Origin of the sequence: Streptomyces sp. NPDC014889 (assembly GCF_043081205.1) — a bacterium.
In the GTDB taxonomy this organism is placed as follows: Bacteria; Actinomycetota; Actinomycetes; order Streptomycetales; family Streptomycetaceae; genus Streptomyces.
This window is the reverse complement of the sequence record NZ_JBIBWH010000005.1, coordinates 113,739-171,409: the sequence shown is the minus strand read 5'-3', so window position 1 is coordinate 171,409 and position 57,671 is coordinate 113,739. Positions and strand designations below refer to the sequence as shown.

The window sequence follows — 57,671 nt, the reverse complement described above, 5'->3', positions numbered from 1 at the left end:
CGCCGAGCACCGTCCAGAGGCCGCTGTCGCCGGGGCGCGCGGCCGGGGCGGGCGCGACCCAGTCCAGGCTGAGAAGTGCGGCGTCGTCCGCTGCGGGGGCGTCGGCGCCGTGTCCGGCGGTGGTGGCGCCCAGGGTGAGCGAGGCCACCGACAGCACGGGGCCGCCCTGCGGGTCGGTCGCCTCCAGCGCCCAGGTGTCCTCGCCGGTGGCGGTGAGCCGCACCCGCAGGAGGGCGGGGTGCGCGGCGTGCAGGACGAGCCCGTCCCAGGCGACGGCGTCGAGGGTGTCGTCGCCGTCTCCGTCGAGGACGACGGCGGCGCGGACCGCGGTGTCCAGGAGCGCCGGGTGCAGGGCGAACGCCTGCTCGGCCGGGCCCTGTTCGGTGATCTCTACCTCGGCGAAGAGCTCCCCGCCGCGCCGCCAGGCGGCGCGCAGCACGGCCGCGCCGGTGGGTTCGGGCAGCTCGTCGACCGGGGTGGCGTCCGCGGGCGGCCATACGGTGCCGGCCGCGGCGGGGGCGGCGGGCGCGTCGGTGAGCGCCGCGGAGGCCCGCTCGATCCACGGGGCGCCGTCGCCGTCCGCGCGGGTGTGCACGGTGAGGGTGCGCCGGCCGGTCCCGTCGGGGGCGCCCACCAGCACCTGGAGGCGCTGGGGGCGCTTGCCGGTGAGCAGCAGGGGCGCGCTGACGGTGAGGTTCTCGACGGTGGTGCGGTCGCAGGCGTCTGCGGCGTGCAGCGCGAGTTCGGCGAGGACCGCGGTGGGCAGGGTGGTGCTGCCGTCGTGCGCGCGGCCGGTGAGCCAGGGCTGCGCGGCGGCGGACAGGCGTCCGCTGAGCAGCGTCTCCTCCGAGCCGGCGACCGCGGTGGCGGCGGTGAGCAGCGGGTGCCCTCCGGCGTCCAGGCCGAGTCCGCCCGCGTCGCCGGGGGCGGCGGCGGTGTCCGGCCAGAAGCGGGTGCCCTGGAAGGCGTAGGTGGGCAGTTCGACGGTGCGGGCGCCGGTGCCGGCGAGAACGGCGGTCCAGTCGGCGTCGAGGCCGGCCGTGTGCAGCCGGGCCAGGGCAGTGAGGACGGAGACAGTCTCGTCGCGGTCCTTGCGCAGCGCCGGTACGACGAGCGTGCCGGTGTCGGGCAGGGATGCGGCGGCGAGCGCGGACAGCACGCCGTCGGGGCCGATCTCCAGGAAGGCGGTGACACCCCGGTCGGCGAGCGCGCGGACCCCGTCGGCGAAGCGCACGGCCTCACGGACGTGGCGCACCCAGTAGTCGGCGTGGGTGTGCGTGCCCGAGGAGGCGACCTCGCCGGTCACGTTGGACACGACGGGGATGCGCGGCTCGTCGTACGTGATGCTCTCGGCGACGGTGCGGAAGTCCTCCAGCATGGGGTCCATCAGCGGCGAGTGGAACGCGTGGCTGACGCGCAGGCGGGTGGTGCGACGGCCGTCCGACTCCAGGAGGGCGACGACCTGGTCGACGCCCTCCTCGGGGCCGGAGACGACCACGGAGGTCGGGCCGTTGACGGCGGCGACGGCGACGCCGTCGTCGAGCAGCGGCAGGACCTCGTCCTCGGTGGCCTCGACGGCGGCCATGGCGCCGCCCTCGGGCAGCGCGTCCATGAGCCGGGCGCGTGCGGCGACCAGCTTGCAGGCGTCCTCCAGCGAGAACACCCCGGCGACGTGCGCGGCCGCGATCTCACCGACCGAGTGACCGGCCACGTAGTCGGGGGTGATGCCCCAGGACTCCATCAGGCGGAACAGGGCGACCTCGACCGCGAACAGCGCGGGCTGGGTGCAGCGGGTGCGGTTGAGCTGCTCCGGGTCGTCGCCCCACATGATCTCCCGCAGGGAGAAGCCGAGTTCGGCGTGGAGCAGGTCGAGGACGCGGTCCAGGGCCTCGGCGAACACCGGGAAGCGGGCGTGCAGTTCACGGCCCATGCCGAGGCGCTGGGCGCCCTGCCCGGAGAACAGGAACGCCGGTGTGCGGGCGCCGGCCTCGGCGCGCGCGGCCTCGGTGACGCCGTCGGGGCCGGCCAGCAGGACGGCCCGGTGCTCGAAGGAGGACCGGCTCGTCACGAGGGACAGGCCGATATCGGCGCGGGACAGCTCCGGGTGTGCGGCGGCATGGGCGCGCAGCCGTTCCACCTGGGCGTCGAGCGCCTGCTCGGAGCGGGCCGAGACGACCCACGGGGTGACGGCGGGGGTCACGGTGTCGTCGGCGGGACGGTCGTCCGCCGCGGCCTCGGGGGCGTCTTCGAGGATGACGTGGGCGTTGGTGCCGCTGATCCCGAACGACGACACACCGGCCCTGCGGACCCGGCCCGTCTGGGGCCACGCGGTCTCCTCGGTGAGCAGCCGGACGGCGCCGAGCGACCAGTCGACGTGCGACGACGGCTCGGTGACGTGCAGGGTGCGCGGGAGCGTGCCGTTACGCATCGCCATGACCATCTTGACGAGTCCGGCGGCACCGGCCGCGGACTGGGTGTGGCCGATGTTGGACTTCACCGAGCCGAGCAGCAGCGGCTGCTGCGGGTCGCGGTCGGAGCCGTAGGTGGCGAGCAGGGCCTGCGCCTCGATCGGGTCACCGAGCGGGGTGCCGGTGCCGTGCGCCTCGACGGCGTCGACGTCGCCGGGGCGCAGGCCGGCGTTGGCCAGCGCCTGGCGGATGACGCGCTGCTGGGAGGGGCCGTTGGGCGCGGTCAGGCCGTTGGAGGCACCGTCCTGGTTGACGGCGGTGCCGCGCACGACGGCGAGCACGCGGTGTCCCGCGCGGCGGGCGTCGGAGAGGCGCTCCAGGACGAGCACCGCCGCGCCCTCGGACCAGCCGGTGCCGTCGGCGGAGTCGGAGAACGCCTTGCAGCGGCCGTCGTGGGCGAGGCCGCCCATCTTGGAGAACCCGGCGAAGTTGGCGGGGGTGGTCATGACGGTGACACCGCCGGCCAGCGCCATGCTGCACTCCCCCGCCCGCAGTGCCTGGGCGGCGAGGTGCAGGGAGACGAGCGAGGAGGAGCAGGCGGTGTCGACGGAGAGGGCGGGGCCCTCGAGGCCGAGCGTGTAGGCGAGGCGGCCGGAGACGACGCTGACGGCGAGACCGGTGGTGGCGTGGCTCGCGATGTCGTCGCGGGAGCGCATGACCAGGCTGGCGTAGTCCTGGCCGCTGACCCCCATGAAGACACCGGTACGGGATCCGCGCAGAGCGGTCGGGTCGAGCCCGGCGCGCTCCACGGCCTCCCAGGTCACTTCGAGCAGGATGCGCTGCTGCGGGTCCATGGCGAGGGCCTCGCGCGGCGCGATGCCGAAGAAGTCGGCGTCGAACTCGGCGATGTCACTCAGGAATCCGCCCTGCCCGGAAAGGTCTCCGAGCTCGCCGCCGATCATCGACGACTCCCACTCGCGGTCGGCGGGGAAGCCGGTGATGGCGTCGGTGCCGGAGGCCACGAGGTCCCACAGGTCCTCCGGCGATCCGACACCGCCGGGGAAGCGGCAGCCCATCCCGACGATGACCACAGGGTCGTCGTCGGACGCGGCGGCGGCGGTCTGGGGGGCGGTGAAGGCCTCCGCGGCGTCGGCGCCGAGCAGTTCGTCGAGAAGGTGCTCGGCGAGCTGCTGGGGCGTCGGGTAGTCGAAGACGAGCGTCGCGGTCAGGGTGAGCCCTGAGGCCTTGCCGAGCCGGTTGCGCAGTTCGATCGCGGTCAGCGAGTCGAAGCCGAGACCGCGGAACTCGCGGCGGGCGTCCACGGCGTCCGCGGAACCGTGCCCGAGAACCGTCGCGGCCTCGGCACGCACCAGGTCGACGACGAACGGGAGGCGCTGTTCCTCGGGCAGCACGGCGAGACGCTCGGCCAGTCCGGCGCGGGCGACTGCGGCGGCGCCGGCCCGTGCCCGGCGTCCGCCGGTGCGGACCAGTCCGCGCAGGATCGCGGGGACGCTCATGCCCGGGGGCAGCGAGCCGCCACCGCCGAGGCCCAGGGGCACGACGAGCGGTTCGTCGGCGAGCGTGGCCGCGTCGTACAGGGCCAGGCCCCGCTCGACGGACAGCAGCGGCATGCCGCTGTTGTCGTTGATGCGGCGCATGTCCTCGTCGCTCAGGCCGCTCGTCATGCCGCTGCCCTGCTCCCAGGCGTTCCAGGCGAGGGAGGTGGCGGGCAGGCCGAGGGACTGCCGGTGGGCGGCGAGGGCGTCCAGGAATGTGTTGCCCGCGGCGTAGTTGGCCTGGCCGGGGCTGCCGAAGACGCCGGAGGTCGAGGAGTACAGGACGAAGGCGGCCAGGTCGAGGTCGCGGGTGAGGTCGTGCAGGTGCCAGGCGGCGTCGACCTTCGGCCGCATGACCGTGTCGAGGCGGTCGGGCGTGAGGGAGGCGAGGATGCCGTCGTCGAGGACACCCGCCGTGTGTACGACCGCCGTCAGCGGGTGCTCGGCGGGGACGGAGGCGAACAGCCCGGCGAGGGCGTCGCGGTCGGCGGCGTCGCAGGCGGCGACCACGGCCTCGGCACCCAGCTCGCTCAGCGCCTGGACGAGGTCCGAGGCGCCCGGGGCGTCGGGTCCCCGGCGGCTGGTCAGCAGCAGGTGCCTGACGCCGTGCTCGGCGACCAGGTGCCGGGCCAGCTCGGACGCGAGACCACCCGTACCACCGGTGACCAGGACGGTGCCCTCGGGATCCATGGACCGGGGCATGGTCAGCACGATCTTGCCGATGTGCTTGGCCATGCTCATGAAGCGGAAGGCCTCACGGGAGCGGCGGACGTCCCAGGCGCGGACCGGCAGCGGGGACAGCACGTCCCTCTCGAAGAGGCCGACCAGGTCGAGCAGCATCTCCTGGATGTGGTCGGAATCGACCATGCCCAGGTCGAAGAACCGGTAGGTGATGCCGTCCGAGGCGGAGTCGGCGTCCCGGATGTCGGTCTTGCCCATCTCCAGGAACCGGCCGCCCGTGCCGAGCAGCCGCATCGACGCGTCGACGAACTCACCGGCCAGGGCGTTCAGGACGACGTCGAGGCCCTTGTCCCCCGCGACCTCGGCGAAGGCCGCCTCGAAGTCGAGGGTGCGCGAGGAGGCGATGTGGTCGTCGGTGACCCCGAGGGAGCGCAGCACGTCCCACTTGCCCTCGCCGGCCGTGGCGAAGACCTCCGCACCGAGGTGATGGGCGATCTGGATCGCGGCCATGCCGACGCCACCGGCACCGGCGTGGATCAGGACCTTCTCGCCCGCCTTCAGCCCGGCGAGGTCCTTGAGCGCGTAGTAGGCGGTCAGGAACACCAGCGGCACGGACGACGCGGTCTCCCAGGACCAGTCGTCGGGGACCCGGGTCAGCAGTCGCTCGTCGGCGACACCTAGCGGACCGAACCCGCCGAACACCATGCCCATGACCCGGTCGCCGGGGGCGAGCCCGGTGACGTCCGGGCCGACCTCGGTGACGACGCCCGCCCCCTCGGAGCCGAACAGACCCGCCTCACCGGGATACATGCCGAGAGCGTTGAGGACATCGCGGAAGTTGAGGCCGGCGGCGCGGATGCCGATGCGCACCTGGCGGCCGGTGAGCGGTTCCAGCGCCTCCGGGTACGGCAGCAGGGCGAGGCCGTCGAGGCTGCCCTTGGTGCGGCTGCTCAGCCGCCACGGCGTCCCGGCCGGCGGAACCAGGGAGGCACCGGACTCCAGCCGGGCGAGCCGGCCGACCCGGACGGTGCCCTTGCGGACCTGCGCCTGCGGTTCCTCCGCGTCGAACAACCCTGCAAGCAAAGGCAGTCGGGCCATGGACTCGGCCGTGTCGTCGACATCGGCGAGCAGCAGCCGGCCCGGGTTCTCGGACTGGGCGGAACGCACCAGACCCCAGACAGGCGCCGCGACGAGATCGAGCGGGCCGCGCTCACCGTCGGCGACGGCATTCCGGGTGACCACGACGAGCCGGGAGGAGGCGAAAGCGGGCTCGGCCAGCCACCCCTGCACCAGAGCGAGCACCTCACGGGCCAACTCATGTGCGGCTTCAGGCCCTTGATCGGCGTCGCCTCGGACCGTCACCGCGACCATGTCCGGCGCGGCGCCGCTCCGGGCGGCCAGTTCGTCGAGCGTCGCGGCCGGGGCGTGCACGCCCGCGACCGCCTCGGAGTCGACGGCGAGCACGGCCGCCAGGCCGAACGGGTCCTCACCCAGCACGGCCCAGGTGGCGGGAGCGGCCGGGGCGGCGACCGTACGAGGGGTCCAGTCGACGCGGAGCAGGGAGTTGGCGTCGTCACGGCGCGACTCGGCGCCGGGCTCCGGGCCCGCTGCACGCAGGGTCAGCGACTCCACGGAGACGACCGGCCGGCCTCCCGGGTCGACCGCCGCTATCTGCACCGCGTCCTCACCGCCGGAGGTGATCCGCACCCGCAGGGTGCTCGCGCCGTCCGCGTGCAGGGACACGCCCTCCCAGGCGAACGGCAGCAGACTGCGGTCGTCGCCCTCGGCGGACAGGAAGACCGTGGAGTGCAGGGCGGCGTCGAAGAGCGCCGGGTGCAGACCGAACGCGCCGGCGTCCTCGACGGAGTCGGGCAGTTCGACCTCGGCGTAGACCGTGTCGTCCTGGCGCCACACGGCACGCAGTCCACGGAAGACCGGGCCGTACTCCAGACCGTCGGCGGCGTAGCGCTCGAACATGCCGTCGATGTCGACGGCCTCCGCGTCACGCGGCGGCCACACGGTGGTGTCGAAGCCGATGACCTGCTCACCCGAGCCGATACGGCCGGTGGCGTGCTGGGTCCACTCGGCGTCGAAGTCCTCGCCGGGCCGGGTGAAGAACCGCAGCTCGCGCGAGCCCTCCTCGTCGGCCGCGCCGACGGAGATCTGCACCTGCACGCCACCCGTGGCGGGCAGCACCAGCGGCGCGGCGATCATCAGCTCCTCGACCCGGTCGCAGCCCGCCTGGTCGGCGGCGCGCACGGCCAGCTCCAGGAACCCGGTACCGGGGAAGAAGATCATGCCGCCGACCACGTGGTCGGCGAGCCACGGATGCATGGCGGCCGACAGGGAACCGGTCAGCAGCAGTTCGTCCGACCCGGCCACCGACATGGCGGCGCCGAGCAGCGGGTGGTCGGCCGAGGCGAGGCCGAGACCGGAGGCGTCCAGGGCGGCAGGGGCCGGCTTGGGCCAGTAACGCTCGTGCTGGAAGGCGTAGGTGGGCAGTTCGACGACGCGTGCGCCGGTGCCGGACAGGGGGGCCGCCCAGTCGACGTCGACACCGGCGACGTGCAGTCGGGCGACGCCGCCGAGGACGGACACGGTCTCGTCGCGGTCCTTGCGCAGCGCCGGTACGACGACCGCGTCGGAGTCGGGCAGGGATGCGGCGGCGAGCGCGGACAGCACACCGTCGGGGCCGATCTCCAGGAAAGCGGTGACACCCCGGTCGGCGAGCGCGCGGACCCCGTCGGCGAACCGGACGGCCTCACGGACGTGGCGCACCCAGTAGTCGGCGTGGGTGTGCGTACCCACGGCGGCCACCTCGCCGGTCAGGTTGGAGACGACCGGGATCCGCGGCTCGTCGTACGAGAGCGTCTCCGCGACGGCGCGGAAGTCCTCCAGCATCGGGTCCATCAGCGGCGAGTGGAAGGCGTGGCTCACCCGCAGACGGCTGGTGCGGCGACCCCGCTCGGCAAGCTTCTCCGCGACCGCGAGAGTGGCCCCCTCCTCACCGGAGACGACAACGGAAGTCGGGCCGTTGACCGCCGCCACGGCGACACCCTCGGTGAGCAGCGGCAGCACCTCGTCCTCGGTCGCTTCCACGGCGACCATGGCACCGCCACCCGGCAGCGCCTGCATCAGACCCGCACGCGCGGCGACCAGCCGGCAGGCGTCCTCCAGCGGGAACACCCCCGCCACATGCGCGGCCGCGATCTCGCCGACCGAGTGACCGGCCACGAAGTCCGGGGTGATGCCCCAGGACTCCACCAGGCGGTACAGGGCGACCTCAACCGCGAACAGGGCGGGCTGGGTGAACGCGGTGGCGTTCAGGGCGCTTTCGTCGGTGCCCCACATCACCTCGCGGACGGATGCGTTGAGTTCGTTCTCCAGGAGGGCGGCGACGGAGTCGAACGCCTCGGCGAACACCGGGAAATGGGCGTGAAGTTCACGGCCCATGCCGAGACGCTGGGCGCCCTGCCCGGAGAACAGGAAGGCGGTACGGCGCGGTTCGGCGACACCCCGGGCGACCTCGGTGAGGGTGCCGTCGGCGGCGAGCAGGATGGCCCGGTGCTCGAAGCCGGCGCGGCCGGTGGCCAGGGTGTACGCGGTGTCGAGCGCGGGCAGCGCGTCGGCGGACTCCCGCAGCCGCTCCACCTGGGCGTCGAGCGCGGCCTCGGACTTCGCCGAGACGGGCCAGGCGACCGCGCCGGGCGCCGGCCGGTCGGCAGCCGGCGCGGACACCGGCTCCTCGGGAGGGCCCTCGAGAATGACGTGGGCGTTGGTGCCGCTGATGCCGAACGACGACACACCGGCCCGGCGCGCCCGTCCGGTCTCCGGCCACACGGTCTCCTCGGTGAGCAGCCGGACGGCGCCGAGCGACCAGTCGACGTGCGACGACGGCTCGGTGACGTGCAGAGTGCGCGGGAGCGTGCCCTTGCCCATCGCCATGACCATCTTGACGAGTCCGGCGGCACCGGCGGCGGCCTGGGTGTGCCCGATGTTCGACTTCACCGAGCCGAGCAGCAGCGGCTGCTGCGGATCGCGGTCGCTGCCGTAGGTGGCCAGCAGTGCCTGCGCCTCGATCGGGTCACCGAGCGGGGTGCCGGTGCCATGGGCCTCGACGGCGTCCACGTCACTCGTGTTCAGGCCGGCGTTGGCCAGCGCCTGGCGGATGACGCGCTGCTGGGACGGGCCGTTCGGGGCCGTGAGGCCGTTGGAGGCGCCGTCCTGGTTGACGGCGGAGCCACGCACCACGGCGAGCACGCGGTGTCCCGCGCGGCGGGCGTCGGAGAGGCGCTCCACCACGAACACCGCCGCGCCCTCGGACCAGCCGGTGCCGTCGGCGGAGTCGGAGAACGCCTTGCAGCGGCCGTCCTGGGCGAGACCGCCCATCCGGGAGAACCCGGCGAAGTTGGCCGGGGTGGTCATCACGGTGACACCACCCACCAGCGCCATGCTGCACTCCCCCGACCGCAGCGCCTGCGCGGCGAGGTGCAGGGACACCAGCGACGAGGAGCAGGCCGTGTCGACGGACAGGGCAGGGCCCTCCAGGCCGAGCGCGTAGGAGAGGCGGCCGGAGACCACGCTGACCGCGAGACCGGCGGTGGCGTGGCCCGCGACGTCGTCACGGGACCCCATGACCAGGCTGGAGTAGTCCTGGCCGTTGACGCCCATGAAGACACCCGTACGGCTGCCGCGCAGGCCGGCCGGGTCGACACCGGCGCGCTCGACGGCCTCCCAGGTGACTTCGAGCAGGATGCGCTGCTGCGGGTCCATGGCCAGGGCCTCGCGCGGCGAGATCCCGAAGAACCCGGCGTCGAAGCCGGCGATGTCGCTCAGGAAACCGCCCTTCGCGGACACACCGCCGACGAGCCTCGACGACTCCCACTCGCGGTCGGCGGGGAACCCGGTGATCGCGTCGGTACCGGACGCCAGGAGGTCCCACAGCTCCTCGGGCGATCCGACGCCACCCGGGAAACGGCAGCCCATGCCGACGATGACGACAGGATCGTCGTTCACGTCGGCAGTGCTCTGAGGGGCGGCGAAGACCTCGATGGCATCGGCGCCCAGCAGTTCGTCCAGGAGATGGTCGGCGAGCTGATCGGGCGTCGGGTAGTCGAAGACGAGCGTGGCGGGCAGGGTGAGACCGGTCGCCCTGCCGAGCCGGTTGCGCAGCTCGATCGCGGTCAGCGAGTCGAAGCCGAGACCACGGAATTCGCGGCGGGCGTCCACGGCATCGGCGGAACCGTGCCCGAGCACCGCGGCTGCCTCGGCGCGCACCAGATCGACGACGAACGGCCGACGCTGCTCCTCGGGCAGCACGGCGAGACGCTCGGCCAGTCCGGCACGGGCGACCGCGGCGGTGGCCGCACGGGCCCGGCGTCCGCCGGTGCGGACCAGTCCGCGCAGGATCGCGGGGACGCCGGCGCCGGCGGGCAACGGGCCGCCGCCCGGACCGAGCGGCACCACGAGCGGCTCGTCGGCGAGCATGGCGGCGTCGTACAGGGCCAGGCCCCGCTCGACGGACAGCAGCGGCATCCCGCCGGCGTCACTGATCCGGCGCGCGTCCTGACCGCTCAACTGGCCGGTCATGCCGACGCCCTGCTCCCAGGCACCCCAGGCGAGCGAGGTGGCGGGCAGGCCGAGGGCCCGGCGGTGGGCGGCGAGGGCGTCCAGGAAGGTGTTGCCCGCCGCGTAGTTGGCCTGCCCGGGGCTCCCCATGACACCGGCCGTCGAGGAGTACAGGACGAACGCGGCCAGGTCGAGATCGCGGGTGAGGTCGTGCAGGTGCCAGGCGGCGTCGACCTTCGGCCGCATGACGCTGTCAAGGCGGTCGGGCGTGAGGGAGGCGACGATGCCGTCGTCGAGGACACCCGCCGTGTGCACCACGGCAGTCAGCGGATGCTTGGCCGGAATGGAGGCGAGCAGCCCGGCGAGCGCGTCACGGTCGGCGACGTCACACGCGGCGACCGTGGCCTCGGCACCGAGATCGGCCAGCGCCTGTACGAGGTCGGCTGCACCCGGGGCGTCGGGTCCACGGCGGCTGGTCAGGAGCAGGTGCCTGACGCCGTGCTCGGCGACCAGGTGCCGGGCCAGCTCGGACGCGAGACCACCCGTACCACCGGTCACCAGGACGGTGCCCTCGGGGTCCAGCGGCCGAACGGCGGCGTCACCGGACTCCAGCCGGGCGAGACGGCCGACGCGGACCGTGCCCTCACGGACGACCGCCTGCGGCTCCTCCGCGTCGAACAGCCCTGCCAGCAGCGGCAGTCGGGCCAGCGAGTCGGCCGTGTCGTCGACATCGGCGAGCAGCAGCCGGCCCGGGTTCTCGGACTGGGCGGAGCGCACCAGACCCCACACGGGGGCGGCGGCCAGATCGAGCGGGCCGCGCTCACCGTCGGCGACAGCGCTGCGGGTGACCACGACGAGCCGGGAGGAGGCGAAGGCGGGCTCGGCCAGCCACCGCTGCATCAGAGCGAGCACCTCACGGGCCAACTCATGAGCAGCATCGGGCCGTTGATCGGCATCACCACAGACCGTCAGCACGACCATGTCCGGCACTGCCCCGTCCCGGGCAGCCAACTCCTGGAGTGTCGCAGCCGGGGCGTGCACGCCCGCGACCGCCTCTGAGTCCGCCACGAGCGCGGGCGTCAGGTCGAATGGGTCATCGCCCAGCACCGCCCACGTGGCCGGAGCGGCCGGGGCGGCGACCGTACGAGGCGTCCAGTCCACGCGGAACAACGAGTTGGCGTCGGCGCGACGCGGCGCGGCACCGGCTACGGCGTCCGGGGCGCGCAGCGTCAGCGACTCCACGGAGACGACCGGCTGACCCGCGGGGTCGACCGCCGCGATCTGCACCGCGTCCTCACCGCACGAGACGATCCGCACCCGCAGGGTGCTCGCCCCGTCCGCGTGCAGGGACACGCCCTCCCAGGCGAACGGCAACAGGCTGCTGTCCTCGGACAGGAATACGGTGCCGTGCAGGGCGGCGTGCAGGAGCGCCGGGTGCAGTCCGAAGGCGTCGGCGTCCTCGATGGACTCGGGCAGATCGACCTCGGCGTAGACCGTGTCGTCTTGGCGCCACACGGCACGCAGTCCACGGAAGACCGGGCCGTACTCCAAGCCGTCCGAGGCAAAACGGTCGAACAGCCCCTCGATGTCGACGGCCTCCGCGTCACGCGGCGGCCACACGGTGGTGTCGAAGCCGATGAGGTGTTCACCCGAGCCGATGCGGCCGGTGGCGTGCTGGGTCCACTCGGCGTCGAAGTCCTCGCCTGGCCGGGTGAAGAACCGCAGTTCGCGCGAGCCTGTCCCGTCGGCGGCTCCGACGGAGATCTGCATCTGCACGGCACCCGTGGCGGGCAGCACCAGCGGCGTGTCGATGGCCAGTTCCTCGACCCGGTCGCAGCCGGCCTGGTCGGCGGCGCGCACGGCCAGTTCCAGGAATCCGGTGCCGGGGAAGACGACGGTGCCGCCGACGCTGTGGTCGGCGAGCCACGGGTGGGTGGCGAGCGACAGGGTGCCGGTGAGCAGGAGTTCGTCCGACCCGGCCACCGACATGGCGGCGCCGAGCAGCGGGTGGTCGGCGGAGGCGAGGCCGAGACCGGTAGCGTCGACGGCGGTCGCGGTCGCCTTGGGCCAGTAGCGCTCGTGCTGGAAGGCGTAGGTGGGCAGTTCGGCGGTACGGGCGCCGGTGCCGTCGTGGAACGCCGCCCAGTCGACGGTGACACCGGCCGTGTGCAGCCGGGCCAGCGCGGTGACGGCGCTGTGCTCCTCGGGGCGGTCCTTGCGCAGGAACGGGATGGTGACGGCGGTGGCGGACTGCTGGGCCAGGGCGGCGAGCACGCCGTCGGGGCCGAGTTCGAGCAGGACGTCGGCGCCGGCCTCGGCGAGGGCGCGGACGCCGTCGGCGAACCGGACGGCCTCGCGGACATGACGCACCCAGTACTCCGGGTCGGTCAACTGCCCGTCGGTGGCGACGGTTCCGGTCAGGTTGGAGACGACCGGGATCCGCGGCTCGTCGTACGAGAGCGTCTCCGCGACGGCGCGGAAGTCCTCCAGCATCGGGTCCATCAGCGGCGAGTGGAAGGCGTGGCTCACCCGCAGACGGCTGGTGCGGCGACCCCGCTCGGCAAGCTTCTCCGCGACCGCGAGAGTGGCCCCCTCCTCACCGGAGACGACAACGGAAGTCGGGCCGTTGACCGCCGCCACGGCGACACCCTCGGTGAGCAGCGGCAGCACCTCGTCCTCGGTCGCCTCCACGGCGACCATGGCACCGCCACCCGGCAGCGCCTGCATCAGACCCGCACGCGCGGCGACCAGCCGGCAGGCGTCCTCCAACGAGAACACCCCCGCCACATGCGCGGCCGCGATCTCGCCGACCGAGTGACCGGCCACGAAGTCCGGGGTGATGCCCCAGGACTCCACCAGGCGGTACAGGGCGACCTCAACCGCGAACAGGGCGGGCTGGGTGCACCCCGTCTCGTTCAGCGGGGCTTCCTCGTCGCCCCAGACGATGTCGCCGAGGCTCGCGCCGAGTTCCTCGTCGAGCAGGTCGAGGACGTGGTCCAGGGCTTCGGCGAACACCGGGAAACGGGCGTGGAGTTCACGGCCCATGCCGAGGCGCTGGGCGCCCTGCCCGGAGAACAGGAAGGCGCTGCGGGTGCGGCCGACGGGCTGCCCCTCGTGGGCGTCCGGGGCGGGGTCGCCCGCCAGCCAGGAGGTGAGCGCCTCGCGGCCGGTGGTGCCGTCCGCGTCGGTGACGACGGCGAGCCGGTGCTCCAGGGCCGCGCGGGTGGTGGCCAGCGAGTACGCGGTGTCCAGTGCGCCGGGGGCGCCCGGGGTGTCCAGGTGGACGAGGAGGGCGGCGGCCTGCTCGCGCAGGGCGGCGGCGGAGCGCGCCGACAGGATCCAGGGCAGGACGCCGGCGGTGCGGGGCGCGGCCGGTGCCTCTTCCGGCTGAGCGGCGGGGGTGTCGGGCGCCTGCTCGACGATGACGTGCGCGTTGGTGCCGCTGACGCCGAAGGAGGAGACGCCGGAGCGGCGGGGGCGGTCGGGCGCGGTGGGCCAGGGGCGGTTCTCGGTGAGCAGTTCGACCTTGCCCGCCGTCCAGTCGACGTGGGTGGAGGGCCGGTCGACGTGCAGGGTCCTCGGCAGCACCCCGTTGCGCATCGCCATGACCATCTTCATGATCCCGGCGACGCCGGACGCGGCCTGGGTGTGGCCCATGTTCGACTTGATCGAGCCGAGCAGCAGCGGCTGTTCGCGGTCCTGGCCGTAGGTGGCGAGGATGCTCTGCGCCTCGATGGGGTCGCCGAGCGGGGTGCCGGTGCCGTGCGCCTCGACCGCGTCGACGTCGGCGGGGTTCAGGCCCGCGTTGGAGAGGGCCTGCTTGATGACGCGCTGCTGGGAGGGGCCGTTGGGGGCGGTGAAGCCGTTGGAGGCGCCGTCCTGGTTGACGGCGGAGCCCCGGATGACGGCGAGCACGGGGTGGCCGTTGCGCTGCGCGTCGGACAGACGCTCCAGGACGAGTACGGCCGCGCCCTCGGACCAGCCGGTGCCGTCGGCGGAGTCGGCGAACGCCTTGCAGCGGCCGTCGCCGGCGAGGCCGCCCTGCCGGCTGAACTCGACCAGGGAGCCCGGCGTCGACATCACGTTGACGCCGCCGGCGAGCGCGAGGGTGCACTCGCCGTTGCGCAGCGACTGCACGGCGAGGTGCAGCGCGACCAGCGAGGAGGAGCAGGCGGTGTCGACGGTGATCGCCGGCCCCTCCAGGCCGAAGGTGTACGACAGCCGGCCGGAGACGGCGCTGGCGGCGATGCCGGTGCCGACGTCGCCGGTGGCGTCGTCGAGGGACCGCACCAGCAGGTAGGCGTAGTCCTGCCCGTTGGTGCCGATGAACGTGCCGGTGCGGGTGCCGCGCAGCCCGGTGGCGTCGATGCGGGCGCGCTCGATCGCCTCCCAGGACGTCTCCAGGAGCAGCCGCTGCTGCGGGTCCATGGTGACGGCCTCGCGCGGCGAGATCCCGAAGAAGCCGGGGTCGAAGTCGGCGATCGAGTCGAGGAACCCGCCGCGTTGGCTGACCGAGGTGTCCCGGTCGTCGACGCCGCCGGTGCGCAGCGCCTCCAGGTCCCAGCCGCGGTCGTCCGGGAACTCGGAGATCACGTCGGTGCCGCCGGCGACCATCTCCCACAGGGCCTGCGGGGAGTGGACGCCGCCGGGGAACCGGCAGCCCATGCCGACCACGGCGATCGGCTCCCGGGCCGCGGCCACGATCGTCCGGTTGCGGCGCCGCAGCCGCTCGGTCTCCTTGACCGCGGCGCGCAGTGCCTCGACTACGTTCTCAGCGGGGGCGTTCATCTCTGCTCCATCACTTCGCGCTACAGGTCGGACTGGCCGCCCAGCGCGGCCCGCACCAGGTCTGTCACTGTCATCGAGTCGACGGACTCGTCGTCTTCGTCGTCGCCGGCCCCACCGCCGCGTCCGGCGAGCTGGAGCAGGGGCTCCAGGACGCCGATCTCCCGCAGCCGGTCGAGCGGTACGGAGGCCAGTACGGCCCTGATCTCGGTCTCCTCGTCGGACTCGGCCGGCTCGTCGGGGACGAGCCGGGCGAGGACGAACTCACCCAGTGCCAGCGGCGTCGGGTGGTCGAAGACCAGCGTCGCGGGCAGGCTCAGGCCGGTCGCGGCGCCGAGCTGGTTGCGCAGCTCGACCGCGCCGAGTGAGTCCACTCCGAGGTCGCGGAAGGACCGTTCGGCGCCGACGGCGCCGGTGTCCGGGTAGCCGAGGACCTGCGCGGCACGGGTGCGCACCAGGTCCACGACGGTGTCGAGGCGGCGGGCCGGCGGCATGCCCGCCAGCCGGTCGGCGAGGGTGCCCTCCGGGGACTCGGGCGCCGCGGCGGCGACGGTCTCCCGGTAGCCGGGGAACTCCCGCAGCAGGGCGCTGGGCCGGGTGCCGCCGAAGGCGGCGGCGAACCGGTCGAGGGCGACCTCGGCGACCACCGCGGTCGGTTCCTTGCCGGTGACCAGCCGCAGCAGCGACTCCACGGCGAGGTCCGGGTCCATGGCGGCGACGCCGGCCCGGCGGGCCGCGTCGTCCGCGCCGTGGCCGTCGGCCATGCCGCCGCCGCCCCAGGCGCCCCAGGACACGGAGGTCGCGGGCAGGTTCAGTGCCCGGCGGGTCTCGGCGAGGGCGTCCAGGACCGCGTTGGCGGCCGCGTAGTTGGCCTGGCCGGGGTTGCCGACCGCGGAGGAGGCGGACGAGAACAGGACGAACGCGGCCAGGTCGAGGTCGCGGGTCAGCTCGTCGAGCAGCAGCGCCGAGGTCACCTTCGCGCGGAAGACCCGCTGGTACCGCTCCGGGGTGAGCCGGTCGATGACGCCGTCGTCGAGCACGCCCGCCGCGTGGATCACCGCGGTCAGCGGCCGGTCGGCCGGGATCGCGTCGAGCACCGCGGACAACTGGTCCCGGTCTGAGGCGTCGCAGGCGGCGAGGGTGACGCCGGTGCCGAGCGCCTGGAGTTCGTCGCGCAGGGCGGTGGCGCCGGGCGCCTCGGGGCCGCGGCGGCTCAGCAGCACCAGGTGCTGGACGCCGTCCTTGGCGAGGCGGCGGGCCACATGGGCGCCGAGGGCGCCGGTGCCGCCGGTGATCAGCACGGTGCCGGTCGGGTCCCAGGTGCCGCTCCGCCCGCGGTCCGGGGCCGGCACGAGGCGGCGGGCGAGGACGGCGGAGCCGCGCACGGCGACCTGGTCCTCCCCGTCGAGTCCGGCGAGGACGGCGGCGAGTCCGGCGGCGGCCCGCTCGTCGGCGCGCTCGGGCAGGTCCACCAGGCCGCCCCAGCGGTGCGGGTACTCCAGTGCGGCCACCCGGCCCAGGCCCCACACGGCGGCCTGGAGCGGCCGGCGCGGGCGGTCGGTGCGGTTGGCGGACACGGCGCTGCGGGTGACGCACCACAGCGGGGCCTCGATCCCGGCGTCACCGAGGGCCTGGAGCAGCGTGCCGGTGAGGGCGACGCCCTCGGGCACGTCGCCGTGCACGGTCTCGCGCAGGGCGAGCAGGGAGACGACGCCGGCGAAGCGGGTGCCGTCCGGGGTGGCCTCGCGCAGGGTGGCGGCCATGGCCTCCCGGTCGGCGTCGCCGGTCTCGGCGCGCACCACCCGGGTGCCGAGGGCGTCCAGCGCGGTCGTCACCCACGGGTCCTCGCCGAGGCCCTCGGGGACGACGGCCAGCCAGGTGCCGGTGAGCGGCTTGCGGTGGGCCATCGCCGCGCCGGCCGGACGCTTCCACACGATGCGGTGGCGCCAGCTGTCGAGGCGTGTCTCCTCGGACGTGCGGCGGCGCCAGTCGAGCAGCGCCGGCAGCACCTTGGACAGGGCGTCGCCCTCGACGTCGAGGACGGACTCCAGCGAGCCGAAGTCCTCCTGTGCGACGGCGTCCCAGAAGGCGCTGTCGGTGCCGTCGGCCTCGGCGGCGGACCCGGCGCCCTGCGCGGTGGCGGGCAGGGTGTCCGGCCAGAACCGGCCGCGCTGGAAGGCGTAGGTCGGCAGGTCGAGCCAGGAGCCGGGGGCGGCGTCGAAGAAGGCGTCCCAGCGGGGTCCTGCGGCGTGCGTGTGCAGCCGGCCGAGGGCGGCGACCAGGGTCTCCACCTCATCGCGGTTGCGGCGCTGCGCGGGCACGGCGACGCTGTCCGGTGCGCTCTGCTCGGCGAGCGCGGACAGCACCGCGTCGGGGCCGAGTTCGAGGAAGACGCGGACGCCCCGGCCGGCCAGCGCGGTGACACCGTCGGCGAACCGGACGGTGCCGCGCACGTGGCGCACCCAGTAGTCGGCGCCGCACAGGTCCTCGGCGGCCGCCACGTCGCCGGTCACGTTCGACACGACGGCGATGCGGGGTGCCTCGTAGCGCAGGCTCTCGGCGACCTTGCGGAACTCGGCGAGCATCGGGTCCATCAGCGCCGAGTGGAAGGCGTGGCTGACCTTGATGCGGGTGGTGCGGCGGCCCCGCTCGGCGAGGACGGCGGCCACGGCGAGCACCGCGTCCTCCGCACCGGAGAGCACCACGGACGTGGGCCCGTTGACCGCGGCGATCGACACCGCGTCGGTGAGGTGGGCGGCGACCTCCTTCTCGGTGGCCTCGACCGCGACCATGGCGCCGCCGCGCGGCAGTTCCTGCATCAGGCGGGCCCGGGCGGCGACCAGCCGGCAGGCGTCGTCCAGGGAGAGGACGCCGGCGACGTGGGCGGCGGCGATCTCGCCGACGGAGTGTCCTGCGACGAAGTCCGGCGTCACGCCCCAGGACTCCACCAGGCGGTACAGGGCGACCTCGAAGGCGAACAGCGCGGGCTGGGTGTGCCCGGTGTCGTTCAGGGTCTCCCGGTCGCCGTGCCAGACGATGTCCCGCAGCGAGGCGCCGAGGTGGCCGTCGAGACGGGCGAGGACCGCGTCGAACGCCTCGGCGAACGCCGGGAACCGCTCGTACAGGTCCCGGCCCATGCCGGGCTGCTGGGAGCCCTGTCCGGAGAAGAGCACGGCGTGCTTGCCGGTGCGCTCCACGTGGTGCTCGGCGACGTGCGCGGCGGAGGTGCCTTCCGCGACGGCGGTGAGCCCGGCGAGCAGCGCGTCCCGGTCGGCGGCGGTCACCGCGGCCCGGTGTTCGAAGACGGCGCGGGTGGTGGCCAGGGTGCGGGCCAGGTCGGTGACGGTCTCCTCGGGGTGTCCTGCCACGTGGGCCAGGAGCTTGCGGGCCTGGGCGCGCAGCGCGTTCTGCGAGCGGCCGGACAGCAGGACCGGGACGGGCGAGCCGTCGGCGGCGGGGCGGGCGTTTTGCGCGGGCTGCTTGACGGGCTCCGGCTGCTCCAGGATCAGGTGCGCGTTGGTGCCGCTGGCCCCGAAGGAGGAGACGGCGGCCCGGCGCACCCGCTCGGCCTCGGGCCAGGGGGTCAGCTCGGTGAGCAGGCGCGCGTTGCCCGCGGTCCAGTCGACGTGCGAGGAGGGGTTCTCGGCGTACAGCGAGCGCGGCAGCAGACCGTGCTGCATGGCGAGCACCATCTTGATGACGCCGCCGACACCGGACGCGGCCTGCGTGTGGCCGATGTTGGCCTTGAGGGAGCCGACCAGGACGGGCCGCTCGCGGTCCTGTCCGTAGGTGGCGAGCAGGGCCTGCGCCTCGATCGGGTCGCCGAGCCTGGTGCCGGTGCCGTGCGCCTCGACGGCGTCGACGTCGGCGCTCTCCAGGCGGGCGTTGGCCAGGGCCTGGCGGATGACGCGCTGCTGGGCGGGGCCGCTGGGCGCGGTCAGGCCGTTGGAGGCGCCGTCCTGGTTGATGGCGGACCCGCGCAGCACGGCGAGCACCCGGTGCCCGTTGCGGCGGGCGTCGGACAGGCGCTCGACGACGAGCATGCCGACACCCTCCGACCAGCCGGTGCCGTTGGCCTCTTCGGAGAAGGCGCGGCAGCGGCCGTCGGGCGACAGCGCGCCCTGGGCGCTGAACTCGACGAAGCCGACCGGGGTGGCCATCACGGTGACACCGCCGGCCAGGGCGATGGAGCACTCGCCCGAGCGCACGGCCTGGGCGGCCAGGTGCAGGGCGACCAGGGAGGACGAGCAGGCGGTGTCGACGGACACCGTGGGGCCCTGGATGCCGAAGGTGTAGGCGAGCCGGCCGGACAGGAGGCTGGCGGACTGGGCGGTCTGCCACTGGCCGTACTCGGCGGGCGGCCGGTAGTCGCCGGAGCCGCCGCCGACGAAGACGCCGGTGGTGCCGCTGCCCCGCAGGGTCGCCGGGTCGATGCCGGCCCGCTCCAGGGCCTCCCAGGACGCTTCGAGCAGGATCCGCTGCTGCGGGTCCATCACCATGGCCTCGCGCGGCGAGATGCCGAACAGGCCGGGGTCGAAGTCGGTGGCGTCGTAGAGGAATCCGCCCTGGTCGGTGGCGCTGCGGCCGGGGCCGTCGCCGGCGAGGGCGTCGAGGTCCCAGCCGCGGTCGGTCGGGAAGCCGCCGACGGCGTCGGCCTCGTCGAGGAGGAGCTGCCACAGGTCCTCGGGCGAGGTGACGCCTCCGGGGTAGCGGCAGGCCATGCCGACGATGACGACCGGGTCGTCGCCGGTGGCGACGGGCGCGGCCACCGGGGCGGCGGTGTCCGCGGCGCCGCCGAGGAGTTCGGTGCGCAGGTGGGCGGCGAGCGCCGCGGGGTTGGGGTGGTCGAAGACCAGGGTCGCGGGCAGTGTGGCGCCGGTGGCCGCGGTGAGCTGGTTGCGCAGGTCGACGGCGGTCAGCGAGTCGAAGCCGAGGTCCCGGAAGGGCAGGTCGGGTTCGACGAGCGCGGTGTCCGCGTGGCCGAGGACCAGGGCGGCCTTCTCGCTGACGAGGGCGAGCAGGATGTCGTCCCGGTCGGCGGCGGGCTGCTCCAGGAGCCACTGGCCGTAGCCGCCGGAGGCGGCGGCACCCTCGGTACGGGCGCGGGCCGCGTCGGCGAGGGCGGTCCTGGCCTCGGGCAGGCCGTCGAACAGCGCGGTGGTCCTGGCCTCGTGGTGCGCCGGGGCGAAGGTGTCCCAGCGGACGTCGGCGACGGTGACCGCGGCGGAGCCGTCGGCGACGGCACCGGCGAGGGCGGTCAGGGCGGCGTCGGCGTCCATCACCGGCAGGCCGTTCATCCGCAGATGGGCGGTGGTCGACGGGTCGGCCAGCTCGGCCCAGGCGCCCCAGGAGACGGCCAGCGCGGGCGTCCCGCCGGCGCGCAGGGCGCGGGCGAGGGCGTCCACGTAGGCGCCGCCCGCGGCCTCGTCGGACCGGCCGCGCACGCCCCAGACCCCGGCGATGGAGCCGAAGAGCACGAAGGCGTCCAGGGAGCGGCCCGCGACGGCCTCGGCGAGGGCGTCCACCGGGGCGAGGGCGGCGGCCGGGCCTTCCGCCGGGGTGTCGTCGGCGTACACGACCGCGGTGAGATCGGTCAGACCGTCCAGGAGGGCGGCCGCCGCGTCCCGGTCGCCGGTGTCGCAGGGCGCGACGGTGACCTCGGCGCCGAGCCGGGCGAGTTCGGCCCGCAGTTCCTCGGTGTCGGTGGCGCCGTCGGCGAGCGAGGTGGTCAGCACCAGGCGGGCGGCGCCCTCACGGGCGAGCCAGCGGGCGGCACGGGCGCCCATGGTGCGGGTGCCGCCGACGAGGAGGACGGTGCCGTGCGGGCGCCATCCGGTGTCTCCGGGGGCGACGGCGGTGCGCACGAGGCGGCGGCCGAACAGTCCGGCGGCGCGGACGGCGATCTGGTCCTCGGTGCCGGGCTCGGCCAGGTGGGCGGCGAGCAGGGCCGCGGTGGCGGCGTCGGCGTCGGGTGCGAGGTCGGCGAGGCCGCCGAAGCGCTCGGGGTGCTCAAGCGCGGCGACCCGGCCCATGCCCCACAGGGCGGCCTGGCCGACGGCGGCGGGTGCCTCCCCGCTGACGGAGACGGCGCCGCGGGTGACGCACCACAGCGGGGCGTCGACGCCGGCGGTCCGCAGGGCCTCCAGGACGGCGGCCGGTGCGGCGTCGGGCGCCGGCAGGGTGCCGGTGCCCGCGGCGAGCAGGGAGACCACGAGGGTCCAGCCGGCCGGGTCGACGTCCGCGAGTTCCCGGGCGAGGGCGCCGGGGGTGCCGTCGACGACGAGCGGGTCGGCGCCCAGGGCGGCGACGAGGGCCTCCGCCCAGTCGGCTCCGGCGTGTTCGGCGGGCACGAGGGCCAGGACGCGGCCGGCCGGGGCGGTGTGCGCCGGGGTGCCGAGCGCGGTCCAGCTCTCGTGGTAGCGCCAGTCGCGGGCGGTGGAGCGGGCGTCGTTGCGGCGGCGCCAGGCGGACAGCGCGGGCACCATCGTGGTGACGGTGTCGCCGTCCAGGCCGAGGGAGGCCGTGAGGCTCTCCAGGTCCTCCCGCTCGACGGCGGCCCAGAAGGCGGCGTCGACGGGGTCCGGCGTGCCGGTGGCGCCGGGCGCGGCGGGCTCGGGCCAGTAGCGCTCGCGCTGGAAGGCGTACGTCGGCAGCTCGACGCGGTGCCCACCGGTGCCGGCGAACCAGGCCGTCCAGTCGGGTCCGTTGCCCCGGGTGTGCAGGGTGGCCAGGCCCTCCAGGAGGGTGGTCTCCTCGGCGCGGTCGCGGCGCTGGAGCGGGACGACGGTGGCGGGTGCCTCGTCGGCGGCCGCGTCCAGGGTCTGCTGGGCGGCGGCGGTGAGCCGGCCGTCCGGGCCGACCTCGACGAAGGCGGTGACGCCTGCCTCGCGCAGGGCCCGCACGCCGTCGGCGAACCGGACGGTCTCGCGGACGTGCCGCACCCAGTAGCCGGGGGTGAGGAGTTCGGCTCCGGCGGGGGCGCCGGTCACGGTGGAGACCAGCGGGATGCGGGGCTCGTGGTAGGTGAGGGACTCCGCGACCCGGGCGAACGCGGTGAGCATCGGGTCCATGAGCGGCGAGTGGAAGGCGTGGCTCACCTTGAGCCGGGTGGTCCTGCGGTCCTGCGCCTCGAAGTGCCCGGCGATCGCGGCGACTTCGTCCTCGTCACCGGCGACGACCACCGACGACGGCCCGTTGACCGCGGCGATCGACACCCGCTTCGTCAGAAGCGGGAGCACCTCCTCCTCGGTGGCGCGCACCGCGAGCATCGCACCGCCGCGCGGCAGTTCCTGCATCAGGGAGGCGCGGGCCGCCACCAGCCGGCAGGCGTCCTCCAGCGAGAACACCCCGGCGACGTGCGCCGCGGCGATCTCACCGACGGAGTGGCCGGCGACGTGGTCGGGGGTCAGGCCCCACGACTCCAGGAGGCGGTGGAGGGCGACCTCGAAGGCGAACAGCGCGGGCTGGGTCCAGCCGGTCTGGTCCAGGAGCCCGGCCTCGGGCGTGTCCGGCGCGGCGAACAGGGCCTCCCGCAGCGAGAAGTCCAGCACGGTGTCGAACTGCGCGAGGACCGTGTCCAGAGCGTCGGCGAACGCCGGGAACCGCTCGTACAGTTCGCGGCCCATCAGGGCGCGCTGGGCGCCCTGGCCGGAGAACAGGAAGGCGGTGCGGCCGGGGGTGCGGGACGCGACCGCGCGGGCCGTCTCGCGCACCCCGTCGGGACCCGCGAGCAGCACGGCGCGGTGCGGGAAGAGGGTGCGGTCGGTGGCCAGGGAGCGGCCGACGTCCAGCGGGGACAGCTCCGGGTGGGCGGCGGCGTACGCGGTGAGCCGGTCGATCTGGTCCTTCAGCGCCTCGCGGCTGCGGCCGGAGACGATCCACGGGACGGTGGTGACGTCGGCGGCGGGGGCGGGTTCGTCGGCGGGGGCGGGCTCGACGGTGGGAGCCTGCTCCACGATGACGTGCGCGTTGGTGCCGCTGACGCCGAAGGCGGAGACACCGGCGCGCCTCGGCCTTCCGGTCCCGGGCCAGTCGCGTTCCTCGGTGAGCAGCGCCACGGCGCCGCTGCTCCAGTCGACGTGGCTGGTGGGGCTGGTGACGTGCAGGGTGCGCGGCAGGGTGCCGTGCTGGATCGCCAGCAGCATCTTGATGACGCCGGCGACGCCCGCGGCGGCCTGGGTGTGGCCGATGTTCGACTTGACGGTGCCGAGGAGCAGCGGCTGCTCGGCGTCGCGGTCCCGGCCGTAGGTGTTCAGCAGGGCCTGCGCCTCGATCGGGTCGCCGAGGGTGGTGCCGGTGCCGTGCGCCTCGACCGCGTCGATGTCGGACGGCGCGAGGCGGGCGTCGGCGAGGGCCTGGCGGATGACGCGCTGCTGGGAGGGGCCGTTGGGGGCGGTCAGTCCGTTGGAGGCGCCGTCCTGGTTGACGGCGGTGCCGCGGATGATGCCGCGGACCTCGTGGCCGTTGCGGATCGCGTCGGAGAGCCGTTCCAGGACCAGGATGCCGACGCCCTCGGACCAGGCGGTGCCGTCGGCGTCGTCGGAGAACGGCTTGCAGTGGCCGTCGGGGGCCAGGCCGCCCTGGGTGCTGAACTCGACGAACGAGTCGGGGGTCGACATCACCGAGACGCCACCCGCGACGACGAGGTCGCACTCGCCGGCGCTCAGCGCGCGGCCCGCCCAGTGCAGGGCGACCAGCGAGGAGGAGCAGGCGGTGTCGACGGTGACCGCCGGGCCCTCCAGGCCGAGGGCGTAGGAGAGGCGGCCCGACATGACGCTGGCGGTGTTGCCGGTGGCGACGTACCCGGCGACGTCCGAGGTCGAGCGGCGCAGCAGGTTCGGGTAGTCCTGGCCGTTGGTGCCGACGAAGACACCGGTGGTGGAGCCGCGCAGCGCGGCCGGGTCGATGCCGGCCCGCTCCAGGGCCTCCCAGGTGGTTTCGAGCAGCAGCCGCTGCTGCGGGTCCATGGCGAGCGCCTCGCGGGGCGAGATGCCGAAGAAGCGGGCGTCGAAGTCGGCGACCTGGGCGAGGAATCCGCCGTGCAGCGTGTCGGAGGCGCCTGCGCCGAGGGCCGCCATGTCCCAGTTGCGGTCGTCGGGGAAGCGGGTGATGCCGTCGCGGCCCTCTGTCAGGAGCCGCCACAGCTCCTCGGGCGTGGTGACGCCGCCGGGGAAGCGGCAGGCGAGGCCGACGACCGCGATCGGGTCGTCGTCGACGGCCCGGGTGGCGGCGGTGTGGGCGTTGGACTCCGGGAGGGTGCCGAGGAGTTCGGCGAGCAGGAAGTCCGCCATCTCGCGCGGCGTGGGGTGGTCGTAGACGAGGGAGGCGGGCAGGCTCAGGCCGGTGAGGGCGTTGAGCGCGTTGCGCAGCTCCAGGACGGTGAGCGAGTCGAAGCCGAGGTCACGGAAGGCCAGGTCGTCGTCGACGGTGCGGGCGTCGGTGTGGCCGAGGACGGCCGCCACCTGGGTGCGCAGCACGTCGAGGACGTGTCCGGGGCGCTCCTCGGCGGGCAGCTCGGCCAGTTGCCGGCGCAGGCCGGACCCGGTGGTGCCGGTCGCCGCGGGGGTGGTGGCGCCGGCCGTCTCCGGGAGGTCGGCGACGAGCGGCAGCGGGCGGGCCGACGCGAAGGCGCGCAGGAAGCGTTCCCAGTCGATGTCGGCGACGGCGACGGTGGAGTCGCCGTTGTCGACGGCGCGCAGCAGCGCGGCGACGCCGGAGGCGGGGTCGAGCGGTTCGAATCCGCCGCGGCGGACCCGGGCGGCGATCTCGGCGGCGTCGGCGACCATGCCGGAGCCGGCCCAGGGGCCCCAGGCCACGGACAGGGCGGGCAGGCCCTGGGCGCGGCGCTGCTCGGCGAGGGCGTCGAGCTGGGCGTTGGCGGCGGCGTAGTTGCCCTGTCCGGCGGCGCCGATGAGGCCGGCGGTCGAGGAGAACAGGACGAACGCGGCGAGGTCGTGGCCGGCGGTGAGGTCGTGCAGATGGCGGGCGGCGACCGTCTTGGCGTGCAGGACGGTGGCGAAGCTCGCCGGGGTCAGCTCGTCCACCACGTGGTCGTCGACGACGCCCGCGGTGTGGAAGACGGCGGTGAGCGGCGCGTCCTCGGGCACCTCCGCGAGGAGCGCGGCGAGCGCGTCGCGGTCGGCGGCGTCGCACGCGGCGATCGTGACGCGGGCGCCCAGCTCCTCCAGTTCGGTACGGAGTTCGGCGGCGCCGGGGGCGTCGGGGCCGCGGCGGCTGGTGAGCAGCAGGTGGGCGGCGCCGTCGCGGGCGAGGCGGCGGGCGAGGTGTCCGCCGATGCCGCCGGTGCCGCCGGTGATCAGGACGGTGCCGGCCGCCGGGTCGAAGGCGGGGCGGACGGTGTCGGCGGCGGGGCTGTGGGCCAGCCGGCGCAGGAAGACTCCGCCGGCGCGGACGGCGACGGCGTCCTCGCCGTCGGCGGCGGCCAGGATGCCGCGCAGCCGTCGGGCGGCCTGGGTGTCGAGGTCGTCCGGGAGGTCGACGCTGCCGCCGACGCGGGCGGGCAGTTCGAGGGCGGCGGCCCGGAACAGGCCCCACACGGCGGCTTGTTCGGGTGCCGTGACCTGCTCGGAGCGGCCGACGGCGACGGCTCCCCCGGTGATGTTCCACAGCGGGGCGTCGATGCGGGCGTCGCCGAGCGCCTGGAGGGCGGTGGCGGTGAGGGTGAGCGCGGCGGGGGCGCCGGGGTGTCCGGCGTCGCCGGGCGCGAGCGCCAGCAGCGAGAGCACGCCCTGGAAGGTGTCGCCGTCGGCGGCCTCGGTGAGCCGGGCGGCGAGGGCGGCGCGGTCGGTGCCGGTGACCTCCACGCGGACGGTGGCGGTGGCGAGGGCGGCCTCGACGTCCGCGGCCCAGGCGGCGGTGGCGTCGTCGCGGTGCTCGGCCGGTACCAGGACGAGCCAGCGTCCGGTGGGCGCGGCGGTGGGGGCGCCGCCGCGTGGCTTCCAGGTGACGCGGTAGCGCCAGGAGTCGAGCGCGGACTGTTCGCCGCGGCGCCGCCGCCAGGCGGTGAGCGCCGGGACCATCGCGGTGACGGTCGTGTCGTCCAGGCCGAGGGAGGCGGCGAGGGAGGCGACGTCGGCGTGTTCCACCGCGGCCCAGAACTCGGCGTCCAGTGCGGAGCCGGGGGTGGCGACGGTGGTGCCGGCCGCGGTGGTGTCGGGCCAGTACCGCTCGCGCTGGAACGCGTAGGTGGGCAGGGCCACGCGGCGGGCGCCGCTGCCCTCGAACCAGGCGGTCCAGTCGACGTCGAAGCCATGGGCGTGGGCCGCGGCGACGGCGGTGACGAGGGCCTGCTCCTCCGGGCGGTCGCCGCGCAGCGTGGGCAGCAGCGCCGTGCGGGAGGCGTCGGTGAGGCTCTCGCGGGCCATGCCGCTGAGCACACCGTCGGGGCCGAGCTCCAGGAAGGTCTGGACGCCGCCCTGGGTGGACAGCCAGCCGACGCCGTCGGCGAAGCGGACGGCGGAGCGGACGTGGGAGACCCAGTAGTCGGCGCCGCACACCTGCTCGGGCGTGGCGAGGGTGCCGGTCACGTTGGAGACGAACGGGATCGTCGGCGCGTGGTACGTGAGGGTACGGGCCACGGCGGCGAAGTCGTCCAGCATGGGGTCCATGAGCGGCGAGTGGAAGGCGTGGCTCACCCGCAGACGCCTGGTGCGGCGCCCCTGTTCGGCGAAGTGCGCGGCGACGGCGAGCACGGGCTCCTCCTCGCCGGCGACGACGACGGACCGTGGCCCGTTGACGGCGGCCACGGAGACCCGGTCGGCGAGGCCCTCCAGGTGCGGCAGCACCTCGTCCTCGGCGGCCTGAAGGGCGACCATCGCGCCGCCCTCGGGCAGCGCCTGCATGAGCCGGCCGCGGGCGGCCACGAGGGCGCACGCGTCGTCGAGGTCGAGGACGCCGGCGACGTGCGCGGCGGCGATCTCGCCGACGGAGTGGCCGGCCAGGTAGTCGGGGGTGATGCCCCACGACTCCAGCAGCCGGAACAGCGCCACCTCGAGGGCGAACAGCGCGGGCTGCGCGTAGCCGGTGCGGTGGAGCAGGGCGGCGCCCTCGGTGCCCTCGGCGGCAAACAGGACGTCGCGCAGGGGGCGTTCGGTGGTGCCGTCGATCCGGGCGAGGACCGCGTCCAGGGCGTCGGCGAACACCGGGTGGCGCTCGTACAGTTCGCGGCCCATGCCGGGGCGCTGGCTGCCCTGTCCGGTGAACAGGAAGGCGGTGCGTCCGCGGCCGGTGCGGCCCTGCACGAGTCCGGCGCCGGGCAGTCCGTCGCGCAGCGCGGTCAGGCCGCGCACCAGTCCTTCGTGGTGGTCGGCGACGACCGCGGCACGGTGCTCCAGGGCGGCGCGGGACGTGGCGAGGGAGAACGCCAGGTCGGTCGGGTGGATGCCGGGGCGCTCGGCCAGCAGGTCGAGCAGGGCTCCGGCCTGGGCGCGCAGGGCGGCCTCGCCGCGTCCGGAGACGAGGACGGGCACGAGGGCGTCCCGCGGCGCTGGGGTGGCCGGGGCGTCGGCGGCGGGGGCCTGCTCCAGGACGGTGTGGGCGTTGGTGCCGCTGAGGCCGAAGGACGACACGGCGGCGCGGCGCGGACGGCCGGTCTCGGGCCACTCGGTGCGCTCGGTGAGCAACTGGATGGCGCCGGAGGACCAGTCGACGTGGGTGGACGGCTCGTCGATGTGCAGCGACTTGGGTACGACGCCCTCGTTGAGGGCGTGGACCAGCTTGATGACGCTGGCGACGCCGGAGGCCATCTGGGTGTGGCCGATGTTGGACTTCACCGAGCCGAGCAGCACGGGCCGCTCGGGGTCGCGGTCCCTGCCGTAGGTGGCGAACAGGGCCTGCGCCTCGATGGGGTCGCCGAGGGAGGTGCCGGTGCCGTGGCCCTCCAGGACGTCGATGTCGTCCGCCTCGACGCCCGCGTTGGCGAGGGCCTGGCGGATGACGCGCTGCTGGGAGGGGCCGTTGGGGGCGGTCAGGCCGTTGGAGGCGCCGTCCTGGTTGATGGCGGAGCCGCGGATGACGGCGAGGACCTCGTGGCCGTTGCGGCGGGCGTCGGAGAGCCGTTCCAGCAGGATCAGGCCGACGCCCTCGGCGAGGGTCATGCCGTCGGCGCCCTCGGCGTACGCCTTGCAGCGGCCGTCCTCGGCAAGGGCCCGCTGGCGGCTGAAGCCGACGAACGACATGGGGGTGGACATGATGCTGGCGCCGCCGGCGAGGGCGAGGGAGCTCTCGCCGTTGCGCAGCGACTGGCAGGCCAGGTGGATCGCGACCAGCGAGGACGAGCACGCGGTGTCGAGGGTGACGGCCGGGCCCTCGAAGCCGAACAGGTAGGAGACGCGGCCGGAGAGCACGCTGGGGAGCGAGCCGGTGATCATGTGGCCTTCGGAGCCCTCGCTGCCGGGCACGGCGGCGCCGTAGTCCTGATAGCTGGCGCCGATGAAGGTGCCGGTGAGGCTGCCGCGCTGGGCGAGGGGGTCAATGCCGGCGTGCTCGAAGACCTCCCAGGCCGTCTCGAGGAGGAGGCGCTGCTGCGGGTCCATCGACAGGGCCTCGCGCGGCGAGATGCCGAAGAAGCCGGGGTCGAAGTCGGCGACGTCGCGCAGGAAGCCGCCCTGCACCGAGTAGGTGCGGCCGGACGCGTCCGGGTCGGGGTCGTAGAGGGCCTCGGCGTCCCAGCCGCGGTCGGCCGGGAAGACGGAGATCGCGTCGACCTCGTCCAGCGCGACCCGCCACAGCTCCTCGGCGGAGGTGACGCCGCCGGGGTAGCGGCAGCTCATGCCGACGATGGCGATCGGGTCGTCGTCGACGGGCGTACCGGCGGTGACGGCGACGGCGCCCGCGGAGTGGACGTCGGCCAGTTCGGAGTGGAGGAAGCCGGCCAGGGCGGCCGGGTTCGGGTAGTCGAAGACCATCGTGGACGGCAGCGTCAGCCCGGTGACGGACGCGAGCCGGTTGCGCAGTCCGACGGCGGTCAGCGAGTCGAAGCCGATGTCGCGGAAGGCGCGCTGGTCGGTGAGGTCCTCGGCGGAGGCCAGGCCGAGCACGGAGGCGGCCTCGGTGCGGACGGTCTCCAGCAGCTTGCGGTGCTGCTCGGCGGCGGGCAGGGCCAGCAGCGCGGCGGCGAACTCGCCCTGGGCGGCGGTCCCGGCGCTCTGCGCCGCGGCGGCGGTGAGCCGCTGCACCTCGGGGACCTCGTCGAACAGCGGGGTGGGCCGGGCCGAGGTGTAGACGGGGTGGTACGTCTCCCAGTCGACGTCGGCGACCGCGATGACGTGCTCGTCGTCGTCGAGGGCCCGCTTGAGGCCGCTCAGCGCGAGCTGCGGGTCCATGAACTCCAGGCCGCTGCGGCGGATCATCTGCGGGTCGACGCGGCCGAGTTGGAGGTCGTCGGCCCAGATGCCCCAGGACAGCGACATGGCGCTCAGGCCGCGGGCGCGCCGGTGCTCGGCGAGGGCGGCCAGATAGGCGTTGCCCGCGACGTACGCGGCGTGCGCGCCGCTGCCCCACATTCCGGCGGTGGAGGAGTACAGGACGAAGTCGTCCAGCTCCTCGTCGTCGAGGAGTTCGTCGAGTATCCGCGCGCCGGTGACCTTGGCGGCGAGGACGCGGTCGAAGTCGTCGAGGGTGGTGGCGTCGAGGGTGTGCAGTTCGATGGTGGCCGCGGTGTGCACGACCGTGCGGACGGTGCGGCCCTCGGCCTTCAGCCCTTCGAGGAGGGCGGCGACCGCGTCGCGGTCGGTGATGTCGCAGGCGGCGAGTGTCGTCTCGGTGCCGTGTTCCTCCAGCTCGGCGCGGAGTTCGGCGGCGCCGGGCGCCTCGGGGCCGCGGCGGCTGACCAGGACCAGGTGCTCGGCGCCCTGCTCCGCGAGCCAGCGCGCCAGGTGCGGCGCGAGGGTGCCGGAGCCGCCGGTGACGAGGGTGGTGCCGCGGGGCTTCCAGTCGCGGGCGGAGCCGTCGGGGGCGGCGTCGGCGCGGACGATACGGCGGGTGAAGACGCCGGAGGAGCGCAGGGCGATCTGGTCGTCGTCGCCGAGCGCGCCGGCGAGGACGGCCGCGAGCCGCCGGCCCGCGCGGGCGTCGAGCGTCTCGGGCAGGTCGACGACACCGCCCCAGCGTCCCGGGCACTCCAGCGCGGCGGTCCAGCCGATGCCGGTGACCTGGGCCTGGACGGGCGCGGTGACCCTGTCGGAGCGGCCGGTGGAGACGGCGCCGCGGGTCAGCGCCCACAGCGGGGTCTCGACGCCGGCGTCGCCGAGCGCCTGGACGAGGGCGACGGTGAGGGCGACCCCGAGGACGAGTCCGGTGCCGGGGACGGCGCCGGTCCGCTCCGCTCCGGCGAGGACGGAGACGATGCCGGTGAGACCCTCGGTGTCGGTGAGGCGCTCACGCAGGACCGTGCGGTCGGTGCAGCTCTCGTCGAGGACGAGACGGCGCACCTCGGCGCCGCCCGCCTCCAGCGCCCCCGCGACGTCGGTGTCGTCGACGCCGTCCGCGGACACCAGCAGCCAGGTGCCGTCGAGGGTGCGCTGCGGGAGCTTGGTGACGGGCTTCCAGGTGACGCGGTAGCGCCAGGAGTCGACGGTGGAGCGTTCACGGCGGGCCCGGCGCCAGGAGGACAGCGCGGGCAGCACGGCGGCGACGGAGTCCTCGTCGGTGCCGAGTGCCGCGGTCAGGGCGGAGACGTCCCCGTCCTCGACGGCGGTCCAGAACGCGGCGTCCTCGGGGTCGGCCGCGGTGACGGCCTCCTGGACGGCCGGGACGACCCACAGGTTCTCGTGCTGGAAGGCGTACGTGGGCAGGTCGACGCGGGACGCACCGGTCCCCTCGAACACGGCGGCCCAGTCGACGTGCACGCCGCGGACGAACACCTCGGCGGCGGACAGCAGGAAGCGGTCGAGACCGCCGTTGTCGCGGCGCAGGGTGCCGGAGGCGACACCGGCCACCCCGGCGTCGTCGATCATGTCCTGGACGGACATCGACAGCACCGGGTGGGAGCTGACCTCGACGAAGGCGCGGTGCTCGGCGGCGATCAGGTCCCGGATGGCGTCCGCGAAGAGCACGCGCCCGCGCAGGCTGCGGTACCAGTAGCCGGCGTCCATGGCGGTGGTGTCGAGCCAGTCGCCGGTGACGGTGGAGAAGAACGGGATCTCCGACGCCCTCGGAGCAACCTCCGCCAGCAGTTCGAGGATCTCGTCGTGGAGGTCCTCGACGTGATGGGAGTGCGAGGCGTAGTCCACGGCGATCCGGCGGGCCCGGATCTCCTCGGTGGTGAGCTGCGCGTGCAGCTCGTCCAGGGCCTCCGGCTCGCCCGCGACGACGGAGGAGCGGGGGCCGTTCTCGGCGGCGACGGACACCCGCCCGCCGAACGCCTCTAGCCGGGCCTCCACGTCGGCGACCGGCAGGGCCACCGACATCATGCCGCCCCGGCCGGCCAGGCTGCGGCCGATGGCCTGGCTGCGCAGCGCCACCACCCGGGCGCCGTCACGCAGCGACAGCGCACCGGACACCACGGCGGCGGCGATCTCGCCCTGCGAGTGACCGACCACCGCGTCCGGCTCGACCCCCTGCGCACGCCACACCGCGGCCAGGGACACCATCACGGCGAACGACGCGGGCTGCACGACGTCGACGCGCTCCAGCGTCGGCGCACCCTCCACGCCCCGCAGGACGTCGATGAGGTTCCAGTCGGTGAACTCGGCGAGCGCGGCGGCGCACTCGGCGATCCGCTCGGCGAACACCGGAGACTCGTCCAGGAGTTGCGCGCCCATGCCCACCCACTGGGAACCCTGGCCGGGGAACACGAAGACCGTACGGCCCTCGACGTCGGCGACACCGCGGGCGACGACGCCCGAGGGCCCGTCGGCGGCGACGGCGCGCAGCGCCTCCAGCGGGTCGGCGCCGGCGGGCGGCACGACCACGGCACGGTGCTCGAAGAGAGCGCGGGAGGTGGCGAGGGACAGGCCGATGTCTATCGGACGGGCCGCCGGGACGGCGGTCACGAGGTGGGTGAGGAGACGGTCGGCCTGCTCGCGCAGCGCGGCGGCGCCGCGGGCGGACAGGACCCACGGCACGACGCCGGCGGCGACCGGCACGGGCGCCACGGCGGGCCGCTCGTCCTCGGCGTCGGGCGCCTCGGTCTCCTGCTCCAGGATGACGTGGGCGTTCGTACCACTGATGCCGAACGAGGACACGGCGGCCCGGCGCGGACGGCCGGTCTCGGGCCAGTCGGTGTTCTCGCCGAGCAGCCGCACGGTGCCGGGGGCCCAGTCGACGTGGCTGGAGGGCTCGTCGGCGTGCAGGGTCCGCGGCATCACACCGTGGCGCAGCGCCATGACCATCTTGATGATGCTCGCGACACCGGCGGCGGACTGGGTGTGCCCGATGTTCGACTTCACCGAGCCGAGCAGCAGCGCGGTCTCGGGCGTACGGGTGCGGCCGTAGGTGGCGAACAGGGCCTGCGCCTCGATCGGGTCGCCGAGCGGGGTGCCGGTGCCGTGCGCCTCCAGGAGGTCGATCTCCCCGGGGGCGACGCGGGCGTTGGCGAGGGCCTGGCGGATGACGCGCTGCTGGGAGGGGCCGTTGGGGGCGCTGAGGCCGTTGGAGGCGCCGTCCTGGTTGATGGCGGAGCCGCGGATGACGGCGAGCACCGGGTGGCCGTTGCGGCGGGCGTCCGAGAGCCGCTCGACGAGGACGATGCCGACGCCCTCGGCGAGGGTCATGCCGTCGGCGCCCTCGGAGAACGCCTTGCAGCGGCCGTCCTGGGCGAGGGCCCGCTGCCTGCTGAACGCCACGAACGCGTTGGGGGTGGTCATGACGGTGGCGCCGCCCGCGACCGCGAGGTTGCTCTCGCCGTTGCGCAGCGCCTGGCAGGCCAGGTGCAGCGCGACCAGCGAGGACGAGCAGGCGGTGTCGACGGTGACCGCCGGGCCCTCAAGGCCGAAGACGTAGGCGAGGCGGCCGGAGAGCACGCTGGGGCTGGTGCCGGTGACCAGGTGGCCCTCGGCGCCGTCGCCGGCGCCCATTCCGTACTCCTGGTAGCTGGAGCCGATGAACGTGCCGGTCAGGCTCCCGCGGAGGGTGTCGGGGGTGAGTCCGGCGCGCTCGAACGCCTCCCAGGTGGTCTCCAGGAGGAGCCGCTGCTGCGGGTCCATGACGAGCGCCTCGCGGGGCGAGATGCCGAAGAACATGGGGTCGAACTCGTCGGCCTCGTGCAGGAAGCCGCCCTGCGTGGAGTAGGTCGTGCCCGGGTGGTCGGGGTCCGGGTCGTAGAGCCCGGCGGTGTTCCAGCCGCGGTTGACGGGGAAGTCGGTGATCGCGTCGGTGCCGGAGAGCACCAGGTCCCACAGTTGCTCCGGGGAGCTGACGCCGCCCGGGTAGCGGCAGCTCATGCCGATGATGGCGATGGGCTCGTCGTCGGCGGCGCCGGTGGCGACGGGGCCCGCGACCTCCAGTACGGAGCCGACCATCTCGGCCCGCAGGTACTGGGCCAGCTCCAGCGGGGTCGGGTAGTCGAACACCATGGTGCTCGGCAGGGAGAGGCCGGTGGCGGCGCCGAGGTGCTTGCGCAGTTCGACGGCGGTCAGCGAGTCGAAGCCGATGTCGCGGAAGGCACGGCCCTCCGGCACGGCGTCGGCGGAGGCGTGACCGAGCACGGTCGCCGCCTCGGCGCGCACCAGCTCGGTGAGCAGGCGCAGCTGCTCCGGCTCGGACAGCGAGCGGACCCGCTGGACGATCTCGGAGGCGTCGCCGGTGTCGGCGGGGGTGTGCTCGGCGGCCAGGGCGCGGACCTCGGGCAGGTCGCCGATGAGGGCGCTGGGCCTGGCGGAGGTGAACAGCGGGGCGTAGCGGGTCCAGTCGACGTCCGCGACGGCGACGGCGACGTCCTGGCGGAGGACGGCGCGGCGCATCTCGGCGAGGGCGGGCGCGGGGTCGAGCAGGCCGAGGCCCTGGCGTCGCAGGGTGCCGGAGACGGCGTCGTCGGCGGCCATGCCGGTGCCGCCCCACGGACCCCAGGCGATGGAGGTCGCGGCGAGGCCGCGGGCGCGGCGGGCCAGGGCGAGGGCGTCGAGATAGGCGTTGGCGGCGCCGTAGGCGCTCTGGTCGCCGCTGCCCCAGACGCCGGCGATGGAGCCGAACAGGACGAAGAAGTCCAGCTCGCGGTCGCCGAGGAGGTCGTCGAGGTGGGCGGCGCCCGCCAGCTTCGCGGCGGTGAGGCCGGCGAACTCGGCGGGAGTCAGCGCGTCCAGCGGGCCGTAGTGGCCGACGCCCGCGGTGTGCACGACACCGGTGAGGGGCTGGTCGGCGGGCAGACCGTCCAGAACGGCGGCGAGGGCGTCGCGGTCGGCGACGTCGCAGGCCACGATCGAGACGCTCGCGCCCGACTGCTCCAGTTCGGCGCGGAGTTCGGCGGCGCCGGGGGCGTCGGGGCCGCGGCGGCTGGTGAGGACGAGGTGGTCCGCGCCGGAGCGGGCCAGCCAGCGGGCGGTCTCGGCGCCGAGACCGCCGGTGCCACCGGTGATCAGGACGCTTCCGGATGCGGTGAACTGCTCGGCGGACGGCAGCTCGTCGACGGTGTGGCGGACCAGGCGGCGGCCGTGCACACCGGTGGCGCGCAGGGCGACCTGGTCCTCGCCGTCGGGGGCGTCCTTGACCGCGAGGACCTCGGCGAGGCGCTGTCCGGCGCCGCGGTCGAAGTCGGCCGGGAGGTCGACGAGGCCGCCCCACAGGCGGGGGTGCTCCAGGGCGACACCGCGGCCCATGCCCCAGGCGGTGGCCTGGGCGGGGCGGGTGACCGGGTCGGCGGGGCCGGTGGAGACGGCGCCGCGGGTGGCGGTCCACAGCCGGCCCCGGGCGCCGGTGTCGGCGAGGGCCTGGACGAGGGCGATGGTCAGGGCGAGGCCCTGGGTGAAGCCGGCGGGGCCGTCGGTGGGGCGCTCGTCGAGCGGCAGCACGGACAGCACATGGGCGGTGGTGTCGACGTCCTCGGTGCCGGCGAGGCGGGCGCCGAGGACGGCCCGGTCGGCGCAGTCGGCGTCCAGGACGAGGCGGCGGACGCGGGCGCCGTGCGCGCCGAGCGCCTCGGCCAGGCCGTCGAGGAGCTCGGTCTCGTCGTCGGCGGTGGCGTCGGAGGCGACGAGCAGCCAGGTGCCGTCGAGGACGGGCGCGGCGGGCTTGCGCAGCCGCGTCCACTCGACGCGGTAGCGCAGCGTGTCGAGGAGCGCCTTCTCCTGGTTGCCGCGGCGCCAGGAGCTGAGCGCGGGCAGCAGGGAGTCGAGCGGGGTGAGGCTGTCCTCGTCGAGGCCGAGGACGGCGGCGAGTTCGGCGGCGTCGCCGCGCTCGACGGCGGCCCACAGCTTCTGGTCGGCCACATCGCCCGCCGGGGAGGAGGGCGTGGCGGAGGGCAGTTGCGGCCAGTAGTGGGCGTGCTGGAAGGCGTAGGTGGGCAAGTCGGTGCGGCGGGCGCCGGTGCCGGCGAGGTACGCGGTCCAGTCGAGGTCGACGCCGTGGATCTGGAGGCGGGCCGCGGCGGTGGCGGCGGCGCTCTCCTCGGGGCGGTCGCCGCGCAGCAGCGGGACGAGCACGGTGTCGTGCTCGTCGCGGTCGTCGCCGAGGGTGTCCTCGGCCATGGCGGTCAGCAGTCCGTCGGGGCCGAGTTCGAGGAAGAGGGTGGCGCCGGCGTCGCGCAGGGTGCGGACGCAGTCGGCGAACCGTACGGCCTCGCGGACATGGCGCACCCAGTAGTCGGCGGTGCGCACCTCGGCCTCGTCGGCCCTGCGGCCCGTCAGGTCGGAGACCAGCGGGATGCGGGGAGCGGCGTAGGACAGTGTCTCGGCGACCGTGCGGAACGCGTCGAGCATGGCGTCCATGTGCGGCGAGTGGAAGGCATGGCTCACCCGCAGACGCTTGGTGCGGCGCCCTCGGCCGGAGAACTCGGCGGCGAGTTCCACGGCGGCGTCCTCGTCGCCGGAGACGACCACGGAGGCCGGGCCGTTGACGGCGGCGACGGACAGGCCCTCGCCGAGCAGCGGGGCGACCTCGTCCTCGGTGGCCTGGACGGCGATCATGGCGCCGCCGGCCGGCAGCGCCTCCATGAGGGTGGCGCGGGCGGCGACCAGACGGGCGGCGTCCTGAAGGGTGAACACCCCGGCGACGTGCGCGGCGGCGATCTCACCGATGGAGTGACCGGTGACGAAGTCGGCGCGGACGCCCCAGCTCTCGACGAGGCGGTAGAGGGCGACCTCAACGGCGAACAGCGCGGGCTGGGTCCAGCCGGTGCGGTCGAGCAGGGCGGCCTCGTCGGTGCCCTCGGCGGCGAACACGACCTCGCGCAGCGGCCGGTCGAGCAGCGGGTCGAGGGCGGCGCACACCTCGTCGAACGCGGCGGCGAACCGGGGCTGGGTCTCGTACAGTTCACGGCCCATGGCGGCGCGCTGGCTGCCCTGGCCGGAGAACATCACGGCGACCCGGGCACGCCCGGCGGCCTCGCCCTCGACGACGGCCGGGTCGGGACGGCCGGCGGCGAGGGCGCCGAGGGAGGCGAGCAGTCCCTCGCGGTCCCGCGCGATCACCGCGGCACGGCGCTCGAAGCGGGACCGGGTGGTGGCCAGGGAGTGGCCGAGGTCGGCGAGGGACGGCTCGGGGTGGCTCTGGAGGTGGGTGAGCAGGCGGGCGGCCTGGGCGCGCAGGGCGTCGCGGGTGCGGCCGGACAGCAGCAGCGGTACGGCTCCCGGGGTGCGCTCGGGGGCGGCCGGGGCGGGCGCGGTGAGGGCGGGCGCCTGCTCCAGGACGGTGTGGACGTTGGTGCCGCTGATGCCGAAGGAGGAGACGGCGGCGCGACGCGGACGGCCGGTCTCCGGCCAGGCGGTCTGCTCGGTGAGCAGCTCGACCGCGCCTTCCGTCCAGTCCACGTGGGACGACGGCGCGTCCACGTGCAAGGTCTGCGGGAGCACCCCGTGCCGCATCGCCATGACCATCTTGATGACACCCGCGACACCGGCCGCGGCCTGCGTGTGACCGATGTTCGACTTCACCGAACCCAGCAGCAGCGGCTGCTCCGGATCACGGTCACGACCGTAGGTGGCAAGGAGCGCCTGCGCCTCGATCGGGTCACCCAGCGTCGTCCCCGTACCGTGCGCCTCGACGACATCCACGTCACCCGCCGACAGCCCGCCGCTGGCGAGCGCCTGCCGGATCACCCGCTGCTGGGACGGGCCGTTGGGGGCGGTCAGACCGTTGGAGGCGCCGTCCTGGTTGACGGCCGAGCCCCGGACGACCGCGAGGATCTCGTGACCGTTGCGAATCGCGTCCGACTGCCGCTCAAGGACCAGCATGCCGACACCCTCGGACCAGCCGACACCATCGGCCGAGTCCGAGAACGCCTTGCACCGTCCGTCGGGCGACAGACCCCGCTGACGCGCGAAGTCCACGAACACCGCGGGCGTCGACATCACGGTCACACCGCCGGCCAGCGCGAGCGAGATCTCACCCGAGCGCAGGGCCTGCATCGCCCAGTGCATCGCCACCAGGGAGGACGAGCACGCGGTGTCGACGGTGACCGCGGGACCCTCCAGGCCCAGCGTGTAGGACACGCGGCCCGAGGCGAGGCTCGGGGAGCTGCCGCTGCCCTGGAAGCCCTCGAACTCGGGGCTCGCCAGCATCGCGCTGTAGTCGCTGTACATCACACCGGCGAACACACCGGTCGCGCTGCCCCGCAGACCGACCGGGTCGATCCCGGCCCGCTCGACCGCCTCCCACGACGCCTCGAGCAGCAACCGCTGCTGCGAGTCCGTCGCCAGCGCCTCACGCGGGCTCATCCCGAAGAAGCCGGGGTCGAACTCCCCCGCCTCGTGCAGGAATCCGCCAGAACGGGTGTAGGCGGTGCCGGGGTGGTCGGGGTCCGGGTGGTACAGGTTCTCCACGTCCCAGCCGCGGTTGGTGGGAAAGCCGGAGACGGCGTCGGTGCCCTCGGTGACCAGGCGCCACAGGTCCTCCGGCGAGGCGACCCCGCCCGGGTAGCGGCAGGCCATGCCCACGATGACGATCGGGTCGTCCGCCACAGCCGCCGTGCCGCGCCGCACGACCTCCGCCTCCACCTCGGTGCCGAGGAGCTCGTCGAGGACGTAGGAGGCGAGGTGGCTGACCGTCGGGTAGTCGAAGACGAGGGTGGCGGGCAGGCGCAGTCCGGTGACCGTGTTCAGGCGGTTGCGCAGCTCGACGGCGGTGAGGGAGTCGAAGCCCAGCTCGCGGAAGGCGCGGCCGGCGTCGATGTCGGCGCCGGTGGCGTGGCCGAGCACCAGGGCGACCTGGCCGCGGACGAGGTCGAGGACCAGTTCGTCGCGGCTCTCGCGGTCCAGGCGGGCCAGGCGCTGGGCGAGGCCGCCGGCGGTGGCGGACCCGGCGACGGCGGCACGGCGGGAGCGTCCGCGGACGAGGGAGCGCAGCAGCGGCGGCACGTCGCCCGCGGCGCGCAGGACGGAGAGGTCCAGGCGTACGGGAGTGAGCGCGGCGTCGTCGCCGTCGAGGGCGGCGTCGAAGAGGGCGAGGCCCTGCTCGACGGTGAGGGCGGGGGTGCCCATGCGGGCCAGGCGGCGCAGGTCGTCCTCGGAGAGGTCGCCGGTCATGCCGCCGGTCTGCTCCCAGGGGCCCCAGGCCAGCGACAGACCCGGCAGACCGGCCGCACGCCGATGCTCCATCAGAGCGTCCAGGAAAGCGTTGCCGGCCGCATAGTTGGCCTGACCCGCATTGCCGAACACACCGGCCACCGACGAGAACACCACGAACGCGTCCAAGTCCAGACCGCGCGTGGCCTCATGCAGGTTCCACACCGCGTCCACCTTCGGACGCAACACGGCCGACAACCGCTCCGCAGTCAGCGAGACGACCATGCCGTCATCCAGCACACCGGCCGAATGCACCACCGCCGACACCGGATGCGCGGCCACCAACCCGGCCACCGCCACACGGTCCGTCACATCACACGCCACCACCGTGGCCCGCGCACCCGACTCCGCCAGCTCCGCCACCAACTCGGCCGCACCCACGGCCTCACCACCACGACGACTGACCAGCACCAGCTCACGCACACCATGCACAGCCACCAGATGACGCGCCAGCACCGCACCCAGACCACCGGTACCACCCGTCACCAGCACCGCACCCTCCCCACCGAACGCGGAGACCGCCTCAGTGGCAGGGGCAGGGGCGGGACGCCGCACCAGACGGGCCGCACGAAGTTCATCGCCCCGCACCGCAAGCTGCGGCTCATCGCCCAGAAGGGCGGCGGCCGGGAGGGCGGGAGTGTCCTGCTCGGCGTCGAGGTCGACGAGGAAGAAGCGGCCGGGGTTCTCGGACTGGGCGGAGCGCACCAGGCCCCAGACCGCGGCGGCGGCCGGGTCGTGGCCGGTGGTCGCGCCCCGGGTGACCAGGACGAGCCGGGACGCGGCGAACCGCTCGTCCTGCTCCAGCCAGGTCTGTACGGCGGCGAGGGCGTCGGTGGCGGCGCGGTGCGCCGCGGTGACCGGGTCGGCGTCCGGGCCGGTGCCGGCGAGCGGCAGCAGGACGGTGTCCGGGACGGCGCCGTCGGCGGCGGCGAGTGCCGCGAGGTCCGGGTGGACGGCGAGGTCGCCGAACTGGGGCAGGGCCCCCAGGCCGAAGGTGTCCTCGCCGACGAGGGCGGCGGTGCCGGAGGCGGCGGCGGCCGTCACGGACACCCAGTCGAGACGGAACAGGGCGTCGCGGACCAGCGCGGCGGCGGCGTCGATCTCGCGGGCCGCGACCGCGCGCAGGATCAGGGAGTCGGCGGACATGACGAGCTGCCCCGAGTCGTCGGCGACGGCGATCGCGACGGCGTCGCCGGCCGCCGGGGCCAGCCGCACCCGCAGGGTGGTGGCGCCGCTCGCGTGCAGGCTCACGCCCTCCCAGGAGAAGGGCAGTCCGCCGGCGGCGCGCTCGTCGAGGTCGACGAACGACGCCGCGTGCAGGGCGGAGTCGAGGAGCGCGGGGTGCAGGCCGAAGGACTGGGCGTCGGTGTGCCCGGACTCGGGCAGGACGACCTCGGCGAACACCTCCTCGCCGCGGCGCCAGGCGGCCCGCAGGCCCTGGAAGAGCGGACCGTAGCCGAAGCCGCCCTCGGCGAGCCGCTCGTACAGGCCGTCCACGGGGAGGGCCTCGGCGTCCGCGGGGGGCCAGACGGTGGCGTCGAAGTCGGTGGCCGCCCGGGAGGGGGAGAGCACACCGGTGGCGTGGGACGTCCAGGGGGCGTCCTCGTCGGCGTCGGGACGGCCGTAGACGGTGACGCTGCGGCGGCCGGACTCGTCCGGGTTGCCGATCCACAGCTGCACCTGGACGCCGCCCTGCTCGGGCAGGACGAGGGGCGCCGCCAGGGTGAGTTCGTCGACGCGGTCGCAGCCGACCTCGTCGCCGGCGCGGACGGCCAGCTCCAGGAAGGCGGTGCCGGGCAGCAGGGTGGTGCCGCGGACGGTGTGGTCGGCGAGCCACGGGTGGCTGAGCAGGGAGATACGGCCGGTCAGCAGGGCACCCTCGGAGTCGGCGAGGGAGACCGCGGCGGACAGCAGCGGGTGGTGGGCGGCGCCGAGTCCGACAGAGCGCAGGTCGGCGGCGCTGCCCTGGACGGCGCGCGGCCAGTAGCGGCGGCGCTGGAAGGTGTACGTCGGCAGGTCGGTGCGGCGGGCTCCGGTGCCGGTGAAGCAGGCGTCCCAGCGCAGCGTGGTGCCGTGGGTGTGCAGCGCGGCGAGCGCGGCTGTGAAGGTGTGGTCCTCGGGGCGGCCCTCGCGCAGCGCGGGCACGGTGACGGCGTCGGAGCCGGCGGCGTCCAGGCAGTTCTGCGCCATGGCGGACAGGACGCTGTCGGGGCCGAGTTCGAGGAAGGCGGTGACGCCGTGCCCGGCGAGCCAGTCGACGCCGTCGGTGAACCGGACGGCGTGGCGGACGTGGTCGACCCAGTAGTCGGGCGAGGTGAGCTGGGCGACGGTGGCCGGTTCACCGGTCACGTCGGACACGACGGGCAGCAGCGGGCTGTGCAGGGTGAGGCCTTCGACGACGGCGCGGAACTCGTCGAGCATCGGGGCCATGAGCGGCGAGTGGAAGGCGTGCGAGACGCGCAGCCTGGTCGTCCTGCGTCCGTCGGCCGCGAGGCGGGCCGCCAGTTCGGTGACGGTGGTCTCGTCGCCGGAGAGGACGACGGCGGAGGGGCCGTTGACGGCGGCGAGGGACACCAGGTCCTCGTGGCCGGCGAGCAGCGGGGCGACCTCGTCCTCGCTCGCCTGCACGGCGACCATGGCGCCGCCCTCGGGCAGCGCCTGCATGAGACGGCCGCGGGCGGCGACCAGGGTGGCCGCGTCGTCGAGGGAGAGCACGCCCGCGACGTGCGCCGCGGCGATCTCGCCCACGGAGTGGCCGGCCAGGTGGTCCGGCTTGACCTCGAAGGACTCCAGCAGGCGGTAGAGGGCGACCTCGATCGCGAACAGGGCGGGCTGCGCGTACTCGGTGCGGTCGAGGCGGGCGGCGTCCTCGCCCCACAGCACCTCGCGCAGCGGCACGTCCAGGTGGGGCGTGAAGGCGTCGAGGGCGTCGTCCAGGGCGGTGGCGAACACCGGGAAACGAGCGGCGAGTTCACGGCCGGCGCCGAGGCGCTGCGCGCCCTGTCCGGTGAACAGGACGGCGAGGCGGGTCTCGGTGCGGGCGGTGCCGGTGACGGTGCCGGCCAGGGCGGCCGGGTCGGTGCCGTCGGCGATCGCGGTCAGCCGCTCGGTCAGCTCGGGCAGGCTCGCGGCGAGCAGGACGGCCCGGTGCTCGAACGCGGTGCGCGTGGTGGCGAGCGAATAGGCGGTGTCGAGGAGCGCGGGCGGGGTGCCGGTGCCGAGGGTGGTGAGCAGTGCGGCGGCCTGAGCGCGCAGCACCTCGGGGCCGCGGCCGGAGAGCAGTACGGGCACCACGCCGGTGACGGCGGCGGGGGTGCTCGGGGCGTCGTCCTCGGGGTCGGCGGGCTCCGGCTCGGGGGCCTGCTCGACGATCGTGTGGGCGTTGGTGCCGCTGATGCCGAAGGAGGAGACGGCCGCGCGTCTGGGGGCGCCGGTGGCGGGCCAGTCGGTGTTCTCGGTGAGGACGCGGACGGCGCCCTGGGTCCAGTCGACGTGGCGGGTGGGCTCGTCGGCGAGGAGGGTGCGGGGCAGCACGCCGTGCCGCATCGCCATGACCATCTTGATGACACCGGCGACACCGGCGGCGGCCTGCGTGTGGCTGATGTTGGACTTCACCGAGCCGAGCAGCAGCGGCTTGTCCTCGTCGCGGTGCCGGCCGTAGGTGGCGAGCAGCGCCTGCGCCTCGACGGGGTCGCCGAGGGTGGTGCCGGTGCCGTGCGCCTCCACGACGTCGATGTCGCCCGCGGACAGCCGGGCGTTGACCAGGGCCTGTTCGATGACCGCCTGCTGCGAGGGGCCGTTGGGGGCGGTGAGGCCGTTGGACGCGCCGTCCTGGTTCACGGCGGTGCCGCGGACGACGGCGAGGATCTCGCGGCCGTTGCGGACGGCGTCGGAGAGGCGTTCCAGGACGAGGATGCCGACGCCCTCGGCCCAGCCGGTGCCGTCGGCGGTGTCGCCGAAGGAGCGGCAGCGGCCGTCGGCGGACAGTCCGCCCTGGCGGCCCATCTCGATGAAGGTGCCGGGCCCCGACATGACGGTGACGCCGCCCGCGAGGGCGAGGGTGCACTCGCCCGCGCGCAGCGCCTGGGTGGCGAGGTGGACGGCGACCAGGGAGGAGGAGCAGGCGGTGTCGACGGTGACGGCGGGACCCACCGTGCCGAAGGTGTACGAGATGCGGCCGGAGAGGACGCTGCCGGTGTTGCCGGTGAGCTGGAAGCCCTCGGCGCCGTCGGCGGGGCCGACCCGGTAGTCCTGGGCCATGGCGCCGATGAAGACGCCGGTGCGGCTGCCCTTGACGGCGGTGGGGTCGATGCCGGCGCGTTCGAACGCCTCCCAGGCGGACTCCAGGACGACCCGCTGCTGCGGGTCCATGGCGACGGCCTCGCGCGGGGAAATGCCGAAGAAGTCCGCGTCGAAGTCGGTCGCGTCGTGGAGGAAGCCGCCCCGGGAGGTCGGCGAGGAGGCGAGCGCCTCCATGTCCCAGCCGCGGTCGGTGGGGAACGGGGTGACGCCGTTCTCGCCGGCCTCGAGCATCCGCCACAGGTCCTCGGGGCTGCTGACACCGCCGGGGTAGCGGCATGTCATGCCGACGATGGCGATCGGTTCCTGGGCGGCCGACTCCAGCTCGCTCACGCGCCGCCGCGTGCGTCGGAGGTCGGCGGTCGCAAGCTTGAGGTAATCCCGGAGCTTCTGTTCGTTGTCCATCTCAACCCATCCCGACGGCCGACGGCCGTACACGCATCGCCGAAATTTCTGCGCCGTGCTGCAGAACACCGACTCGCCACATGGCTCTCCCCGGCGGGAGATGCCATGAGGCGAGTCTGGCCGGAAGTCCGGCAGGAAATCCCTAGTAGTCGGAGGGCTTTCGCCCGTTACCAGCTGTGCGTCAGCAGAAGGTCGTCGAGTTCGTTCTGCCGGGAAACCATCGCGAGGTCGGCGTCGACCATCATTCGCATGAGTTCGGGGAAATCGACACTCGGCTTCCAGCCCAGCTGCACCTGCGCCTTGGCGCTGTCGGCGCACAGCACCTCGACCTCGGCGGGGCGTACCAGGTCGGGGTCGACGACGACGTAGTCCTCCCAGTCGAGGTCCACGTGCTCGAAGGCGTAGCGGACCGCGTCGCGCACGGTGTGCATCTCGCCGGTGCCGATCACGTAGTCGTCGCCGGCGTCCTGCTGGAGCATCAGGTGCATGGCGCGGACGTAGTCGCCCGCGTAGCCCCAGTCACGGACCGCGTCCATGTTGCCGAGGGCCAGCTTCTCCTGGAGTCCCAGCTTGATGCGGGCGACCGCGAGGGAGATCTTGCGGGTCACGAACTCCTGGCCGCGGCGGGGGGATTCGTGGTTGAACAGCATTCCGGAGACCGCGTACATGCCGAAGGACTCACGGTAGTTGCGGGTGATGAAGTGGCCGTACGCCTTGGCCGCGCCGTAGGGGCTGCGCGGGTGGAAGAGCGTGGTCTCCCGCTGCGGCGTCTCGGCGACCTTGCCGAACATCTCCGAGGAGGACGCCTGGTAGAAGCGGATCTGGCCCTCGGGGCCCGCGGTGCGGGACATGCTCAGTCCGCTCACCATGCGGATGGCTTCGAGCACCCGCAGCACGCCCATGCCGTTCACCTCGGTGACCAGCTCGGCCTGCTGCCAGGACATCGGCACGAACGAGATCGCGCCGAGGTTGTACACCTCGTCCGGCTGTACTTTGTCGACCGCCGAGACCAGGCTGCCCTGGTCCATCAGGTCGCCGTCCACGAAGGACAGTTCGGAAACGAGCCGGCTCACCCGGGACTTGCGCGGGTTGGCCTGGCCACGGATGAGGCCCCATACCTGGTACCCCTGCGACAGCAGGTGCTCCGCCAGATAGGAGCCGTCCTGGCCGGTAATTCCGGTGATCAGTGCGCGCTTGGGCATGTCATCCCCATCTCGACCGCGAAGAGACCGTCCAAACGCTGCGCTCGGTCGACGACCTTGGCGGGAGAAAGCTGTCCGGACGATAGACACCGGCACGTTCCCAAGCGGCGGAAGTCAATGTCAACGCTTCTCGAACTTACTAGGGAATTCCCGGCGGGTGGTCACGGCCGACGGAAACACTAGGGAAATCCGGGTGCGGTGTGGGTTCGAATGGCCGGGTCGGCGTGCGGCCGACTCCGTTCCAACGGGCGGCTCCTGGCCGCCGTCAACCGGGGTGTCATTCCGTGCTGTTGAGACTCATGCGCACACGACTGCGCCCCTATACCGGGTCCGTTGTCGTTCTGGTGGTGCTGCACCTGGTGCAGATCCTCGGCACGCTGCTGCTGCCGACGCTGGGCGCCGCGCTCATCGACGAAGGGGTCGTCCGCGAGGACAGCGACCGCATCGGCGTCATCGGCGCGGCGATGGCGGTGGTGGCGCTGGTGCAGATCGCCGCGGCGCTGGGTGCCGCGGCCCTGGGCGCGCGCACCTCCACCGCGCTCGGCCGGGACCTGCGGTCCGCGGTCTTCCGCCGTGTGCTGGACTTCTCCGCCCGCGAGATGGGCCGTTTCGGCACCCCGTCCCTGCTGACCCGCTCGGTGAACGACGTGCAGCAGGTGCAGAACCTCGCGCAGTCCGGGCTCGGCATCTTCGTGGCGGCCCCTCTGATGTGCCTGGGGAGTGTGGTGCTCGCGCTGCGCCAGGACGTGGCGCTGGCCCTGATCCTGGTCCCGATGGTGCTGGTGGTGGGCGTCTGCTTCGGTCTGCTGCTGGCCCGTATGGCCGCGCTGTACGCCCGGCTCCAGCTCACCCTGGACCGTGTCGGGCGGCTGCTGCGGGAGCGGATCACCGGGGTGCGCGTGGTGCGTTCCTTCGCCCGCGACTCCTACGAGAGCGAGCGCTTCACCCGCACCAACGAGGAACTCTTCGGCCTGTCCCTCGGGGTGGGCCGGCTCATCGCGGTGATGCTGCCGTCGGTCCTGCTGCTGATGAACCTCTTCACCCTGGCGCTGCTGTGGGTGGGGGCCCGGCGGATCGACTCGGGCAGCATGCAGATCGGCTCGCTCAGCGCCTTCCTCAGCTATCTGTCGCTCATCCTGATGTCCGTGGTGATGCTCGCGTTCGTGTTCCTGAACGTGCCGCGGGCCCGGGTGTGCGCGGAGCGGATCGCGGAGGTCCTCGACGCGCGGACCGATGTCGTCCCGCCGGCCGCGCCGCGGCCCATGACGGCTCCCGCCGGGCAGGTCGAGCTGGTGGGCGCCGAGTTCCGCTACCCGGGCGCCGAGAACGCCGTGCTGCGGGACCTGTCGCTGACGCTGCGGCCCGGGGAGCGGGTCGCGGTCCTCGGCAGTACCGGCGCCGGCAAGACCACGCTGCTGCACCTGATCCTGCGGCTGGTCGACGCGACCGCGGGCGAGGTGCGGATCGGCGGCACGGACGTGCGCGAACTGGACCCGTCGGTACTGGCCGGGGCCGTCGGCTACGTGCCGCAGCGTCCTTACCTGTTCGCCGGGACCGTGGCGACCAATCTGCGCTTCGGCCGGCCGGACGCCACGGACGAGGAGTTGTGGGAGGCGCTGCGGGTCGCCCAGGCGGACGACTTCGTGGCCCGGCTCGGCGGCCTCGACGCGGAGATCGCCCAGGGCGGCACCACCGTCTCCGGCGGCCAGCGCCAGCGGCTGGCGATCGCGCGGGCGCTGCTGCGCCGCCCCGCCGTCTATCTCTTCGACGACTCCTTCTCGGCGCTCGACCAGAGCACGGAGGCGGCCCTGCGGGAGGCCCTCGTGCCCTGGACGGCGGGCGCCACCGTGGTCACCGTCGCGCAGCGCGTGGCCTCCGTGCGCGACGCCGACCGGATCGTCGTCCTGGACCAGGGTGGCATCGCCGCCACCGGCACCCATGACGCGCTGCTGCGCGACAGTCCCACCTACCGCGAGATCGCGCTCTCGCAGCGCACCCGAGAGGAAGCCGCTCATGGCGCCGGACGTCCCTGAGGAGCACGAGGAGGCGCGCGACGAGGCGCACGAAGAACAGGCGCCCGAATCGGACCGGCCGGTGCGCCGGCTCGCCGGCCTGCTGCGCCCGCACCGCCGCTCCGTGGGCGTCGCCCTGGCGGCGGGTGTCGTCGGCATCCTCCTCAACGCCTGCGGCCCGCTCCTGCTGGGCCGCGTCACCGACCTGATCGCCGACGGCGTCCTCGGGAAGGGCGGACCGGCTTCGGGCATCGACTTCGGGGAACTCGGCCGGCTGCTGCTGATCCTGCTGGTCCTGTACGTGCTGGCGTCGGCGTTCATGCTGGTCCAGAACTGGCGGGTGGCGTCGGTGGTCCGGCTGCTCATCCACGACCTGCGGCACCGGGCGCAGGAGAAACTGGCGCGACTGCCGCTGCGTCACTTCGACCGGCAACCGGCCGGCGAGACGCTCAGCCGCACCACGGACGACGTCGACAACCTCCAGCAGACGCTCCAGCAGACCCTGACCGATCTGATCAGCTCGGTGTTCTCGCTGGTCATCATGTTGTCCCTGATGCTGTTCATCTCGCCTTCGCTGGCCGGGGTGATGCTGCTGAGCGTCCCGGTGTCGGGGCTGCTCGCCACCTGGATCGCCAAGCGGGCCCAGCCGCGCTACGCCGCCCAGTGGACCGCGAGCGGCCGCCTGACCGCGCACGTCGAGGAGATGTGCGCCGGGCACACGCTGGTGAAGGCCTTCGACCGGCGGGCGGAGGCCGAGCGGCGCTTCGACGAGCGCAACGAGGCCGTGTACCGGGCCGGTGCCGGTGCGCAGTTCGCGTCCGGCGCGATCGAGCCCGTGATGATGTTCGTCGCCAACCTCGGCTATGTCGCGGTCGCCGTGGTCGGTGCCTGGAAGGTCGTGGACGGCTCGCTGACCCTGGGCGACGTGCAGGCGTTCATCCTGTACGCGCGGCAGTTCAGCCAGCCGATCGTGGAGATCGCCTCGGTCGCGGGCCGCCTCCAGTCCGGAGTGGCCTCGGCGCAGCGGGTGTTCACGCTGCTCGACGCGCCGGAGCAGGAGCCCGAACCGCGCAGCCCGCTCGCGCCGCAGCGCGCCGAGGGCCGGGTGGAGTTCCAGGACGTGTCGTTCCGCTACTCCCCCGACGTGCCGCTCATCGAGGGCCTGTCCCTGTCGGTGGAACCCGGCAGCACGGTCGCGATCGTCGGCCGGAGCGGCGCCGGCAAGACCACGGTCGCCAACCTGCTGATGCGCTTCTACGAGATCGACTCGGGCCGCATCCTCCTGGACGGCACCGACATCGCCGCGATGAACCGCGACGACCTGCGCTCCCGCTTCGGCCTCGTCCTCCAGGACACCTGGCTGTTCAAGGGCACGATCGCCGAGAACATCGCCTACGGCACCCCGGGCGCGACCCGCGCGGACGTCGTGGAGGCGGCCCGCGCGACCTGCGCCGACCGGTTCATCCGCACCCTGTCGCAGGGCTACGACACGGTCCTGGACGACGAGTCCGGCAGTGTCAGCGCCGGTGAGAAGCAACTGATCACGGTCGCGCGGGCGTTCCTCGCCCAGCCCGCCGTGCTCATCCTGGACGAGGCGACCAGCTCCGTGGACACCCGCACCGAGCTGCTGATCCAACGGGCCATGAACACCCTGCGCGCGGGCCGGACCAGCTTCGTGATAGCCCACCGCCTGTCCACCGTCCGCGACGCCGACGTCATCGTCGTCATGGACTCCGGCCGCATCGTGGAACAGGGCACCCACGACCAACTCCTCGCGGCCCAGGGGGCGTACGCCCGCCTCCACGCATCCCGCGCGAACGCCCCGACGGCCGAGGCGACGGCCGGCTGACCGGCCCGCGCGGCTGGTGTCAGCCGCGTGTCCACCGCTGGTTGGAGCCGCCGTTGCAGGTGTAGAGCTCGATCTTGGTGCCGTTGGCGGTCTTCTGGCCGATCACGTCCAGGCAGAGGCCGGACTGGACTCCGGTGACGGTGCCGTCGGCGTTGAGGTTCCACTGCTGGTTGGTGCCGCCGTTGCAGGTGTAGATGTCCACGATGGTGCCGGGGGTCCTGCCCTGCTGGTAGGCGTCGAGGCACTTGTCGCCGTAGACCTGGAGCTGCTTGCCGGAGGTGTAGAGCCACTGCTGGTTGGCGCCGCCGAGGCAGTCCCAGATCTGGAGCTGGGTGCCGTCGGTGTGGGATCGGTCGGTCACGTCCAGGCAGCGGTTGGAGGCCGCGGAGCGCAGGGAGGAGGCCACTGCCCATCCGTACCTGACCCGGTCGGCTCCGCTGACGTTGGTGGTGGTCAGGGTGAGGTCGGTGCCGGAGCCGCTCAGGGTCTGCAGGGTGTAGGAGTCGCCGGTGCGCAGGCCGGGCCAGTACACCGAGCCCATGCCGAGGGCGCGGACGGTGTCGGTGTCGGCGCGCAGGTAGCGCACGAAGTTGTCGGTGCTGCCCGCGTTGTTGTAGTCGAGGCCGGTGGTCATCGGGGAGCCGAACTCGTCCAGGACGGTGCGCGAGGCGCAACCGCCGATGCGGTTCTTGAGGTCGGTGACCCAGTCGTTGTAGGTGTGGGTGCCCCAGAAGCCGTAGTGGTGCAGGGACAGGTAGGTACCGCTCAGCCGGGAGTCGGCGCAGACGGTGGTGACGTTGTCGTTGTAGCCGGAGCCGCTGACGAAGACACGGTCGCGGGGGATCGAGGGCCGGTCGGTGATCCACTGGGCGGCCAGGTTCGCCCAGGCTGAGGCGGTGTAGCCGAAGGGCTCGTTCATCGGCTCGAAGTACACCAGGCCGTTGCCGCCGTACTTGGCGGTGACGGTGTTCCACATGGCGTTCCACGCGTTGGTGTCGTCGACCTTGCCGTCCTTGTGGCTGGGGCCCTCCCAATAGCCGAGGACGACCTTGAAGCCCATGGCGGTGGCGGCGTCAATGGCCCCGGTGTAGGCGTTCCACCAACTGGTGCCGACGGAGTACGGATTGATCGGCAGGCGCACGGTGTCGGCGCCGAGATTGTTCCGGAAACCAGTCAGGACGGCGGTGGCCTTGGCGTGGACGGTGGCGTAGCTGTCGGCGGTGGACAGGCCGGAAGGGACGACGGCATCGTCGGCGTAGTTGTCGCGCGGGTCCGCCCAGTTGACGCCGTGGAACCCGCCGGCCGCGAGCGTGCTCGGACCGGTGGACGCGACGGCGGGCGGCGCCGTGCCCAGCAGGGCGGTCACCGCCATCGCCAGGGCGGTCACCGCCGTGACCAGGGTGGACGCCGTGAGGGGGCGGCGGACGGAAGGAGCCATGCTCGTCATGTGTGCCTTTCTGGCCTGCCGACGCATCACCGCACCGGCGATCCCGACGGCGTCCCGCCGTACGGGGCGAGTGTGGCGGTTCCGCCATGAACACGTCAATAACTCTTGCGTCAAGCGCCGCAAGCGAGTCGCCCGACAGCCGCCGAGCGCGTGCCCGCGGCCGCCACGCGCTCACCGGCGCCCCACGAAAACGCGACAAGGACCCCGACCGTCAGGTCGAGGCCCTCGCTCGCGTATCGGTAGAGCGCGTGTCCGACATGGTCCACCCGCCCGGCCAGGTGGTCCGCTGGCCGGGCCCGCGGGCTTCGGGGCCGGGGGTCCCTACGCCGTCGCTCTCACCTCCGTGCCCAGTTCGCGTCGGGCGCGGGCGGCGGCGCCGACCGGGACGGCGTCGGAGGCCAGGGCGGCCCGCACCAGGCGGACGGGGTGGCCGCTGACCGGGGGCTCGGCGGCGAGGGCGGACAGGATGACGGGCTCCAGCAGGGGCCAGGCGCGGCTGACGCCGCCGCCGACGACCACCGTGGTGATGTCGACGACGCCCGCCGTGATGACGATCGCGCGGGCGATGCCCGCTCCCGCGGCGCGGTACACCGCGAGAGCGTCCTCGTCGCCACGGGCGGCGGCCTCGGCGACTTCGCGGGCGGTGAGGCGGCGGCCGGTGCGGTCGGCGTAACGAGCCCCGATGGAGCGGCCGGAGGCCAGTGTCTCCAGGTGGCCCCGGCCGCCGCAGGAGCAGTGCAGGTCGCCGAAGCCGGGGATGTGCCCGATCTCGCCGGCCGCGCCGTGCGGACCCGCGTACAGGGCGCCGCCGGTCCACAGGGCACCGCCGACGCCGGTCCCCAGGGTCATGCCGAGGACGTCGGCCTCGCCGCGCACCGCTCCGCCGTAGACCTCCCCGTAGAGGAAGGCGTTGACGTCGTTGTCCAGGAAGGCCGGGACGCCGAGGGCCTCCTCTACGGCGGCGGTGACGGCGAAGCCGGCCCAGCCGCGGAAGGAGTCGCTGGCGACCAGGATGCGGCCGTTCGCGGAGTCCACCACCCCGGCGGCGCCGATTCCGGCGCCCACCAGGCGGCCCGGGGTGCGGGCCAGCAGCGGGGCGAGCGCGTCGAGCGCGGCGCCGACCATGGCCCGGCCGCCCTCGAGCGCCGGGGTGGGGACCTCCGCACGGTCGAGGACGGTCAGTTCGTCCGCGCAGACCACCACCTGGGTGGTGGTGCCGCCGATGTCGATGCCGGCGAACAGCGGCCGGAGGTCGGTGGCAATGGCCGGGTCCTGCGGGGTGCAGGGAGGGAGGAGCGGTCCGGTCACGCCTGGGCCTCCGTACGGCCGGCCGCGAGGGTGGCCAGGCGTTCGGCCCTGCGCCCCCGCTGCACCACCGGGTCGGGCACCGGCACGGCGGCCAGCAGACGGCGGGTGTAGTCGGTCTCCGGACGCAGCAGGGTCGTCCCGGTGGAGCCCTGCTCCTCGATGCGGCCGGCGCGCATCACGACGACGCGCTGCGCGAAGTGCTGCACGACGGCGAGGTCGTGGGAGACGAACAGGCAGGCGAAGCCGAGTTCGCCCTGGAGTTCGGTGATGACCTCCAGGACCGCTTCCTGCACGCTCACGTCGAGCGCGCTGGTGGGTTCGTCGGCGACCAGCAGCCGGGGCTCCAGGATCAGGGCCCGGGCCAGGCTGACCCGCTGGCGTTGTCCGCCGGAGAGTTCGCGGGGCGCGCGCCGGGCGACTTCGCGGGGCAGCCGGACCCGGTCGAGGACGGCGGCGACCTTGGCCTGCCGGTCCTTGGCGGACAGGCCGCGACGGTGCACCCGGAGGGGTTCGGCGATGCACTCGCCGACGGTCATCCGCGCGTCGAGGGAGGCCACCGGGTCCTGGAGGACGACACCGATACCGGCCCGCAGGGCGCGGCGGGCCCGGGCGCGGGTGCGGCCGAGGTCGGCGCCGAACAGCGAGACGGTGCCGGAGGTGGGCGGGATCAGGCCGAGCGCGACCCGGGCGGCGGTGGACTTGCCGGAGCCGGACTCGCCGACCAGGCCCAGGGTCTGGGCCGGCCCGACCCGGAACGACACTCCGTCGAGGGCGCGTACGGCGGCCCTGCCGCGGCCGAACACCACATTGATGTCACGCAGTTCGACCACCGCTTCGCCCTCGGGGCCGCCGGGCCCGGCAGGCGAGGCCGACGGCGCGGCCGCGGAACGCTTCGTCTGGGCCGGCACGGACGCGGCAAGCCGGCCGGTGCCGTCCGCGGCCTCGGCGACGGACAGCCGGGGCACGGCGGCCAGCAGGCGCCGGGTGTAGTCGTGGGCGGGGCGCAGCAGGACGTCCTCGACCGATCCGGTCTCCACGATCTCGCCCTGGTACATGACGGCGACCCGGTCCGCGAAGTCGGCGACGACGCCCATGTTGTGGGTGACGAGCAGCACGCCGGTGCCGGTCTCGACGGCGAGCCGGCGCAGCAGGTCGAGGATCTCGGCCTGCACGGTCACGTCGAGGGCGGTGGTCGGCTCGTCGGCGATGAGCAGGCCCGGCTCGTTGGCGATGGCCATGGCGATCACGACCCGTTGGCGCTGTCCGCCGGAGAGCTGGAACGGGTAGGCGTGGGCGCGCTTCTCCGGTTCGGGGATGCCGACCCGGCGCAGCAGTTCGACGGCCTCGGCGGCGGCGTCCTTGGCGGACACCTCGCGGTGGTTGCGGATCACCTCGGCGATCTGCTTCCCGATCCGGGTGAGCGGGTCGAGCGCGGTGGCCGGCTCCTGGAACACCATGGAGACGGTCTTGCCGCGCAGCGCCGCGAGGCCGTTCTCCGAGGCGCCGACGATCTGGGTGCCGGCGATGACGGCGCTGCCGGTGGCGTGGGCGTTCCCGGCGAGCAGGCCCATCGCGGCGAGCGCGATGGTCGACTTGCCGGAGCCGGACTCGCCGACCAGGGCCAGCGTCTCCCCCGGCCGGACCTGGAGGGACACGCCCCTGACCGCGGGTACGTCGCCGGTCTCGGTGGTGAAGACGACGCCGAGGTCGTCGAGTTCGAGGATCGGGCCGGACGCCGCGGTGCGGGCGGCGGAGCCCTTGGTGGTGGCGGTCATCCGCGTCCCCTCACATCGAATGCGTCGCGGAGTCCGTCCCCGATCGCGTTGAACGCCCACACCACCAGGATGATGGCCAGGCCGGGCGGCAGGATGAGCCACCAGTAGCCGGAGTAGGCGGCGGTGAGACCTGCGGAGAGCATGCCGCCCCAGTCGGTCTGCGGCGGCCTGACTCCCATGCCCAGATAGGAGACGTAGGCGACGAGCAGGATGGCGTCGGCGACCTGGAAGGTCGCTGCGACGATGATGGTGGAGACCGAGTTCGGCAGGATGTGCCGCAGGATCGCCCGGGCGTGCGTGCCGCCGATGGCGCGCAGGGTCAGCACGTAGTCCCGGTTCTTCAGGGTCAGCGTCTCGGCGCGGACCAGCCGGGACGGCACCAGCCAGGACACCAGGCCCAGGATGAGGACGAGACCGGTCAGGCCGGGCGTGGTGATGGCGGAGACCACCAGCAGGATGAACAGCGCGGGGATGGCGATGCCGGCGTCGACGATCCGCATCATCACGGCGTCGATCCAGCCGCCCGCGTAACCGGCGGCGGCGCCCCACAGCGTGCCGATGACGGTGGCGAGGACGCCCGCGGCGAGGCCGACGATCAGGGAGACCTTGCCGCCGTACATCAGCCGGCCCAGCTCGTCGTGGCCGACGGCGTCGGTGCCGAGCCAGTGCGCGCCGCTCGGGGCGAGGTTGACCTGCTGAAGCATGGTGTGGGTCTGGTCGGTGGAGTACACCAGCGGGCCGGCGAAGCAGAACAGGAAGAAGAGGACCACGACGGCGAGTCCGACGACGGCCAGCTTGTTGCGCAGGAAGCGGCGGACGGCGAGTCGTGCGCCGGAGGTCTCGCGCGGCCCGGCGGCCTTCGACGGGGCCATGTCCGGCTGGATGACGGCGCTCATGCCCGGCCTGCCTTCACTCGGGGGTCGATGATCCGCTGGACGATGTCGGCGAGCAGGGTGCCGACGACGGTGGCGACGGCGATCACCAGGACGCAGCCCAGCAGGACCGGGTAGTCGGAGGACTGCGCGGCGGTCCAGAACAGCAGCCCCATCCCGGGGTAGTTGAAGAGCTGCTCGACGACCAGGGCGCCGCCGAAGAGCACCGGCACGTAGTAGCCGAGCATGGCGACCACGGGCGTCAGCGAGTTGCGGAACACGTGCCGCCACAGGATGGCGCGGCCGCGGGAGCCGCCCGCCCTGGCCGTGCGGACATAGTCCTCGGAGAGGTTCTCCAGGGTGGCCGCCCGCATGTAGCGGCTGAACACCGCGACCATGGAGGCCGCGCCCGCGACCACCGGCAGTACCAGGGCCTGCGGTTCGGAGAACACCTGGCCCAGCGTCTCGCCCTGCGGAGCCTGCGACGGGAACCACGCCAGCGCCTGGCTGAAGACCAGCACCAGGATCAGCCCGAGGAAGTACACGGGCGTGGAGTAGGCGATGAAGCTCAGCGTGGTGATGACGTAGTCCACCGGCTTGTTGCGGCGCACGGCCTGCCACATGCCCATCGGGATGGCGAGGACGAGGCCGACGAGAGCCGACAGCACGGTGAGGACCAGGGTCTTCGGCAGCCGCTCGGTGATGAGCTGGGAGACCGGCTCGTTGAGGGTGTACGAGGTCCCGAGGTCCCCGTGCAGCAGTTGGCCGAGGTAGTAGAAGTACTGCACGGGCAGGGGCTTGTCGAGACCCTGTTCGTGGTTGAAGTGGGCGATCTGCTGTGCGGTGGCCTGCGGCCCGAGGATCCCGCGCGCGGGGCCGCCGGGCAGGGCGTGCAGCAGGCCGAAGACGACGATCGTCACGATGACGATCACCGCGACGGCCTGGAGGACACGTCTGATCAGGTACGAGGAAGTACTCATGTGTTTTCCGGTCGCTTCGTGTCTGTGGCGCGCGCGGGCGTCACCTGGACATGGACGTCACTGCGACGTGGGTGCCGGCGTGGCGGGTGCCGGTGTGGCGCCGGCGCGCGAGGGGTGCGCGCGGGTCCCGGGGCGGCCCGGCCGGGTGGCCGGACGGCTCCGCAGACCCGCGCGGGCACCGACCGGGCTTACTTGGTCCACTTCCACATGGCGGGGTGGAAGTTGGCGAGGGAGTCCTGGGCGAAGCCGCCGAGGCCGTCCCTGACCACGGAGATCTGGTAGTCGGGCTCCGGCAGCCAGACCACGGGGAGGTCCTTGGCGAGCGCGGCGCTGTACTTCTGCACCGCCTCGTTCGAGGAGGACGTGGTGGTCTCGCTGATCAGCTTGTCGACCTCGGCGTTGGAGTAGTTGCCGAAGTTGGAGCCGCCGCCGGTGGCGAACAGCGAGTCACCGCTCGGGTAGGCGGGGAAGTACCAGCTGCCCGCGGTGCCGAAGAAGGACAGCTGCCACTTGCAGCTCGACTGGTCGGCGGTGCACTGGCCGGCCTGCGACAGGACGGAGTTGACGGGGGCGGTCTTGATGCCGAACTTGATGCCGGTCTTCGCGAACGACGACTGCAGCGCGCTCATCATGTTGTCGGTCACGGTGGAGCCGGACTGGGACAGCACCTCCATCTCGAACTTGGTGCCCTTGTCGACGCCCGCGCCGCACTGGTTGTCGCCGGTGCCGGGGCTGGTGCACACCATGGTGCCGCCCTGCTCGGTCCAACCGTGGTCGGTGAGCAGCTTCTTCGCCTTGGCGGTGTCGAAGGGGTACGGGTTGTTCTTCTGCTCCGAGGAGACGAAGGACGATTCCTGGCCCTGCGGGATCGGGCCGTAGGTGGAGACGGCGGTGCCGTTGAAGACCACCTTGGAGAGGGTGGTCTGGTCCACCGACATCTGGATCGCCTGGCGGGCGTACAGCTGCTTGAACACCGGGCCCATGGTGGGGTTGTTGAAGTTGTACGGCAGGTAGGTGATCGCCCAGCCGGTCCACGGCTTCACCGAGTAGCCCTTGGCCTTGAAGGACGACTCCTGGCTCAGGTCGGTGGCGTTGATGTAGCCGTAGTCGACGGTGCCGGCGCGAAGGGCGTTCACCTCGGCCTCGGTGGTGGTGAACGGAAGAAGGTTGACGTTCTTGATGTTGGCCTTGCCGCCGCCGTCGTACTTCGCGTTGGCGGTCAGCTCGACCTTGCCCGCGGTGGAGAACGACTTGATGGTGTACGGGCCGCTGACCGTCTTCCACAGCGGGTCGGTCGCGTAGCCGCTGATCTTCTTGGCGGCGTTGTTGAGGTACGTCCAGACCTTCTTGGCGCCGGCGGCGGTGCGGTCCAGGTCGGAGACGGCGCCGGAGTCGCTGGTCTTGTCCCAGACGTGCTGCGGCATCGTGCGGATCATGCTCAGCTCGTTGGCGAGCATCCACTCCTGGTTGTACGCCTTGTCGAAGGTGATCGTGAAGTGGGTGTCGTCGATCGTCTTGAAGGAGGTCCAGTTGTCCGGCGCCTTGCCCGGGCTGTAGCTTGCCCAGTCCGCCTTGTTGGCCTTGACCAGATTGAACCAGAACTCAACGTCGCGCGAGGTGATCTGCTTGCCGTCGCTCCAGTGACGATCGCCGAGGGTGATCGTCACGCTCTTGCTGTCCGCGGCGAACTTCGCGTCGGTGGCCAGCGAGTTGTCCTTGTTCCAGCCGACCTTGCCGGTGGAACCGTCGTACGCGATCAGCGGCTCCCAGACGGCCTGGGATATGGAGGAGTTGTTGGTGTTCAGGTGCGAGGCGGTGCCGACCGGGAGGATCCAGTTCGGCGTGAAGTTCGCCGGGAGGGCGTAGTTGATGGTGTCCGACGACGCCGAGCCCGAGGACGAGGTACCACCGCCGGAACAGCCGGTGAGCAGCGCGCCGGTGGTGACGGCGGCACCCGCGACGAGGGCCCAGCGGCGGCCGGCCGCCGTATGAGCAAGGAACATGGCTCTCCTCAGAGTGAAAGGACCCGTCCCGGGAGACCGGGTCGGCGCCGCGGGGTCGGCGCTGTGTACGGCGACAGTCAACGACGGACGCGCCGAACAAACAAACAAGAATTAGTAAAAAGTAAGGTCCTGCGGCCTCGATAAAAGTCACATCCATCCACTCCAGGCGCCTCAGCCGATGCCTATGTGTCAATTTGAGGCGATTTCACCTGCGTCAACACTTCTCCACTTTCTTCATGGAGCTGTTCCCCGCCCACCTGATCGGGCGTACTGTCTCCGTCACACCCACCGTTGCGGAAGTTAGTTCGTACATGACTGAAATAAGTGCACGGGACCGCAAGGCCGGCAAGGGCGTGTCCTCGAAGGGCACGACCACCCTCGCCACGCGGGTCCTCGAACTCGTCGCCTCGGGCCAGGCGTCGTCCCGCGCCGAACTCGCGGAACTCCTCGGCACGGCCGCCTCCACCATCTCCCTGACCGTGGCTCAGCTGGTCGAGCGCGGGCTCATCGCCGAGGAGGGCACCCAGTCCTCCACCGGCGGCCGCCCCCGCAGGGTCCTCAGGGTGGGCAGCAACGACGAGTACGCCGTCGCCGCCGACGTCGGCGGCCGCCATGCCCGGATCGGTGTGGTGCTCCCGGGCGGCGGTGTCCGTGATGTCGCCAACGTCCCGTTCGAGGTCGCCGACGGTCCCGAGGCCGCCCTGCCGAGGCTCGTCGAGCACCTGGAGTCCCTCGTCGAGCAGCGTGGACGCGACCGGCTCCGGGGCGTCGGGCTCTCCCTGCCCGGGCCGGTGGACGTCGCCTCCGGCGCCGTCGTCCTGCCGTCCCGGATGCTCGGCTGGAACCGCT

At 73.8% G+C, this 57,671-nt stretch carries 12 protein-coding genes (2 of these 12 cut by a window edge); 3 read left to right on the top strand and 9 right to left on the bottom strand.

What is annotated here, in order from left to right; all coding sequences use genetic code 11:
- From ACF09J_RS11640 to ACF09J_RS11630, 3 genes are all read right to left on the bottom strand, one after another.
- Positions 1-15,001, bottom strand: the 5' portion of a protein-coding gene (locus ACF09J_RS11640; protein WP_392305210.1) for an SDR family NAD(P)-dependent oxidoreductase. It extends 1,883 nt beyond the left edge of the window; 15,001 of the gene's 16,884 nt are visible here — the first part of the coding sequence; the start codon lies at positions 14,999-15,001; the stop codon falls past the left edge of the window.
- A 20-nt stretch (positions 15,002-15,021) separates the two neighbouring features.
- The gene (locus ACF09J_RS11635; RefSeq protein ID WP_392305209.1) at positions 15,022-43,374 is read right to left on the bottom strand and encodes a type I polyketide synthase; all 28,353 of its coding nucleotides are present in this window, start codon (positions 43,372-43,374) and stop codon (positions 15,022-15,024) included.
- 167 nt (positions 43,375-43,541) lie between these two features.
- Positions 43,542-44,576 (bottom strand): GDP-mannose 4,6-dehydratase, encoded by a 1,035-nt coding sequence (locus tag ACF09J_RS11630; protein WP_392305208.1) that lies wholly within the window; start codon positions 44,574-44,576, stop codon positions 43,542-43,544.
- A 284-nt stretch (positions 44,577-44,860) separates the two neighbouring features.
- On the opposite strand from ACF09J_RS11630, the gene ACF09J_RS11625 reads away from it, so the two are divergent.
- Together ACF09J_RS11625 and ACF09J_RS11620 are read left to right on the top strand one after the other, a co-directional pair.
- Positions 44,861-46,609 (top strand): ABC transporter ATP-binding protein, encoded by a 1,749-nt coding sequence (locus tag ACF09J_RS11625; protein ID WP_392305207.1) that lies wholly within the window; start codon positions 44,861-44,863, stop codon positions 46,607-46,609.
- Positions 46,590-48,437, top strand: coding sequence for an ABC transporter ATP-binding protein (locus ACF09J_RS11620; RefSeq protein ID WP_392305206.1), 1,848 nt, complete (start codon positions 46,590-46,592; stop codon positions 48,435-48,437). The genes ACF09J_RS11625 and ACF09J_RS11620 overlap by 20 nt, the downstream gene beginning before the upstream one ends.
- A gap of 19 nt (positions 48,438-48,456) precedes the next feature.
- Here ACF09J_RS11620 and ACF09J_RS11615 read toward each other — a convergent pair whose 3' ends face one another.
- The 6 genes from ACF09J_RS11615 to ACF09J_RS11590 all read right to left on the bottom strand — a co-directional run bounded on the left by ACF09J_RS11615 (position 48,457) and on the right by ACF09J_RS11590 (position 56,822).
- Positions 48,457-49,875, bottom strand: coding sequence for a ricin-type beta-trefoil lectin domain protein (locus ACF09J_RS11615; protein ID WP_392305205.1), 1,419 nt, complete (start codon positions 49,873-49,875; stop codon positions 48,457-48,459).
- A 330-nt stretch (positions 49,876-50,205) separates the two neighbouring features.
- Entirely contained in the window at positions 50,206-51,126 is a 921-nt protein-coding gene (locus ACF09J_RS11610; protein ID WP_392305413.1) for an ROK family protein, read from the bottom strand.
- Between the two features lie 62 nt (positions 51,127-51,188).
- Entirely contained in the window at positions 51,189-52,967 is a 1,779-nt protein-coding gene (locus ACF09J_RS11605; RefSeq protein ID WP_392305204.1) for a dipeptide ABC transporter ATP-binding protein, read from the bottom strand.
- The gene (locus ACF09J_RS11600; protein WP_392305203.1) at positions 52,964-53,863 is read right to left on the bottom strand and encodes an ABC transporter permease; all 900 of its coding nucleotides are present in this window, start codon (positions 53,861-53,863) and stop codon (positions 52,964-52,966) included. Before ACF09J_RS11600 ends, ACF09J_RS11605 begins: the two co-directional genes overlap by 4 nt.
- Entirely contained in the window at positions 53,860-54,819 is a 960-nt protein-coding gene (locus ACF09J_RS11595) for an ABC transporter permease (protein WP_392305202.1), read from the bottom strand. Before ACF09J_RS11595 ends, ACF09J_RS11600 begins: the two co-directional genes overlap by 4 nt.
- Positions 54,820-55,007: 188 nt before the next feature.
- Positions 55,008-56,822, bottom strand: coding sequence for a peptide ABC transporter substrate-binding protein (locus ACF09J_RS11590; protein WP_392305201.1), 1,815 nt, complete (start codon positions 56,820-56,822; stop codon positions 55,008-55,010).
- Positions 56,823-57,133: 311 nt separating this feature from the next.
- Between ACF09J_RS11590 and ACF09J_RS11585 the strand changes: the two genes are divergently transcribed.
- Positions 57,134-57,671 carry the 5' end (the start) of an ROK family protein gene (locus ACF09J_RS11585; protein WP_392305200.1) on the top strand. The gene runs 713 nt beyond the window's last position, so 538 of the gene's 1,251 nt are visible here — the first part of the coding sequence; its start codon is at positions 57,134-57,136; its stop codon lies off the right edge, out of view.

Excerpts from the sequence above, each read along its gene's own strand:
- ACF09J_RS11635 (WP_392305209.1), bottom strand. The coding sequence starts at position 43,374 with ATGGACAACGAACAGAAGCTCCGGGATTACCTCAAGCTTGCGACCGCC.
- ACF09J_RS11630 (WP_392305208.1), bottom strand. The coding sequence starts at position 44,576 with ATGCCCAAGCGCGCACTGATCACCGGAATTACCGGCCAGGACGGCTCC.
- ACF09J_RS11620 (WP_392305206.1), top strand. The coding sequence starts at position 46,590 with ATGGCGCCGGACGTCCCTGAGGAGCACGAGGAGGCGCGCGACGAGGCG.
- ACF09J_RS11615 (WP_392305205.1), bottom strand. The coding sequence starts at position 49,875 with ATGGCTCCTTCCGTCCGCCGCCCCCTCACGGCGTCCACCCTGGTCACG.
- ACF09J_RS11605 (WP_392305204.1), bottom strand. The coding sequence starts at position 52,967 with ATGACCGCCACCACCAAGGGCTCCGCCGCCCGCACCGCGGCGTCCGGC.
- ACF09J_RS11600 (WP_392305203.1), bottom strand. The coding sequence starts at position 53,863 with ATGAGCGCCGTCATCCAGCCGGACATGGCCCCGTCGAAGGCCGCCGGG.
- ACF09J_RS11595 (WP_392305202.1), bottom strand. The coding sequence starts at position 54,819 with ATGAGTACTTCCTCGTACCTGATCAGACGTGTCCTCCAGGCCGTCGCG.
- ACF09J_RS11590 (WP_392305201.1), bottom strand. The coding sequence starts at position 56,822 with ATGTTCCTTGCTCATACGGCGGCCGGCCGCCGCTGGGCCCTCGTCGCG.